Here is a 57,671-nt window from a genome sequence, read left to right as displayed (position 1 = left end):
CGCGCCAGAGTCACCATGCCGCGATTGTTTGGCATAGTAATACCATTCAAACGCTTAAGTCCGTGATCCCGAGTGTAACTGATGAGCTTTTCCAGTAATCGTCGCCCAAGACCCAATCCTTTCAAATCGGAACGAACCAACACAGCGAATTCGGCATCAATGTTATCCGGGTCAGAGATGGCGCGGGTTACGCCAAGGATCTCATCCTTTCCTTCTACCTGACGCACTGCAACAAATGCCATTTCCCGATCGTAGTCGATCTGCGTCATATTCGCTAAATCATCATGAGTAAATTCGTTGATCTCGCTGAAATAGCGGTAGTACAAATCTTCCTTTGTTACCCTGGCGATGAACGCCTGTAGCTGCGGTTCATCCTCAGGAAGAATAGGGCGGAAAAGCGTGGTCTCGCCGTTTTTTAGCTCAACGGTCTCTTCTAGCTGCTGCGGATAGGGGCGAACCGCGAGACGACTTTCACCGTTGCCGCTAAACGCCCCGACCGTGAGGGTGACATCAAGTGCGGTGAATTCATTGCCGGAGGCAAGCAGAGGATGAATGTCCAGGCGCTGGATTTCCGGACAGTGCACAATAAGGTTTGAGACCTGCACCAGGAATTGACTTAGCCCGGCGATATCCAGTGTGCGCAGGGCGCTACGCCCGCGGATCTTCTTATTTTTAATGGCCTGGATAACCAGATAACGCGCCAGATTCATATTCAGCGGTGGTAGCGCAACGGCGGCCTGCTCCTGTGCGCGCCACTCGACGCCGCCTTCTCCCAACATGATAAGCGGACCGAACACCGGATCGGATTCGACGACCACACGAAGTTCCTGCGCACCGGCACGGTTTGCCATGCTTTGTACCTGCAAGCCGTGAACACGCGCCTGCGGCCAGTTCATTTTGACGCGGTCGATAATCGCATCCGCGGCCTGCTGGACCTCTGCCGCGGTGCGCAGGTAAAGCATAACCCCCTGGACCTCAGATTTATGAGGAATATCCGGCGAGCGTAATTTTAGCGCTACGGGGTAACCAATCTGTTCGGCAATATGTACCGCTTCGGCGCTATCACCAGCAATCCACGTCGGCAGTGTCTGGATACCCCAGGCGCTGAGTATCGGCTGCACTTCATGAGTATCAAGCGTGGTTGCCCCTTCTGTGATCGCCTGTTGCAGTAACTGATGGGCTTCGGCTGTATTGGCCGTCAGGTGAGTAGGCAAGGCGGGCGTTTCACGTAATTGCTTCTGGTTACGCCGGTATTCAACCATATGCATAAATGCGGTGATCGTCCCTTCTGGCGTACGGTATGTCGGCAGGCTCGCTTCGCTGAATAACCGTCGCGCTTCCTGGGAAGAATACTCGCCACACCAGTTTGTCAGCACCGTAATGTATTTACCGCGTGGATGTTTTTTCAGCGCCTCAATGAGCGCCAGCGCGCTCTCTCTGCCAGGGGCGGCGGCGCTCGGAGAATGAATAACCATCAGCGCATCAAAATCCTGGCTGTCGAGCAGGATCTCAAGCGCGGTGGTGTAGCGATCATTGCTGGCATCATCGCGTAAATCCAGCGGATTACCCACATTGACATAATCGGGTAATCCATTGCGAAGCCTTGCCAGCGTATCGTCACTCAACTTTGCCAGTTTGCCATTACGTGACCATAGCTGATCGAGCGCCAGTGCGGCAGGGGCGGCACCGTTACTGATGATCATCAGCCGGTCGCCGCGAAGCGGGCGCATGTGACTGAGCGTTTCGACGGCGGAAAACAGTTCGTGGGTGTCTTGCACACGCAGCAGACCGGCACGCTGAATGGCGGCATCCCAAGCCGGATCCAGCCCGGCACGGGTTTGCAAAAGCCGCTGGGCTTCGGGGCTACGGCCACTCTTGATAACCAGAATGGGTTTATTGCGTGACGCGCTGCGAGCCGCCGAGACGAACCGGCGCGCGTCGCTTAAATGTTCGAGATAGAGCAGAATGGCGCTGGTTTTGGTATCACGTGCCAGGAAGTCCAGCAGTTCATCGACGTCGATATCCAGGCTGTCACCCAGCGCAATAAAATAGGAAAACCCCATCTCACGTTGCTGAGCCCAGTCCAGGATGGTGTTGGAGACGGCGGCGGATTGCGAAATAAATGCAAGCTTGCCACGGGTGATCGGTACCGGGGAAAAGCTGGCATTAAGACCCTGCCAGGGCGCGAGTAACCCCATACTGTTTGGCCCGAGCAGGCGCATCTGGTAACGCCCTGCACAGTTCAGCAGTTCGGCGTGTTGCTCAGGGGTGGCAGAAAGAATAATGCAGGTTTTACAGCCCTTTTTACCAAGCTCTTCCAGCAAAGGCAGATTACGTTTTGCATTGGTACAGAGCACGGCGAGGTCCGGCACATAAGGCAGGCTGGCGATATCGGGCCAGGCCAGTACACCAAGTACGGCTTTGTACGCGGGTGTCACCGGTAAAACCGGCCCGGCAAAACCGCCAGCCAGAAGATTGCGCATCATCAGGAAACCGGCGCGATCCGGTTTCATTGATGCCCCGATCACGGCGATCGACTTGGGACGTAACAACGCTTCCAGCCCACGTTGGCTCATACCGGCCTCCAGTAAAGAGTGACCTGATGATTTTAAACGTTTTCTGGTTCTTTTGCTGTGACGCTACGCTGATGATTCGCTTTACCCGCCAGGTAACGTTCGCGAAAGAGGGAAAAATGGGCGCCCAGACTTTTCGCGGCAGCTTGATCGCCTGCTAAATCGAGAAGCGCAATCGCGACTTCGGCGGTGCAGTACTGATCGTCGGCATGCGACTCGCGCAGACGATAGGCTGAAATCCGTGATAAATCGACGGAGATAACCGGCAGGGCGTCCAGATAGGGGCTTTTGCGAAACATTTTGCGTGCTTCGGTCCAGGTCCCATCCAGCATGATAAATAGCGGCGGTTTTCCACAGGGCGGTGCGGATAATACCTGCCGTTCGTTTCCTGCATAGGATGCGGGAAAGACGACCATCGGCTGATAGTCTTCGCTGTTGCATAAATCAATAAGCGCCTGGGGTGGCTCAGTACGTGACCAGAGAAACGCCGTTGTGTCAGGCAGAATATCGGCGATAAGCCTGCCAGTATTGCTGGGCTTCATGGGTTCCGTATCGAACATCACCAGGCAGAACCGGCTGCGGGCCGTACTGGGTCGCAAGGTGTCGCACAGGCACTGTTGTTTTGGCAGCAGGCAGCGCTGGCAGCGAATAACGCGATTGCCTCGGGCGAGGAAAGGGCGAGTGGAACGAGCAATACGCATTGCCCGGAGCGTGAGTACGGCGTTATCAGTCATGAGAATCGCGTGAAAAACGCCATTGTCGCAGAGCTGAAAACGGGGCACAAGATGTGCCCCGCCAGGATTAGAGAGATTCGTTAAGCCAGCTATTAAAAGGGGCTTTGGGAACGGCGCCGCTCAAGATGTCGACAACCTCGCCATTTTTGAACAACATAATGGTTGGGATGCTGCGGATACGAAAGCGTGCGCTGAGTTCGCGTTCGGCTTCGGTGTTCACTTTTACGAAGCGAACTTTGCCGCTACGCTCTTCCGCCACGTCTTCAAAAATCGGCGCGAAGCTACGGCACGGACCACACCAGGGCGCCCAGAAATCGACAACGACCGGCAGGTCATCTTTCAGCAGTTTATCCAGTGTTTCGCCAGTGGCGTTAATCACATCGCCGTCGAACAGCTCATGTCCACAGCGTCCGCATTTTGCGACATCGCTAATGCGCGCTTCGGGGATGCGGTTAAGCGCCTGGCAGCTTGCACATACGGTATTCATAACTAACCTCGGGAGAGCAGTGGTACAGAGTGGCACAAGGCCGATATGTTTCTAATATGTTACATATTATTGATGAAGTGGTTTTAAACGACAACGCGTTTTATTCAATGAGTACAATAGTCGATAGCTTTTGAACGAATTAATGGCTAAGCGCCGACACATCAGGTAATCTGCGCGCTCGCGCAGCGCTGGTGGAGAAAAGCATGAACGATGAACTGAAAAACAAAAGCGGCAAAGTCAAAGTGATGTATGTCCGCAGTGATGATGATTCCGATAAACGCAGCCAAAACCCGCGTACCGGGAAAGGGCCTGCTCGTAGCGGATCGTCTCGTGCCGATGCTGGCCGTCGCCCCGCTCGCGAAGAGAAAAACAGTGGCCGCCGTCCTGCTCGCGAAGAGCGAAGTAATGATCGTGGTCGCGACCGTGACCGTCCACAGAGTGATTCCCCGTGGCGTACCGTTTCCCGCGCGCCGGGTGACGAGACACCAACAAAGCCGGATCACGGCGGTATCAGCGGTAAAAGCTTTATCGATCCGGAAGTACTGCGTCGTCAGCGTGCGGAAGAGACCCGCGTTTATGGCGAGAATGCCTGTCAGGCGCTGTTTGCCAGCCGTCCTGACTGCATCGTGCGCGCCTGGTTTGTTCAGAGCGTAACCCCGCGCTTTAAAGAAGCACTGCGCTGGATGGCGGCTAACCGCAAAGCCTACCATGTGGTTGATGAGGCTGAGCTGGCAAAAGCGTCCGGTACTGAACATCACGGTGGCGTTTGCTTCCTGATCAAAAAACGTAACGGTACCAGTGTTGAGCAGTGGGTGGCACAGGCCGGCGCCGAAGATTGCGTTCTGGCGCTGGAAGATGTGGGTAACCCGCATAACCTGGGTGCGATGATGCGCAGTTGCGCGCATTTCGGCGTGAAAGGCGTTCTGTTGCAGGATGCGGCCGTTATCGAATCCGGTGCTGCAGTTCGTACGGCGGAAGGCGGTGCGGAGCACGTGCAGGCGATTACGGGCGATAGCGTTATCGAGGCGCTGGATGCTTTCCGCAAAGCCGGTTATGCCATTGTGACCACATCCAGCCATAAAGGCACGCCGCTGTTTAGCGCCACGTTGCCGAAGAAAATGGTGCTGGTGCTGGGTCAGGAGCGTGACGGTCTTTCCGATGCTGCGCTTGATAACGCGGATCTGAGCATCTCGATTAACGGCACCAATAACGTTGAGAGTCTTAACGTGTCTGTAGCAACGGGTGTGTTGCTGGCAGAATGGTGGCGTCAAAACAAAGCCTGATAAAACCACGATCAGCATGCCTTCACGGCATGCTGATTTCTTCTCTCCTCTGTCTGTTCGCTTTACCCCCAGAGCAGATGCATCATCAAAATGAATGCTTCCATAACCCATGCTGATTGCACCAACTGTATGCGGTGAACCCTCGTTTACAGTTAAATTTGCATCGGCTGCCTTTACAGACCGGACGATCGCAGTAGACGTACGCATCGTTTTCGGCCAGTGCGAAGGTGGCTTCTGGCAGATCGCCTGGCCTGAGGAATTTAAACTGGCCACCCTGAAAGGTATAAACGTAGATCCACAGCAGGCGGTGATCGTCTGTCATCGGATGTGACGTTGTACCGATATTCACCGTCAGGGTATTTGATTCAAAGCCGCCGGAAATCGTCATCTGCGGCAGGTGGTCTTCTGCCAGCGCATCGTCTGTATTCTGCGGGGTTAATGCACTCAGCGTTTCGTCACAACAGCGTAGTTGTGTCTCGCCGCCGTTGTTATTAATGGTCACAAGAAATTGTCCGCACCGGGGACAGTGATAAAACGTAGGCTCCCCCTGGATAAAAGACGGCTTGGTGCTGTTTTTTATTCGTGTCGATGTTTTCGGCTGTGTTCTGCCGGAAAGGTTATTGTTAATAAGCACATTGGTATCCTTATTTGGATATGGCCTCGTCGAGTGCCGGGGATGCGTTTTCTCGGGAGGCAAGAGCCAGGCGCTGAACGATATCTTTGCGTAACATGAACTTTTTGACTTTCCCGGAGGCCGTTCGCGGTAAATTGTCGACCACCACCAGGTGCTCCGGATATTTATATTTAGCGATGCGTTTATGGGTAAAGAAACGGATGATATCTGCCAGTACCAGAGGTTGTTCTTTATGGGTCAGTACCACATAGGCACATGAACGTTCTCCCAGCCGCTGGTCTGGCATCGCGACGACGGCGGCGTCTCGAATATCAGGATGCTGCAACAGAATATCTTCCACTTCCCGGCTACTGATATTTTCACCGCCGCGAACAATGATGTCTTTTTTTCGCCCGGTAATTTTAAGATACCCTGCCTTGTCGACCCGGCAATAATCCCCGCTGTAATACCAGCCTTCATCATCAAGTGCCTGTGCCGTTAATTCCGGTTCATCGAAATAGCCGACAAACACATTCGGGCCGCGAGAAGCTTCTTCACCTTCGGTATATTCCGGCAGAGTGTTTCTCTTTTTATCGACGACTCTGATCTCCACTCCGTTTACCGCCGCCCCGTCCGTATTCACCTGGCGAATAAGCGAGTCTTCGGGACGGACGATGGCATGTGGCGCACTCTCCGTACTGCCATATACCCCCAGCAATGGAACTCCGGCTTTGTGGTAATCACGCACCAGTTTGCCCGGAATAGTGGTCCCGCCGCACAGAAAAAAGCGCAAAGAAGAGATATCGCACTGGCGGGCCTGCATCGCCTTAAGCAGATCGCACGCAAACGGTGTTGCCCCCATAATGCAGGTGCATTTTTCCCGTTCAATGATCTCAAGGCACTGCTCCGGGTTAAAAATATCCAGCAATACGCTGCGGGCACCCATCATAAACGGGGCGGTGACCCCATGCATAAAACCCGTGGCGTGGGCGAGTGGTGCTGGCATCAGCATAATATCCGTGCTGTTCAAATTAAGCGTTGCGCAGTAGGCCCGTTCGCTGGCAATGATATTATTGTGCGTCAGCATTACCCCTTTAGGGTGGCCCTCTGTACCGGAAGTGAACAGCAGTGCGGCCAGGTCATCGCTTTTTGTCGCAATGGCCTGAGCTAATGGTGGCGTGTTTGCCAGTATCTGGCTCAAAGACAACTCGTGCCGGGCGGGCTCGAGCTTATCGACCACAATCACCTTCTCCAGCCAGGGAAGCAGCGGACGCAGCGCGGGCAGCATTTGAATGGGACGAACATTTTTAAAGCGCGTTGCGGTAAAGAGAATACGAGCCTGACATTTGTTCATGATCCAAGCCAGTTCAGACTCCCGAAATGCCGGGAGCAGCGGCACGACGACGGCGCCGCATTTGAGACAGGCAAGATAGATAACGGTAAACTCACACCAGCCGGGAAGTTGCAGGGCGACCCGATCACCCGGCTGGATACCGTTTTCCACAAGCCACATCGCCAGTGCGCCTGCTGCGTTATCGAGTTCACGGTAGGTATACGCTGTGCCGTGGTTGTCGCTGACGGCGATTTTATCCGCCGACGCCTTTGCCGACAGATGCCAGTAATCCGCCAGCGTCGCGTCACCCCAGTATCCTTGTTGTCGATAACGCATTTTCAGCGCCTCGTTGATTTTCATGGTTGTCATTCCGTCGTTGTCCCTGGACATAACTTGGCCTAATGAGTTTTGGCGATAGCTCTTCGTTGCTTTTTGCAATACAGCGCCAGCGCGCCTGCCACCAGAGGAAGCGGCAGAAACATAAAGACTTCACTGAATGTCCAGCCCGCCGCCAGCATGGCTGAACCCGCACCTGCGCTGGTTATGGCACCCAGACGGCCAACTCCCGTCGCCCAGCTCACGCCGGTGGCCCGAATGGACGTTGGATAAAAATGAGCGGCCAGCGCATAACAACCGGGGCTGATACCATTGACGGTAAACCCGAGCATCAGAACCAGAACACATAGCACCGGCAGTGACGGGATATGCATCCCCAGAATCAGTGCGCTGCAGGCGCCCCCCAGCAGGGTCAGAATGATGGCGCAATGCCTGCCCCAGCGGTCCATTTCAATGCCGATGCAGAAATTGCCCATCATGCCGCCAATCTGAAATACCGAACCCATGATGACGGCCTGTGACAGCGTCATCCCGGTGTCCCTGACCATCAGCGGAAGCCAGCTTGATAACAGATAGACACAGAACAAACCGGCAAACAGTGTTAGCCACAGCGCGAGGGTGCCAAAGGTGTATGGCGGATGCAGAAGCGATCTGGCAGTACTGGCATGTGCTTTTTGCGGCTCAGAGGTATAAAAATGGGTCTTTTCGTCGGCAATGCCGGGGACGAATTTATTCAGCAAGTGCGTCAGACGCTGTTTATTCGCGGGGTCTTGAACCAGATATTGCATCGATTCCGGCAGGTAACGTATCAGGATCAGCGCGAATATTAACGGTAATACCCCGCCGGTAATTAAGACGGAACGCCAGCCAAAGGTACCGAGTAATTGCTGGCTCAGCAGACCGCCCAATGCCGCACCGGTATTAAAACCGCAGTGGATTACGGTTGCCAGGCGCGAGCGATAACGCCAGGGGGCATACTCTGCCACCAGCGTGGTGATATTGGGCATCGCAGCACCCAGCCCCAGGCCTGTAATAAAGCGAAAAAAGGTCAGGCTGGATAAATTCCACGACCACGCAGAAAGCAGGCTGCTTGCACCAAAAAATATGACAGAGCCAATGATGAGTTTTTTACGCCCATAGTGGTCAGCCAGCGGCCCGGAAATAAGTGAACCGGCAGCCAAACCAAATAAGCCGCTCATCATCACCGGACCTAACATATGGCGGGATATCTGCCAGTCATCGATCAAGGCCGGAGCAATAAAACCTATTGCGGTAACATCAAAGCCATCAATACCTAATACAAAGAACCCTAAAAAAACTATCAGCCACTGGCGTCGGCTAATCGGGTGCTTATCCAGAACGGTACTGATATCAATTTTTTCCTGAGTTGACATAAATCCTCCCCGCACGGGAGAGTGACGTTCACCACAAAGGGTGACGCGAGCAAAAGAGGGGATCAGCCAAAACGAAATTCAACGCCGAAGTTCCCCTGCGGATATTCCCATTTCTCTAATATTGTCCCTTCGCACAACACACGACATGTGCCACATTCCAGACAGCCGGCATAATCAAAATGGATATTTCCTGCCTCATCCTCGCGATATAGCCCGGCAGGGCAGGCAGTGATCAATTTACGAAATTGCGCTTTGTCAGGGTCGGCCACAAGAATAATGTGTGGGTTAGTTTCATCCACTCTGAATTTGTTGACGCCCAGTTTCACATCGACATTTACCGTGCTCATAATGCGCGCCCTCCAGCGATGCCGTCTTTTAATAAATTCATTAACCCGACGCGTTTTCCTTGTTTCAATATCGTCTTCCAGAAGGGCGTCGGTTTGGCGCCATCCACAGTGAAAAGTTCGGACATGATATTGGCCGCCATCTGTGGGTATTGCGTAAAGAGGCGCGGGTTTTCCATCAGGCCAGGCAGCTTGCGATAGTGCCGCATATCCTGCAAGACGCAGCTTTTCTCCAGCGCCTGCGTGTATTTTTCAAGCCGGGCATAGCTGAAATCATTACTCTCTTTTGCGGCAATGATGGTTTGCGCTGCGATATTCGCGGCCTCAATCGCCAGATCCATACCCCGCACGGTAAAGCCGAGGTTCAGACACATTCCGGCGGCATCACCCACGACCAGCACGCCATCGCCCGCCAGTTTTGGCAGCATCTCGATTCCGCCTTCTGGTACCAGATGAGCGGAATACTCAAGCAGCGTTCCCCCTTCGATAAGGGGGCGCACCGCCGGGTGCTGTTTAAAATCCTCCAGCATCTGCGGAACCGATTTTTGCGCTTTTTCAATACCCCCCAGGCCGCACACCAGACCCAGTGAAATGGATTCACGGTTGGTATAGAGAAACCCTCCACCCATTAAGCCATCCGACGGGGAACCGGCAAACAGCCAGGCCGCGCCTTCGTCACCCGTTACGCCAAAGCGGTCCTGAATGGTTTGGGCTGGCAGTGAAATGAGCTCTTTAACCCCGACGGCGTAATGATGAGGGTTCGATTTTTGTACCAGTCCAATTGAACGACCTAACAGCGAATTTACCCCGTCGGCCAGCACCACCACGTTTGCCTCAAGGACATCCTCCCCGGCCTGAACTCCGGTTACCCGCCCCTGCTGGCGGATTAACGCATCCACCCGCACGCCTGTGATGAACTGTGCGCCAACCGCTTCGGCTTGTTCCATCAACCAGCTATCAAATCCATGACGCAGAACTGTCCAGGACGCTTGTTCCGGGTTCGCATTGCGAGACGGCGCCTGATAATCCAGCGTGACGGCGCTGTCATTGGTCAGAAAAGAGATCTTCTCTTTGGTAATTTTTCGCTCAACGGGGGCGCTTTGCGCAAAACCGGGGATGATCTTTTCCAGGCTGTGGGCATAGAGCCGCCCGCCCGTCATATTTTTACTGCCTGCGGTATCACCCCGCTCAATGACCAGTACGTCCAGCCCGGCTTTCGCCATCACATACGCGGCGGTGCATCCCGCCACTCCGGCCCCCACGATAATCGCGTCAAATTTTTCGTCCGACATACTTTTACTCCATTGCCGCCAGAAAGACTGGCGGCTTGCGTCTTATCGTTTTAATAATTCCGTTAACAGGGGGACGACCTTATAGATATCGCCCACCAGACCATAATCGGCGTACTGGAAAATCGGCGCGTTTTTATCTTTGTTAACGGCGATAATGGTTTTGGCGCCATTGCCACCGACCATATGCTGGATCTGCCCGGAAATGCCCAGGGCGAGATAGATATCGGATTTCAGCAGCACGCCGGAAACGCCAACGTAACGTTCGCGATCCATCCAGTGTTCGCCTTCGGCAATCGGACGCGAACAGCCCACTTCGGCATCCAGCGCAGAGGCCAGATCCCAGACCATTTGCAGATCCTCTTTCGCCAGTAGGCCACGGCCAATACCGATGACACGGCGCGCTTTGCCAAGGTCGACGTTACTGGCCGTTTTTGACCGCCGTTCACGACAGAGCATTTCATTGGCGGGTGGGATGTAATCCACCTGAGTGAGTGGGGGAGTAGCGGCGTTTACTTCGGCCAACGGCTCATAAACACCGCTCGCCAGCGTGATGACGGCGACAGGGGTATTCACTTTTTCCCGCCCAAATGCCAGCCCGCCATACATGCGATGTTCGGCGTACAGGTCGTCGCCGTTGCGTTCCAGCAGGGTCACGTCATTCACCAGCGCGGATTGCAGCAGCACGCTGAGTTTTGCCGCCAGGCCTTTGCCACGGCGTGTCGCGGCCAGTAGAATCAGCGTTTTGCCGTCTTCTTTTCTGATAAGCGAGGCGAATGTTTCCGCATAGTTTTCGACGCGCTGCTTATCGGTTTTGCCACACAGCAAATAGACCGCGTCTGCCTGTTTAACCTCAGTAACGTCACGCTCATCCCATATCACTGCGTTAACGTGTTCACCCAGTTGTCGTGCGCCAGCGAGCAGATCTGCATAGCGATCGGCACTGTCGCTGAATACCCAAACATTATTGATTTTGCCCATGATGCTTCTCCGCTGCCCTTAGCTCAACGCGTTGGTCAGATAATCACGCAGGCGAGAGACCTCTTCCTGCCCGTCGCCTTCAATGATGATGTGTTTGCGTTCCGTCTGTTGCGGCGCGTAGACGCCAGCTAATTCAGTCCGCGCTGAATCCGGTGCCCAGTCAATGTCACCCGCGCTCCATTGGGTGACGCTTTTCTTCCCGGCGCCGAGGATGGCTTTCATCGAGGGGATGCGTGGCAGGTTGATATCCGATGAGACGCACAGTACCGCCGGGAGTGGCACATCCAGCACTTCTATTTCATTTTCCAGCGTGCGCTCAACGGTGACGAAGCCCTCTTTGAGTTCAATTTTGCTGACGCCGTTCACCGCCGGGAGCTGCAACATTGCACCGACCAGCAGCCCGGTTTGCTGGGCGTACATATCGCCGGAACCTTCGCCACAGATCAGCAGGTCGAAGGCGATTTTCTGGCTCGCGGCAGCAATAGCGCGTGCGGTGTCATAGGGCAGGGAACTGGCCAGACGATCATCGCGAACCAGGTAAAGCGCATTGGGACCACGTGAAAGGGCGTCTTTACGCAGTTTGGCGTTATCGAGCGCTTTTCCCCCTACGCTCAGGGCCACCACTTCATGGCTTTCCCCCGCGAGCTGAACGGCGGCCTCAATTGCGTTGAGATCAAAGGGGCTGATTTTTTCCCCGGCCTTGTCTGTCGCCAGGGTTCTGTCAGCCGTGATAACGATATCTTGTTCCTCAGGAACCAGTTTGTAGCAGGCAATAAATCTCATGGCATATCCTATTATTTTTCATACTGTTTCAGGATCTGGCGAGCGGAGATGTAAACCATAATCTCGTCTGTGCCGCCGCCAATGCGGTTTACGCGGGTGTCGCGCCAGAAGCGGGATACGCGGCTGTCATCGGTGTAGCCGAGACCGCCCAGAATTTGCATCGCATCGTCAATCACCTCGCAGGCCGACTGAGCGCAGTACAACTTGCACATCGGGGCGGACAGACGCATCGATAAATCGTTGTCGCACTCCCAGGCGGTGCGGTAGACCATGTTTTTCATGTTCTGAATTTTGATGGCCATTTGGGTCAACTTGAGCTGTATCATCTGGAACTGGCCAATGTTTTGGCCGAACTGAATGCGCTGATTAGCGTAGCGCGCAGCATCTTCGAAGGCGCATTCCGCCACCCCCAGCGAGTGGGCGGCAATGACCAGGCGTTCGATATCGAAGTTTTGCATCATATGGATAAAGCCATAACCTTCCTGGCCCACCATGTCGCTCTCTTCTAACTCAACGTTATCCAGAAAGACTTCGCAGTTGCTGACCATATGCCAGCCGACTTTATGCAGATTGTTGCGTTTGACGCCGGGGGAATTGGGATCCAGCCACCATAAGGTGAAACAGCGCTTAGGATCTTCCGGCTCGGGATTGCGTGCCAGCACCAACATGTAGGGGTAATCTTTTGCACCGGTGATAAAGGTCTTTTGACCATTCAGATACACTTTGCCGTTCTTACGGGTGTAGGTGGTGGCGATGCGATTGTTGTCTGAACCGGCCTGGGGTTCGGTAAATGCCAGAGAGTAGGCGGGGATCCCCGTCAGGCCCACCTCGGCGGTTTTGGCCAGTTGCTCTGCGTTACCAAACCGCTGCATGTTATGGATGCATTGCCCCTCGGTCATGATGTAGGCCGGGGCGCCCATGCGGGCAATCTCTTCGAGCACCAGTACCTGGGTCATCATGTCGGCGGGCACGCCGCCCAGCTCTTCGGGAATGCCCAATAAACCAATGCCGCTTTCGGCTAAGGCATTGAAGAACTCGCGCGGGAAAGTCCGTGTCTCATCGCATCTTTTGAAATACTCTTCGGGAAAATTACGGGTAATCAACTCCCGAATACTTGCTAATAGTAATTCCTGTTCTTCGGTCAGGCTAAAGTCCATGACGCATCCTCTTGATAGGTTCTCCGGTGGGGATTTATAAAATAAAGCACTCCCCGGCATTATTTATCGCCGATCATTCTGTCCTGTTCGCCAGCTTTTATAATTACTGGTTCGAATGTTGTTTTATCTGGAATAATAATTACAGGTGTCGCGAGGATATATAGACATATCTCACTTGTTCCTGGACAAAACGAACATCAAAGCCCGTTTTGTGATGCGTGTTGGTAATTTTTAAATTTTTTATCGCCTGATTATTTTATTTATATCTTTGTTTTTATTGTTATTTTATATGCTATCGCTACATCATGCATGTTCGATTTGTCCAATAATTGGTTGGATATGTCAATATCAAGCCTTTGCGCCACTTTTTATAATCCCGGTGTCAATTCGTGAAGAAAGACGAAAAGGGGCCCAGGATTTATTGCAACTTACATTGGTATCGTCTGAATTCTTCAATGGTTATTTAATCATTTAATATGAAGTGGGGTTGGTATATGGCTATTTTATCTCAACAGCAACTGGAAGCACTGAAACAAAAAGTCAGAAAAGTCACGGAAACAGAGTTGGAGGAAATCCAACTGGTGGTTGAGCGAACTAATGTCTTCCCGGACTCCTATTACGACGTATGTCGCAAAAATGATTTATTTCGCCTGGCCATTCCTGAAGAGTTTGGCGGTCTGGGACTGAACTGCGAGCAATTCTTTTCCGTCATGGAGGAGTTCTGCCGCGGCCCTGGCGGTATGCGTATGAACCTGCACCATGCTAACGGCCTGAACTGGCGCATCATGTATGACCATGGCGCCCCCGACCTTCGCGCTAAATGGCTGCCGTTACTGGCCAATAAAGATGCTTACATCAACTTTGCACTGACCGAAGCAGAGTGTGGTTCCGGGGCGGATATTCGGACAACCGCAGTAAGAAAAGGGGATAAATACATTCTCAATGGTACCAAGACCCTGATCTCCCATACGGATATTTCTGACGGTAGCTACGTTATTGCGGTAACGGATGAAAGCAAACGCAAAAAAGGGGGATTAACCGCTTTCTTTATCGAAACCAACACGCCGGGTTATTACATCGATCCGATGCCACACATGATGGGCTGCCGTGGCGCGGGCCATGCGTATCTGCGCTTTGAAAACTGCGAAGTGCCTGCGCACAACATTATGGGCAAAGAGGGCGATGGTCTGGATATCTTCATGGATGCGTTGGCGCACTCCAGAGCGATGATTGCTGTCACCTGCCTGGGCATGTCGCAGCGCTTCCTGGAACTGGCAATTGCCCGTGCGAAGGATCGTGTGACGTTCGGTAAGCCACTGGTAGCGCGTCAGGCCATTCAGCAAACGCTGGCAGACATGGGCACTCAGGTTCATGCCCTGCGCGTAATGCTGCGTGATTGCGCGCAGAAATTCGACCGCGGCGAAGACATCGAGATGGTTTCGGCGATGTGCAAACTGCACGGTATTGATACGGTGCGAACTGTGTCGGATAGCTGCCTGGAGATCTTCGGTGGGATTGGTTACTTCGAAGATAACCCGTATGGCCCGGTGGAAAGAATGTATCGCGATGCACGCGCGCTGTGGTTTGAAGAAGGCCCGCGTACCGTTCAGCGCCTGACGATTGCACGTCCGCTGATTGCCGCCGCGGGTGAAATTCGCTAATCCGCCTGAGCCCATGCAACGAAGGGATATCACGGGATGTTATTCCGTTATATCCCGCCTGTGATCGCACACTGCGCGTGATTTCGTGGGTGCGATCATTCTTATTTTCTCGCGAGAGTGACCTATGAGTACATCACCTGGGAATAGACGTTGGGGCATTATTGTTCTGCTGATTATTGATTATTTCGTTATGTTTGTTGCCCGTAGCAGTATGTCGATGTGCGGGCCGGCACTGATGCATGAATATGGCTGGACCGCCATACAGTTTGGCTGGGTCTCCACTGCATTTTTTATTGGCTACGCGATAACAATGTTGCCGGCAGGGCTGCTGGCTGACCGCTTTGGCGGTGGGATTGTGCTGGTAACCGGTACCTTGTGGTGGGTCGTTTTTACTTTCTTAACACCGCTAGGTTCCACGCTCGGCATCATGATGCTGCTGCGTATTCTGGTTGGCGTCGGGCAGGGGCTGCTGGTTCCGGCGAACTTTTCGCTGGCGGCCAGATGGGTACCTAAAAATGAATCCGGCAAAGCGACCGGCTTACTACAGGTTGGTTGTCCTGCGGGGATCGCCTTTGCCATGGTGCTGGCGGCCTGGATTATTCAAACCTGGGGCTGGAAATCCGTTTTTTACATCGTCTCTGTGCCGGGGTTAGTGTGGTGCCTGCTGTGGTGGTGGCTGGGTAACAGTCGCCCGCAAATGGATAATCGCATCAACCGTCAGGAGCTTGCGTATATTCAGGCGGGGCAGGCTGTTGCTAACGCGGAACCATCCGCTCAGAAAGAGACGGCAGGGGGCGATCTGACGAAAGCCGATATCCTGTCAACACCCTCTATCTGGGCCTGCGCGTTGTGTTACTTCTGTACGAATTATCTGTTTTTTCTCTTTATGACCTGGTTGCCGACCTATTTCGCGATGGGACGCGGTATCGATCTTAAACAAAGCGCGATTTACTCCATGCTCCCGTATCTGGTGGCCATTCTGGCCTATCCGCTCGGCGGTCTGGTCACGGACGCCGCCTGTCGGCGCTTTGGGCAAAATATCGGGCGTAAGCTCTCTCCGGTTGCCGGACTGCTGCTGGCCGGGGTGTTTCTGATTCTGGGGACGCGAGCAAACAGCCTCTGGAGCGCGGCTACGCTCATCTCCGCCTCGAATTTTTTCCTCTGTTTCACCATGGCTGCGCATTTCTCCATTCCGATTATTTTCTCCCAGAAAAACACCGGCATGCTGGTGGGGTTGAACGGCGTATTTGGCACGCTGGCGGGTATTCTTTCGCCGGTTCTGGCGGGATGGGTTATTGATGTTTCCGGACAGTATGAGTACGCGCTCTATCTGGGGGCAAGCATCGCCATTCTGGGCGCATTCTTCATGCTTATCGCCCGGATTAAACCCATTGAAAAGAAAGGATTGCACGGGAATTTGCGCGGCGCGGGCGGACTGGCGGGGCGACAGGGTTTTTCCAAAATGAAGGAGCATGACTTATGAGGCCATTAGAAGGCATTAAAGTAGTGGATTTAACGTCATTCCTGGCAGCACCCACCGTGGCACGTATTCTGGGTGACTGGGGGGCGGATGTGATCAAAATCGAACCGCCGTCTGGCGATCCGGGACGTACTCAGGCTTCTGTGTTCAACATGCCTTACGAGGATGACGAAAACCCGGCATTTGATATCTCTAATGCTAATAAACGATTCCTGTGCCTGAACCTGAAAAAAGAGAGCGCGAAAGCTATTGCGTACCGCATCCTCTCGACGGCAGATGTCGTTGTGACCAGCTATCGCACAAAAGCGCTTGAACGGCTTGGGTTTTCCTGGGAAGAGTTGCACTTGCGCTTTCCACGCTTAATCTTCGCGCAGATCCTGGGGTATGGCGAAAAAGGGCCGGAAAAAGACACCGCCGGGTTTGATGCGACGGCTTACGTTTGTCGCGGCGGGATCCTTGGGTCAACCAATGAGCGCGGCGAAACCCCGATCAACTCGGTAAACGGCTTTGGTGATTTTCAGGCGTCCATGTGCCTGGTGTCGGGTATTTGCGCTGCGCTGTACGGGCGTACGCTTTCGGGAACGGGCGAGAAGGTGACGGTTAGCCTGCACCATACGGCGCTGTTTATGATGAGCATTGCCGTGACCTCAGCACAGTACGGCAACGTCTATCCGAAGTCGCGCTGTGAAGTCTCCAACCCGTTCAACAACACCTATAAAACCCTTGATGGGCGTTGGATGGTGATTTGTATTCCGGAATACGATCGCTTCTTCAATAAGTTTATGGTGCTTCTTGGCCGTGAGGATCTGGTCGACAGTCCGGAATTTTGCCGTATTGCCGATGTGAACCAGTTTGGTCGTAATCGGGACATTATCAATATTATCAGTGAGCAGGTCGCCAAACGTCCACTTAGCGAGATGATGCGGCTCTTAAAAGAAAACGATTTTGCCCATGAGAAAGGATATACCCCGGATGAGATTCTGGAAGATGACCAGGCATGGGCGACCGACTGCCTGCGTCACGTTGAGTACCCCACGGGAAACAAACGGGTGCTGGTGACGCCGCCTGTTACGATCCACGGCATGGGAGAATCGCAGATCCAACCGTCCCGGCGACTGGGATATCACTCACAACAAATTCTGAATGAATATGGATACTCAGCTAAAGATATCGAGTCGTTACGTCAGGAGGGGGCAGTCATTTTACCCGCCTGACGATCTCGTTTTTTAAATCGTTTGCTGCGCTGGTCTTCGAGTGCTGAACGCAGATATTGCGGAATAAGTCCGCTGTTTTCACAGTTCCCGACAGACCAGCCAGGCCGTGCAGCAGCACTGAGAAGAGTAGAGGAGCATTGATGGCAACCACTATTCCTACTTATGCATTATACGGTGAGCAGTCTGGGCTTAGCTGGGAGAATTTTTTCAATGTCGAGATGATCTCCTTGCGATCAAAGGATCTGAACTGGCGGGCAAGCCCGCATGTACATGACTCGCTTATTCAGGTGTTATTCATCCAGCGAGGGCAGGTCGAAGTATTGATGAACTGCACGCGACAACTGGCCAAAGCCCCCTGTCTGATTCTGGTCCCCGCGCAGACTGTTCACGGTTTTCACTACACGCCAGATACCGAAGGACTCACCATTACGGCTTCGCAGCGGCCGCTTGAGTCGGTCATTGGCGTGCTGGCACCCGATATCCTCAAGCTGGTGCATAAACCGTGCATTATTTCGCTGGAGTATTTCCCCGACGAGAAGGATGCCATCTGGGCGTTTTATTACTCTATGCTGAATGAATTACGCGTGCCCATGATTAACCAGACAGCAATGTGCGCGTCGCTGTTTATCTCTATGTTTGTTCATCTATCGCGGATTACCGAGCCCGGTCTCGCCGATCAGCAGATGGATAACTCGTCGCGCAAGGCATCGCAGATCAACAAATTCCTCGCCATCGTTGACCAGAAATTTCGCCAGCGGCTGACGGTGAATGATTACTCCTGCGAAATGGGAATGTCGCCCGGACATCTCTCGCGTCTGTGCCGTTTAACGCTGGGGATGTCGAGTCTGGATGTGATCAATATGCGGGTGATTCAGGAAGCGCAGCGCGAGCTGGTTTATACCTCAAAGACCATCAAACAACTGGCTGCCTTTCTGGGATTTAACGATGAGGCCTATTTTACCCGTTTCTTTCACAAACATACGGGCGTGAGTCCCAGTCAGTTCCGGGAACGAGCCGTGCGGGAAATTGCGACGGGAGAAGAGTACCTGTAAATGCGTTCAACACATCCCGCCATTGCTGCGGGATGTGAGCTGCGATATTTATTCACTTTCCGCCGGTAACACAGGCATCCAGTCGATCGGTGTCTGGCCGTGTTTTTCCAGCCATTCATTTGCCAGAACAAAGTGCTTACACCCGAAGAAGCCCCTGTGTGCGGATAACGGTGACGGGTGGGGCGCTTTCAATACATGGTGGCGTTTACCGTCGATAATTGCCCCTTTCTTTTGCGCATGCGATCCCCAAAGTAAAAACACCACGCCTTCACGGTGTTCATTGATGAGACTGATCACTTTATCGGTAAAGGTCTCCCAGCCAAGACTTGCATGGGAGTGCGCCTGCCCGGCGCGCACCGTTAAGACAGTATTGAGAAGCAGCACGCCCTGATGCGCCCAGCTTTCCAGATAACCATGCGTCGGGCGAACGAACCCGGGTATCGACTGTTCGAGCTCTTTATACATATTCAGTAATGATGGCGGGATGGCGATACCGGGACGCACCGAAAATGCCAGCCCATGGGCCTGACCGGGGCCGTGATAGGGATCCTGACCGAGGATCACGACTTTGACATCGCCCAGTTCAGTAAAACGGAACGCATTGAAGACATCTTTTTGCGGCGGATAGATGGTGACACCGGACTGCCGTTCTGTCGCTACCGCGCTGAGGGTATTGATAAAGTAAGGCTGTTGTTTCTCTTCTGCCAGCACATCGTGCCATGTTAATGAGGTGGTCATCCCGCTCTCCTGCCAATTTCAGTGACTGTAGCTTAACTGCTTCTTCCGCTGGCGCAAAATCGACACGTAAAACAGAACGTTAGAAGCTTAAAAAAATTTGAAAATTTACAAAAACTTTAAGGTGTGGAAGGTTGCTAACTTGATGTAAAACAATAAATTCCGCCTATCACCTTTTTCGTGGTGTGGTTTTTATTGATTTTAATCAAAGAATCAGGGGTGTGTGGAGGGTATATATACACTCAAGCAACAATGGTTTTACCAATTGGCCGCCACAAGGCCGATCAAATCAAAAATAATGCCTAAGGGAGGCACATCATGATTACGGGTATCCAAATTACTAAAGCGGCAAACGATGATCTGTTGAACTCTTTCTGGTTGCTCGACAGCGAAAAAGGCGAAGCGCGCTGTGTTTGTGCGAAAGCCGGTTATTCCGAAGATGAAGTCGTTGCTGTGAGCAAACTGGGTGACATTGAATACCGTGAAATTCCGATGGAAGTGAAACCGGAAGTTCGTGTAGAAGGCGGTCAGCATCTGAACGTAAACGTGCTGCGTCGCGAAACGCTTCTGGATGCTGTAGAACATCCGGAAAAATATCCACAGCTGACCATCCGTGTTTCTGGCTATGCCGTACGTTTCAATTCTCTGACGCCGGAACAGCAGCGCGACGTTATCGCTCGTACCTTTACTGAAAGCCTGTAATCCGCAGGCTGCAGAAATAAAAACGCCGGGCTATCCCGGCGTTTTTTTACTCTTCGTTATTTTGTTGTTCTGTCGCGGCGGCGCTTGGCTTACGGCGCTTACCAATATTTTTGGTATCGCGGTGGCGCTGTTTAACGCGCGGCTTCTCTTTTTCTTTCTCTTTTTTCTTCTCTGCACGCTTAGCCAGCACTTTCTTCGACGGCTTACCGGTCATTTTTTCGCTCGGCGCGCGCGTAGTGGGGCGCAGTTCATCAATCACGCGGATTTTCAGCGGTTCTTCAACGTAGCGACCAATCTTCTGCAATAGCAGATGATCGTGGGTTTCGACCAGTGAAATCGCGGTCCCTTTGCGTCCCGCGCGACCGGTACGGCCGATTCGGTGCAGATAGGTGTCACCACTGCGCGGCATATCGAAGTTAAACACATGGCTCACGTCAGGAATATCGATACCACGGGCGGCGACATCGGTGGCAACCAGCACATTAACGCGACCGTCGGTCAGGCGTTTGATGCCTTCAACGCGTTTCGCCTGTGCCATCTCGCCTTCGAGATAGCAGTTGTTGATACCCGCTGCACGCAATTGCTCCGCCAGTTCATGGACACGCTCGCGTTTACGCACGAAGACGATTGAACGGGTCACGCCGTCTTGCTTGAGCAAATGCTTGAGCAATTCCAGCTTGTGTTCGTAGTTGTCTGCGCGGTAGTACCACTGGTGGATCTTTTTACGCTCGCGGGTGGACGGCGTTGCAGAAACTTCAACCGGATCTTCCAGCAGACGCTCGGCGAAGTCTTTGATCGCTTCTCCTTCCAGCGTTGCGGAAAACAGCATGGTCTGTTTGCGCCAGCGTGTTTCGCCAGAAATATGCTCGATGTCCTGCGCAAAGCCCAGATCCAGCATGCGATCCGCTTCGTCGAGGATCAATGTTTCGACCGCACGGCAGTCAAAATTCTCTTCTTTAATGTATTGCAGCAGTCGGCCTGTGGTTGCGACCACGATATCCTGGTTTTCGCTGAACACTTCGGCGTGGTTCATATAGGCCACACCGCCGGTGATGGTGGCAATATCCAGGTGGGTATTTTTTGCCAGCTCGCGGGCGTGGTCGGCAACCTGCATCGCCAGTTCACGAGTCGGCGTCAGGATGAGAATGCGCGGCGGGCCGGATTTCTTACGTGGGAAGTCCAGCAGGTGCTGCAACGCTGGCAGCAAATATGCCGCCGTTTTACCCGTACCGGTCGGCGCTGAGCCAAGTACATCACGCCCTTCAAGCGCAGGCGGAATGGCGGCGGCCTGGATGGCGGTCGGGCGTGTGAAACCTTTCTCCTGGAGCGCGTCCAGTAGGCTGTCGTCGAGTTCGAGTTCGGAAAAAGTCGTTACAGTCATGATCTACCTCTGTGTGGGGCGCTGATTATAGACGTTACGGCTGCAATCTTCATCTGTTTGTAAGCTTATTACTTTTCCGGCGCTTTGCTTTCACCTATGCTACGTCTGTTTCCGTATAGAGGTTGTAAAGATGCCCCACCAGAAGGCGCAGTTGCGCCGCGATGGTTTCACATTTAAAGCGTTTTTTGTTGCACACGATCGTTGCGCCATGAAAGTCGGCACCGACGGCATCTTACTCGGTGCGTGGTCGCCTGTTTCGCGGGCGAAAAGGGTGCTGGATATTGGCACGGGCAGCGGGCTGGTGGCGCTAATGTTGGCGCAGAGAACAACCGATGCGGTTGTCATCGATGCAGTAGAACTCGATGAGCAAGCGGCCGCACAGGCTCAGGAGAATGGGCAGGCGACACCCTGGGCTGCGCGTTTTCATGTCCATCATGCGGATATTCGCGATTGGTGTGCGGGGCAAACGGCACGTTACGATCTGATTGTCAGTAACCCGCCTTTTTTTGCGCAGGGCGTGCAATGTGCGACCCCGGAGCGGGAACAGGCGCGCTATACCACGACGCTGGATCACGCAGCGCTGCTGGACTGTGCGGCGTCGCTTATCACCGAAGACGGTTTCTTCTGCGTGATCCTCCCGGTAGACGTGAGTGAAGCCTTTGCCCAAAAAGCGCAGGGTATAGGCTGGCACTTACGGTTACGTACGGATGTGGCGGAGTATGAAAATCGCCCGCCGCATCGCGTATTAATGGCCTTTTCGCCAACGCCGGGGGAATGCTTCACCGACTGGCTGGCGATCCGCGGTGCCGATCAGCATTATTCTGAAAGTTACACCGCGCTCACTCAGGCTTTCTATTTATTCATGTAAGTGCGTGGCGACAAAACCGTTGGGCCGGATTCAGGCAACTGATCCGGATAATCCAGCGTATAGTGCAAGCCGCGGCTTTCCTTACGTTCCATAGCGCAGCGCACGATAAGCTCTGCCACCTGTACCAGGTTACGTAGTTCCAGCAAATTGTTCGACACGCGGAAATTGGCGTAGTACTCGTCAATTTCCTGCTGGAGCAAGGTAATACGTCGTAAGGCGCGCTCCAGACGTTTGGTGGTACGCACAATGCCAACGTAATCCCACATAAACAAGCGCAGCTCATGCCAGTTATGCTGGAGAATCACACGTTCATCGGCATCGTCGACGCGGCTTTCATCCCAGGCGGGAAGCGTGGGGGCAGGGCGGGTCATGCCGATCCGACGATCAATATCTTCTGCCGCCGACCAGCCGTAAACCAGACATTCGAGCAGCGAGTTAGACGCCATGCGGTTGGCGCCATGCAGGCCCGTATAGCTCACTTCGCCAATCGCATACAAGCCATCGACATCGGCCCGACCATGTTCGTCCACCATGACGCCGCCGCAGGTGTAATGCGCGGCAGGCACGATAGGTACCTGATCTTTGGTTAAATCGATCCCCAGCCCCAGCAGTTTTTCATAAATCATCGGGAAATGCTGGCGGACAAAATCCTCAGGTTTATGGCTGATGTCGAGATACATACAATCAACCCCCAGACGTTTCATCTCGTGATCAATGGCGCGCGCGACAACATCGCGCGGTGCCAGTTCGCCGCGAGGGTCAAAATCGGGCATGAAACGGGTGCCGTCCGGACGTTTAAGATGCGCCCCTTCACCGCGCAGAGCTTCGGTGAGCAGGAAATTGCGCGCCTGTGGGTGGAACAGGGCCGTTGGGTGAAACTGATTGAACTCCAGGTTTGCCACGCGACATCCGGCACGCCAGGCCATGGCGATACCGTCGCCGGATGAGATATCCGGGTTGGTGGTGTACTGGTACACTTTTGATGCGCCGCCCGTCGCCAGCACGACGGCTTTTGCATGGCAGGTTTCCACAATCTCTTTATTACGGTTCCAGATCCATGCGCCCACGACGCGACGCGTGCCGGGCAGGCCGATTTTATCGGAAACAATCAAATCCACCGCGTTGCTGCGTTCAATGATATGAATGTTTGGGTGATTCAGCGCCTTGCTGACCAGGGTGTTTTCAACCTCTTTTCCGGTGGCATCGGCGGCATGCAGAATGCGGCGGTGGCTGTGGCCGCCTTCGCGGGTCAGATGATAGCTTTCGCTTCCTTGTGCATCCACCTGCATATCGAACGCGACGCCCTGGTCGATCAGCCACTGTACGCACTGACGGGCGTTACTGGCAACAAACTCTGCTGCCTGACGTTCGACAATACCAGCCCCGGCAATCAGCGTATCTTCGACATGAGACTCAACGCTGTCGGTTTCATCAAACACAGCGGCAATACCGCCCTGTGCGTAAAAAGTTGAGCCTTCACTCACCGGCCCTTTGCTTAACACGATAACGTTGTGGCGTTCAGCGAGGCGCAGAGCAACAGACAGGCCCGCGGCACCGCTGCCGATGACCAGCACATCGCACGAAAGTTCGGGGGTTGTTTTCATGATGGTGTGTTTAATTTACTAAACAAGGTTCGGGCAGAATAGCACCGTATTCCGCTCTGGCGTAGCAATTTTTTAATGATTTGTACTAACGGCTAAACATGCGAGGGCGGCATAAATGCGTTGCCCGCAAGAAAATCGTTATCTGGCAGATTGTTAGCTGATATGGATTAGGTGATGAAAAAAAGGCTGTGTTGCGTTACTCTCTGGCGGTCTTCGGGTCTTTTCATAATCAACATACCCGATACAGAGTTTGTGGACTTATAATGAGTCATAATGAAAAGTCTGCAGAACGATTCACAAAAACAAAGGCGTAACGGAACTTTTTACTGAACCTTCGCTCTAAATGGCTGCTTGCTCATTAGTGCAGTTTTGGAGTGGCGTTTCATTTACGCGTGGAAATAGGTTTTGGGGAGATTTTACCTCGGATGAGCGAGCAGTTAACGGATCAGGTCCTTGTTGAGAGGGTCCAGAAAGGAGATCAGAAGGCGTTCAACTTACTGGTAGTGCGCTACCAGCATAAAGTGGCGAGTCTGGTTTCCCGCTATGTGCCTTCTGGCGATGTGCCTGATGTCGTACAAGAGTCATTTATTAAGGCTTATCGCGCGCTGGACTCGTTCCGGGGAGATAGTGCTTTTTATACCTGGCTATACCGTATCGCTGTGAATACAGCAAAAAATTATCTGGTTGCTCAGGGACGCAGGCCGCCATCAAGTGATGTCGACGCGATTGAAGCAGAAAACTTCGAAAGTGGCGGTGCGCTGAAAGAAATTTCGAACCCTGAGAACTTAATGTTGTCAGAAGAACTGAGACAAATAGTTTTCCGTACTATTGAGTCGCTCCCGGAAGATTTACGCATGGCAATTACGTTACGGGAGTTGGATGGTCTGAGCTATGAAGAGATAGCCGCTATCATGGATTGCCCGGTAGGTACAGTGCGTTCACGTATCTTCCGAGCGCGGGAAGCTATTGATAATAAAGTTCAACCGCTTATCAGGCGTTGACGATAGCGGGATACTGGAAAAGGTATTAGGCATGCAGAAAGAACAACTTTCCGCTTTAATGGACGGTGAAACGCTGGATAGGGAGCTGCTCTCTGAGCTGTCTCGCGATCCTGAAATGCAGAAAACCTGGGAGAGCTACCATCTCATTCGCGACGCAATGCGCGGTGATACGGCTGATGTTCTCCACTTCGATATCTCAGCCCAAGTTATGGCCGCGATTGAAAATGAGTCTGTTCAACCGACGACACCATTAATCCCTGAGGCTCAGCCTGCGCCGCACCAGTGGCAGAAAATGCCATTCTGGACAAAAGTCCGTCCATGGGCCAGTCAATTGACGCAAATGGGCGTGGCTGCATGCGTATCGCTTGCAGTTATTGTGGGTGTCCAGCACTATAATGGTCAGTCTGAATCCACCCAGCAGCCAGAAGCGCCGGTGTTTAATACACTGCCGATGATGGGCAAAGCCAGCCCGGTAAGTCTGGGTGTTCCGGCTGATGCAACGGCGGATGTCGGTCAGCAACAGCAGGTGCAGGAACAGCGTCGCCGTATTAACGCCATGTTGCAGGATTACGAACTGCAACGTCGTCTGCACTCCGAACAGCTTAAGTTTGAGCAGGCACAAACCCAGCAGGCTGCTGTGCAAGTGCCAGGAAATCAAACGTTAGGAACCCAATCGCAGTAATGAAGCAACTTTGGTGTGCCATGTCTTTTGTGGCAGCAGGCCTGTTCTTCTCAAGCAACGCCTCGGCAGATACCTCGTCCGGGGCGTTGTTACAGCAGATGAACGTGGCGAGCCAGTCACTCAACTATGAACTGTCCTTTATCAGCATTAACAAGCAAGGGGTAGAGTCTCTGCGTTACCGCCACGCGCGTGTAAACAATCAGCCTCTCGCTCAGCTTTTGCAAATGGACGGCCCCCGCCGGGAAGTGGTACAGCGTGGCAATGAAATAAGCTACTTTGAGCCGGGCCTTGAACCCTTTACGCTGAATGGCGACTACATTGTCGATTCGCTCCCTTCGCTGGTATATACCGATTTCAAACGCCTTGCGCCTTATTACGATTTCATTTCTGTCGGACGTACGCGTATTGCCGATCGCTTGTGTGAAGTGATCCGGGTTGTTGCCCGTGACGGAACGCGTTATAGCTACATTGTCTGGATGGATGCGGAAACGCGCCTGCCAATGCGCGTGGATCTGCTCGACAGAGATGGCGAAACGTTGGAACAGTTCCGCGTGATTGCCTACACCGTAAACGGGCAACAGATCGCCAGCAGTATGCAGACCCTGGCAAACGCCAACTTGCCGCCGTTGCTGTCCGTTCCGCAGGGCGACAGCGTTGCCTTTAACTGGTTGCCTTCCTGGTTACCGCAAGGTTTTAGTGAAGTCTCCAGCAGTCGTCGCCAGCTTCCTACCATAGACATGCCTGTCGAATCCCGTCTTTATTCCGATGGCCTGTTTAGTTTCTCGGTGAACGTCAATCGTGCTAATCAGAACAGTGCCGATCAGATGTTGCGTACCGGACGCCGGACCGTGAGTACAACCATCCGTGATAACGCTGAAATTACCATTGTGGGTGAATTACCCCCACAAACGGCCAAGCGTATTGCGGACAGCATCAAATTCAGGGCAGCACAATGATCAAAGAGTGGGCGACCGTCGTCTCATGGAAAAACGGTGAAGCGCTGGTGGAGTGCGACGTTAAAGCCTCCTGTAGCAGTTGTGCTTCACGAAGTGGATGCGGGAGCCGCGTACTGAACAAACTTGGGCCGCAAATGACCCATACCTTGTCCGTACCGTGCGATCAGCCGCTGGTTGCCGGGCAAAAAGTGGAGCTGGGGATTGGCGAAGCCAGTTTATTGACGTCAGCGCTGCTGGTGTATATGTCTCCGCTGGTTGGTCTTTTCCTGATGTCGGCGCTCTTCCAGACCCTTTTTAATCAGGATCTGGCCACGTTGTGCGGCGCCATATTGGGTGGGGTTGGCGGTTTTTTACTGGCGCGGAGTTTTTCGCCAAAACTGGCGAATCGTTCCGAATGGCAGCCGGTGATTATCAGCGTTGGCCTCCCTCCCGACCTGGTGCGCATCGACAATTCACCTGCCGAATAATGCCAGTGATTTTCCTGTCTTACCGGGGGGAATGCGCGGCCTGGTTTGTTGCCAGTATGAGCATTTCCCCGCATTGTGGTTGTAGTGTAGAATGCGGCGTTTCAGACTTTTGACGTCAGGCTCCGAACCGCGGCCTCTTAGTTATTCGTAAGGCAAAAAATCTCCCTATATGAAGAATATACGTAACTTTTCGATCATTGCTCACATCGACCACGGTAAGTCGACGCTGTCTGACCGCATTATCCAAATTTGTGGCGGCTTGTCCGATCGCGAAATGGAAGCTCAGGTTCTTGATTCTATGGATCTCGAACGTGAACGCGGTATTACCATCAAGGCGCAGAGCGTTACGCTGGACTTTAAAGCGTCCGATGGCGAAACCTATCAACTGAACTTTATCGATACTCCTGGTCACGTTGACTTCTCCTACGAAGTTTCCCGTTCGCTGGCCGCCTGTGAAGGTGCGTTGCTGGTGGTGGATGCCGGCCAGGGGGTAGAGGCGCAGACGCTGGCAAACTGCTATACCGCCATGGAAATGGATCTGGAAGTGGTGCCGGTACTGAATAAAATCGACCTGCCTGCAGCCGATCCGGAACGTGTTGCGGAAGAAATTGAAGATATCGTTGGTATCGATGCCACCGACGCGGTGCGTTGCTCTGCAAAAACCGGTGTGGGTGTTGTCGATGTCCTCGAACGCCTGGTGCGCGAAATTCCGGCACCTCAAGGTGATCCGGATGCACCGTTACAGGCACTGATTATTGACTCCTGGTTCGATAACTACCTGGGCGTCGTGTCGTTGATCCGTGTGAAAAACGGTACGCTGCGTAAAGGCGATAAAGTTAAAGTGATGAGTACCGGCCAGGTCTATAACGCTGACCGTCTGGGCATCTTCACACCGAAACAGGTTGACCGTACTGAACTGAATTGCGGCGAAGTAGGCTGGCTGGTTTGCGCTATTAAAGACATTATGGGCGCGCCGGTGGGCGATACCCTGACGCTGGCGCGAAATGCGGCTGACAAAGCGCTGCCGGGCTTTAAAAAGGTGAAGCCGCAGGTTTATGCCGGTCTGTTCCCGGTAAGCTCCGACGATTACGAGAACTTCCGTGATGCGCTCGGCAAGCTGAGCCTGAACGATGCATCGCTGTTCTACGAACCGGAAAGTTCTACCGCGCTGGGCTTTGGTTTCCGCTGCGGCTTCCTTGGTCTGCTGCATATGGAGATCATTCAGGAGCGTCTGGAGCGTGAATACGATCTGGATCTGATCACCACCGCACCAACGGTAGTCTACGAAGTTGAGACCACCTCGAAAGAGGTTATCTACGTCGACAGCCCGTCCAAGCTGCCACCGCTGAACAATATTTATGAGCTGCGTGAGCCGATCGCCGAGTGTCATATGCTGCTGCCACAGGAGTTCCTGGGCAACGTGATTACGCTCTGTATCGAGAAACGTGGCGTGCAGACCAACATGGTTTACCACGGTAACCAGGTGGCGCTGACCTATGAAATCCCGATGGCGGAAGTGGTGCTCGACTTCTTCGACCGTCTGAAGTCAACCTCCCGTGGCTACGCGTCACTGGATTACAACTTCAAACGCTTCCAGGCTTCCAACATGGTACGTGTGGACGTGCTGATCAACGGTGAGCGTGTTGATGCGCTGGCGCTGATCACCCACAACGACAACGCACCATACCGCGGGCGCGAGCTGGTTGAGAAGATGAAGGATCTCATCCCGCGTCAACAGTTTGATATTGCCATTCAGGCGGCCATTGGTAACCACATCATTGCCCGTTCGACGGTAAAACAACTGCGTAAAAACGTTCTGGCAAAATGCTATGGCGGTGACGTTAGCCGTAAGAAAAAGCTGCTGCAGAAACAGAAAGAAGGTAAGAAACGCATGAAGCAGGTCGGCAACGTCGAACTGCCGCAGGAAGCGTTCCTCGCCATTCTGCATGTCGGTAAAGACGGCAAATAACCCTTAAGGAGTTGGCATGGCGAACATGTTTGCCCTGATCCTGGTCGTTGCGACCCTGGCGACGGGATTTCTATGGTGCCTGGATAAGTTTATTTTTGCACCCAAACGCCGTGAGCGTCAGGCTGTTGCCCAACTGGCAACAGGTGATGCCCCCGATAACAAAACGCTAAAAAAAGTCGGCCCGAAACCGGGCTGGCTGGAAACTGGCGCATCGGTTTTCCCGGTGCTGGCGATTGTTCTGGTCGTGCGTTCATTTATTTATGAACCCTTCCAGATCCCGTCAGGTTCGATGATGCCAACGCTGCTGATTGGTGATTTTATTCTGGTTGAGAAGTTCGCCTATGGCATTAAAGATCCGATTTACCAGAAAACCCTGATCGAAACCGGTCATCCGAAACGGGGTGACATCGCGGTATTTAAATATCCGGACGATCCGCGTCTTGATTACATCAAACGTGTTGTCGGCTTGCCGGGCGATAAAGTGAGTTACGATCCGGTCGCCAAAGAGGTTACCGTTCAGCCAAAATGCAGCTCCGGCCAGGCTTGTGATAACGCGCTGCCAATCACCTACAGTAATGTTGAACCGAGTGATTTCGTGCAGACCTTCGGGCGCCGCACGGGCGGGGAAGCCAGCAGTGGTTTCTTCCAGTTGCCGAAAGGCGAGAACCGTGATGATGGTATTCGTCTGGGTGAGCGCAAAGAGACGCTGGGGGATGTCACCCACCGTATTCTGACCGTGCCGGTCGCGCAGGATCAACTGGGCATGTATTACAAACAGCAGGGCCAGCCGCTGGCGACGTGGATTGTTCCGCCGGGTCATTACTTCATGATGGGCGATAATCGCGATAACAGCGCTGACAGCCGTTATTGGGGCTTTGTACCAGAAGCCAATCTGGTGGGCAGAGCTACCGCTATCTGGATGAGTTTTGAAAAACAAGAAGGTGAATGGCCAACCGGCGTGCGCTTAAGTCGCATTGGTGGCATTCATTAATTCAACGGGGTGCGGACAGAATATCCGCACCCCGAATTATTTCCGCGATAAATCCGTTCAGACTAACGACATCCCATGTCGTTGCGTATAGAATGTTCCCCCGAAGTTTCAGGCTGGCTCCTCAGGGCGCCACAGCACACGAAACCGCGTTGGTTCTTACACTTCATCATGCGCGCCATCGATTAAAAGAGGCTGCCAATCGATGATATGTACTTTCAGGTCGGTTTCGTGTGCTGCATTGTTGACGCATTCATCTATTGGTATCGCATGAACCCCATCGTAATAAATCGGCTTCAGCGGAAGCTGGGCTACACTTTTCATCATCAGGAGCTGTTGCAGCAGGCATTAACGCATCGCAGTGCCAGCAGCAAGCATAACGAGCGTCTCGAATTTTTAGGCGACTCCATTTTAAGTTTTGTGATTGCCAATGCGCTATATCACCGTTTCCCGCGTGTGGACGAAGGTGATATGAGCCGTATGCGCGCAACGCTGGTTCGCGGAAACACACTGGCGGAAATTGCCCGTGAGTTTGAACTGGGTGAATGTCTGCGCTTAGGGCCTGGTGAACTGAAAAGCGGTGGTTTTCGTCGTGAATCCATTCTGGCCGATACCGTAGAAGCGTTGATCGGTGGGGTATTCCTCGACAGCGATATTCAGACTGTCGAGAAACTGATCCTGAACTGGTATCAAACACGTCTGGACGAAATCAGTCCGGGTGATAAACAAAAAGATCCAAAAACCCGTTTGCAGGAATTTTTGCAGGGTCGCCACCTCCCACTGCCGTCTTATCTGGTGGTGCAGGTGCGTGGTGAAGCACACGATCAGGAATTCACTATCCACTGCCAGGTCAGTGGCCTGAAAGAACCGGTAGTAGGCACAGGTTCAAGCCGCCGTAAGGCAGAGCAGGCCGCAGCCGAACAGGCGCTGAAAAAACTGGAGCTGGAATGAGCACTGAAACTGAAAAAACATATTGTGGGTTTATCGCCATCGTTGGTCGCCCTAACGTGGGTAAATCCACGCTGTTGAATAATCTGCTCGGGCAGAAGATTTCCATTACCTCGCGCAAAGCGCAGACCACCCGTCACCGCATCGTGGGTATTCACACCGAAGGGGCTTACCAGGCCATCTACGTGGACACCCCCGGCTTGCACATGGAAGAGAAGCGCGCGATTAACCGCCTGATGAACAAAGCGGCGAGCAGCTCGATTGGTGATGTAGAACTGGTCATTTTCGTCGTGGAAGGCACCCGCTGGACGCCGGACGATGAAATGGTGCTCAATAAACTGCGTGAAGGGAAAGCGCCGGTTATCCTGGCTATCAACAAAGTCGATAACGTGCAGGAAAAGGCCGATTTGCTGCCGCATCTGCAGTTCCTGGGTAGCCAGATGAACTTCCTCGATATCGTCCCAATCTCTGCTGAGACCGGCTTTAACGTTGATACTATTGCCAGCATTGTGCGCAAGCATCTGCCGGAAGCGGTTCACCATTTCCCGGAAGATTATATTACCGACCGCTCTCAGCGTTTTATGGCGTCCGAGATCATTCGTGAAAAACTGATGCGTTTTCTGGGCGCTGAATTGCCGTATTCCGTCACCGTCGAAATTGAGCGTTTTATTACCAATGAACGTGGTGGTTACGATATCAACGGGTTGATCCTCGTTGAACGCGAAGGGCAGAAGAAGATGGTGATTGGCAACAAAGGGGCCAAAATTAAAACCATCGGTATCGAAGCCCGTAAAGACATGCAGGAGATGTTCGAAGCCCCGGTTCACCTGGAGCTGTGGGTGAAAGTGAAATCGGGCTGGGCCGACGACGAGCGTGCACTGCGTAGTCTTGGCTACGTTGACGATCTTTAAGAGTTGATACTCTATGGATTTCGAGTTGCAGGAAGGCGGCAAGACCGTGAATCCCCTGGAGCTTACATCGGTAAGTGACTGGGGGGAGTGGGCGCAGCTAACGCGCCTGCAGCTTGAAAGACGACGAGTATGATGGAGGGCTGGCAGCGCGCATTCGTCCTGCATAGTCGCCCCTGGAGCGAAACCAGCTTAATGCTGGACGTCTTCACGGAAGAGTCGGGTCGCGTGCGCCTGGTCGCTAAAGGCGCACGTTCAAAACGTTCCAACCTGAAAGGCGCGTTACAGCCTTTTACCCCCTTGCTGGTACGCTTTGGCGGACGCGGCGAAGTCAAAACGCTGCGCAGCGCTGAAGCCGTCTCTCTGGCACTTCCCCTTTCCGGGATTACGCTTTACAGCGGTCTGTATGTCAACGAGCTCCTGTCACGGGTTCTTGAACATGAGACTCGCTTCTCTGAACTTTTCTTCGATTATCTGCACTGTATCCAGGCACTGGCTGGCGCAATCGGTACTCCCGAACCGGTTTTACGTCGTTTTGAACTCGCGTTGCTGGGGCACCTTGGATATGGCGTAGATTTTCTGCACTGTGCAGGCAGCGGTGAACCTGTTGAGGACACCATGACCTACCGTTATCGCGAAGAGAAGGGATTTATTGCCAGCGTGGTGGTGGATAACAGCACCTTTACCGGGCGGCATTTGCGAGCGCTTGCCGAACGCGAATTTCCCGATATGGATACGCTCAGGGCGGCGAAACGCTTTACCCGCATAGCGTTAAAGCCGTATCTTGGGGGCAAACCGCTCAAGAGCCGGGAACTGTTTCGCCAGTTTATGCCGAAACGTTAACGGAGCCGAATTTCCGACTCGCTTTCGCCTTTGCGCATGTGAGCAGAAGGGCGGGGTGAGTAGAACGTAAAGACGAACGAAAAAGAAAACGAGGATTGTGATGGCTGAATTACTGTTAGGCGTCAACATTGACCACATTGCCACCCTGCGCAATGCGCGCGGCACGGCGTATCCGGACCCGGTACAGGCGGCATTTATTGCGGAACAGGCCGGTGCGGACGGTATTACCGTGCATTTGCGTGAAGATCGTCGCCATATCACTGACCGCGATGTTCGCGTACTGCGCCAGACCCTGGACACGCGAATGAACCTTGAAATGGCCGTTACAGAAGAGATGCTGGGGATTGCGGTCGAAACGAAGCCGCATTTCTGCTGCCTGGTGCCGGAGAAACGCCAGGAAGTGACCACCGAAGGCGGTCTGGATGTGGCCGGGCAACGTGACAAAATGCGTGATGCCTGCAAGCGTCTGGCGGATGCCGGTATCCTGGTCTCGCTGTTTATTGACGCCGATGTTGAGCAGATCAAAGCGGCTGCCGATGTTGGCGCGCCATACATCGAAATTCACACCGGTTGTTATGCCGACGCGAAAGACGAAGCGGAACAGGCAAAAGAGCTGGATCGCATCGCTAAAGCGGCGAGCTATGCGGCAAGCCTCGGGCTGAAAGTTAATGCCGGGCACGGCCTCACCTACCATAACGTGCAGGCTATCGCACGCTTGCCGGAAATGCATGAGCTGAACATTGGCCATGCCATTATTGGTCGTGCTGTCATGAGCGGTCTGAAAGAGGCGGTCGCGGAAATGAAACGCCTGATGGTGGAAGCGCGTAAGTAATGGCTATTCTTGGCATTGGCACAGATATTGTCGAAATTGAGCGTATTGAAGCGGTGATTGCCCGTAGCGGCGATCGCCTGGCAAAACGCGTGTTAAGCGACAATGAATGGGCCATCTGGGAGAGGCATCAGCAACCGGTGCGTTTTCTCGCCAAACGCTTTGCCGTCAAAGAAGCGGCGGCAAAAGCGTTTGGAACGGGTATCCGCAACGGGCTCGCGTTTAACCAGTTTGAAGTATTTAACGACGAGCTGGGCAAGCCCTGTCTGCGACTGTGGGGGGAAGCGTTAGCGCTTGCGGAAAAACTGGGCGTGGCGCACATGCATGTCACGCTGGCAGATGAGCGCCGCTATGCCTGCGCGACGGTGATTATCGAGAGTTAAGGACCTTATTTCACAGGGCGTCATTGGCGATGTCAGTTTGAACTCGCATAGCAGAAACCGGAGCGTACTCAGGTACGTGAGGATTGCGAGCACTGCCCTGGCTTAAAATGACAAGTAATAGCCCTGAGTGAGGTTCTAGATCTTATCCGCGTGGTGCATTTGTACAAACTTGTCCCACAACTGCTCTTCGCTTTCGACATGTGCCGGATCTTTCAAAATGGTATTGGGGATCGGGCACACTTTCTGGCAGGTCGGTGTTTCGTAGTGTCCAATACATTCCGTGCAGCGATCGCTGTTAATCTCATAAATGCTCTCGCCCATCGAAATGGCCTCATTAGGGCATTCGGGCTCGCACATATCGCAATTGATGCATTTTTTGGTGATTAACAGCGCCATCAGGAAAATCTCAGAAACCTCACACAAACAGGGCGGGCATTATACGATCATTCCCTATTCAAACCAGTTTTTTTACCAGCTCCTCGCTGTGACGAATACGTTCCGGCGCATGTTCCAGATCGCGCTGAACCAGGGCCATAAATAACAGATCGGTGAGCATCGTTTGGGCGCTGGTCGATGAGATGGCTGCGCTGCGGGTCGCCTGCTCTTCGGCAATCGTGTACAGACAGTGGCTGGCGCGCTGTTGCAGGGCATTAGGTGTGAAACCGGTAATCGCCAGAATGCGTCCACCGGCGCGCAACATTTCATCGGCAGCCATATTGATCTCACGGCGCTCACCGGAATACGAGATCGGTAACAACAGATCTTGCGGATCCATCGCCTGCACCGTGGCCAGCAGGGCGTGCATATCCTGCTCGACTATGGCATTCAGGCCAATTTTCATGAGTTTCCAGCCGAAATTACGCGCCACCAGACCGGACGCGCCAATCCCGGTCAACACAATACGTCTTGCCGTGCGCAGCATCTCCACGCTTTGCTGTAGCTTCTCTTCGCTGTTCACATCCAGGGTGGCGCGCATGGCGCTCAGATTCTCATTGATAAGCTTTTCGCCAACCACGCGCAGCGTATCGTCACCGAGAATCTGATTGTGCACAGTGATGGAAAAGGGATCCGGGCTGCTGGCGAGTGCCTCGCTGATCGCCAGTTTCAGTGCCGGAAAGCCTTTGAACCCCAGCTTCTGGGCAAATTTCACTACGCTCGACTGACTCACTCCCGCCTCCAGCGCCAGTTGCTGAGAGCTTAAATGACGAGCGCGATCGGGCTCGGCCAGCAAGAAATCCGCCAGCTTCTTATCGCTCTGTGCAAATCCGGCATAACGCTGGCGAATACTAAGTAAACAGTTCATCACGTCTCCTGAGGCAAAATGTGACCACAATTACAAATACGCATTTGACGCAGGCAAATGAATTTTATATTCCATGTCTTGCTATTATTATGAATAAAAAATTCTTTAGGAGCAAAAATGAATCTTGGCGCACTGGTTTCCGAGACACGCAATCCAGAAACTATGGATTTAGACGCATTAACGACCATCGAATTAGTTAACCGTTTTAACCAACAGGATACGCTGGTCGCTCAGGCAGTAAAAGCCACCTTACCGGAAGTTGCCAGAGCGGTGGATGCGGCGGCGCTGGCGTTGAAAGCGGGCGGCAGAATTATTTATATGGGCGCCGGTACCAGTGGGCGACTTGGGGTGCTGGATGCTTCTGAGTGCCCGCCGACCTTTGGCGTGCCGCACGGTCTGGTGGTCGGGCTGATTGCCGGTGGACCTGGAGCATTGCTCAAAGCCGTTGAAGGGGCGGAAGACAATGCACAGCTCGGCGAGGACGATTTGAAAGCCCTCTCACTGAACGCTGCGGATCTGGTGGTGGGGCTGGCAGCGTCCGGGCGCACGCCCTATGTCATCGGCGGCCTGAAATATGCCAATGCCGTGGGCTGCACCACCGTGGCGATCTCCTGTAACCCGGATTCCCCTATTGCCCATGAAGCGGATATTGCCATTTCACCGGTGGTTGGCCCGGAGGCGCTCACTGGCTCCACGCGTCTGAAATCGGGCACTGCGCAGAAATTGGTACTCAATATGATTTCCACCGGGGCGATGGTGAAATTTGGCAAGGTTTATCAAAACCTGATGGTCGATATGAAAGCGACCAATATCAAGCTGGTGGACCGTGCCTGTCGCATGGTAGTAGAGGCAACAGGCGTCACGCGTGATGTCGCGGAAAGCGTACTAAAGCAGACTGATTTCGACGTCAAACCGGCCATTTTGATGGTGTTGACCGGGCTTGATGCGCCTGCGGCACGCGCGAAACTGACGGCGCATCAGGGCTTTTTACGGGCGGCGTTAGAAAACTAAAGAGGCGTGTATGGACAAAACAGCAGCGCTCGCCAGCGCCATCCTCAACGGGGTGGGCGGGCAGGGTAACATTCAGCGTCTTGAAAACTGCATGACCCGCGTGCGCGTCGAACTTTTCGATGACGCGAAGCTGGACCTGGCGGCCACAAAACAGTTGCCAGGAGTTAGCGGCTATGTCAAACAGGGCCAGCAGCATCAGTTTATTGTCGGGCCGGGTAAGGCGGCGCAGGTGGTGGATGCGATGCGATCACAAATGAGCGGGGCGGACGCGGCGCTAGATAATGTCGAGCGTAACAAGGCACAGGCGAAAGCCAAATACAAAGCCCCAATGAGTGATGCGCTGCGTAAGCTGGCAAACGTCTTTATTCCGCTGATCCCGGCGTTTATCGCCTCGGGGCTGATCACGGGTATTATCAATATCCTCAAACGTCCGGATATCGTCGGCGATTTTGCGACACAATACCCCAATATGCTCGGTTTGCTGGCCATTTTTGGCAGCGCCGTGTTTGCCATCATGAATATTCTGGTGGGGGTAAATACCGCGAAGGTATTTGGCGGCTCGCAGGCGCTGGGCGGGGTGATGGCCGGGATCCTCTCCAGCCCACAACTGGCGCAAATTACCCTGTTTGGCGAGGCGCTGCAGCCGGGCCGCGGTGGGGTTATCGCGGTGTTACTGGTCGTGGCCTTAATGTGCTGGATTGAGAAAAAATTTCGCGACATTCTGCCCGGCTCGATCGAGCTTATCCTTAACCCGTTGCTGACCACGCTTATCGCAGGGACGGTGGCGATTATTGCGCTACAACCCTTGGGCGGCGTGATTTCCGAGGGTATCGCGCACGGGGCTTCCTGGGCTATTGATCGCGGCGGCCTGCTGGTGGGGGCTATCCTTGCAGGCGCATTTCTGCCGCTCGTGCTTACCGGGCTTCATCAGGGGCTGGTGCCCATCCACGTAGAGCTGGTACAGGCGCATGGTTACAACGCCCTGTTCCCGATTCTGGCGATGGCGGGGGTCGGGCAGGTGGGGGCGGCGATTGCGGTGCTCATGAAAACCCGTAATGCTCGCCTGAAAAAAGTAATCAAAGGCGCACTCCCGGTGGGATTACTGGGGATTGGCGAGCCGCTGATTTTCGGTGTCACCCTGCCGCTAGGGAAACCTTTTCTCGGCGCGTGTTTAGGCGGCGCCGTGGGCGGTGCGCTGATAAGCTACTGGAAAGTGGCGACGGTTATCACCTTCGGCATCTCCGGATTACCGCTTGCGTTAACCATTGTTACCGGAAAAGTGATGCTCTATCTGTTAGGCTATTTGGTAGCAGTGATAGCCGGGTTCCTGTTTACCTGGCTGTTGGGTTTCACCGATCCTGAGGAGTAACATTTGGCTACCAGCGAGCGTCGCATTGTCTTTTTTGATCTTGATGGCACTTTACATCAGCAGGATATGTTCGGCACATTCCTGCGCTACGCGTTGCGCCATCACCCTCTGAATGTCTTGCTGGTTCTGCCTTTACTGCCCGTCATTGGCGTCGCCCTTTTAGTCAAAGGGCGCGCCGCGCGCTGGCCAATGAGTCTGTTGTTATGGGCATGTACTTTCGGCCACAGCGAAACCCACCTTAAGCGGCTTGAGCAGAAATTTGCCACCTGGTTTCGCGGGCATGTCACGGCATTTCCGGTGGTGCAGGAACGACTCACCAACTATCTTCTGGCCTCCGATGCAGATATCTGGCTTATCACCGGTTCGCCGCAGCCACTGGTGGAACAGGTCTATTTTGATACCCCCTGGCTGCCGCGAGTGAATATTATCGCCAGCCAGATTGAGCGCCGCTACGGTGGGTGGGTGCTTACATTGCGTTGTCTGGGGCATGAAAAAGTTGCTCAGCTTGAGCGCAAAATCGGCACGCCGCTGCGTCTGTACAGTGGCTATAGCGACAGTAAACAGGACAACCCACTGCTCTATTTTTGCCAGCATCGCTGGCGGGTGACGCCGCGTGGACAGCTCCAGCAACTGGAATGAGCGTGTGCAACACATAACGGCTGTGTATAATGCGCCCCGCTTGTTAACTGGAGTGTCCCCCTTTGTCCAACCCTGAACTTAACCACGACTACTGGATGCGCCATGCGTTAGCGCTGGCAAAACGCGCGTGGGAAGAAGGCGAAGTGCCGGTTGGCGCGGTGCTGGTCCACAATAATCAGGTTATTGGCGAAGGCTGGAACCGTCCCATTGGCCGCCACGATCCCACCGCACATGCGGAAATCATGGCGCTGCGCCAGGGCGGGATGGTGTTGCAAAACTACCGTCTGATTGATACCACCCTGTACGTTACGCTCGAACCCTGTGTGATGTGTGCCGGGGCGATGGTGCATAGCCGTATCGGCCAGCTTGTCTTCGGTGCGCGTGATGCGAAAACCGGTGCGGCAGGCTCACTGATGGATGTGCTGCACCACCCGGGCATGAACCATCGGGTCGAGATTATCGAAGGGGTTTTACGCGATGAGTGCGCCGGAATGCTAAGCGATTTTTTCCGTCAGCGTCGGCTGGAGAAGAAAGCGCAGAAAAAAGGGCCGGAGCCGCTTATTTAGCCGCGCCTGGCACTTGCACCACCAGTTTGTCCGGTACGGTCAGCGGATTGCGCGGGAAGGCCTCGCCTGGCGTAAAAGCGCTAAAGGGCATGATACCGTAAGGCGCACGATTGAACTCCTCCGCCGCCACCGCCGGATACCCTTGCGCCAGTTGTGATTTCTTCGCCGCCTCTTTCTCTTTTTCCAGCAAATACCCCACCAGGCTGATTTCGTATTTACGGATGTTTTCCACGTAGGCGTAAGCTTCATGCCCACGCGCATACCCATAGGTGAGTTTGCTGTAATAGGGTTTCTGACTCAGCAGCGGCAGGCGCTGTTTTACGTCCGCCCAGCTATCCGGGTTGCCTTTTGTTTTCACCGTGAGCGACCGGGCGTCGAGCATGTGCGCATAGCCCATATTGTAGGCTGCCAGCGCAAACCAGATACGCTCGTCACGAGGGACGCTGTCAGGTACTTTATCCATCATATCCTGCAGGTAGCGCGCACCGCCGCTGATGCTTTGCTCGGCATCCGTGCGGTCGCTCAGCCCCAGGCTTTGCGCGGTATTGCGGGTAAGCATCATCAGGCCGCGTACGCCGGTGGGGGAGGTCGCCTGGGTATCCCAGTGGGATTCCTGATATGAAATCGCGGCCAGCAGACGCCAGTCAATATCCTGCGCGTATTTCGTAAACAGCGGCTGGAGATCGGGCAGAACGCTGTCCACCGCACGTAAGAAGGTGCGCGTGTCGACGTAATCAAAATCATCGCCATGACCGAGGTACTTCTCTTCCAGGCGCGCCAGGGTCCCGTCTTCATTAATGTTATTAAAGAAGTCGAGCATCGCCGCCGACAGGGTATTGTCGTCATCGCGGCGGCTAAACCAGGTGACCGGTTGCTCATCGCTGATATCGAGAGCGACGGCCAGTTCCGGATGGACGCGCTGGAACAGACTCACGGCGACCGAATCCGCTACGGTATAGCTGAGTTTGCCGTTCACCACGTCTTCAAGCAGATTATTGGTGCCTGCTTTATCGTCCACCTTCCAGCTCAGATCCGGGAACGTTTTCTCTTTAAGTTCACGTAAATCGTTGATCGCCACATGGCCTGGGGCGATGGTGAGTTGGGTGTCATTGACGGTAGCCAGGCTGCGGGGGCGGTAGCTGCCAACGCGGTAAACCAGTTGCTGCGAAACCCAATAGTAAACCGGGCCCGGCTGGTAGTTTTCGAGGCGCTCATTGTTATAGACCAGCCCGGCTGCCAGCATATCGGCCTTGCCGTGGTCGAGATCATCAAAAAGCTGGCTGATATTCTGGCGTACGGTCACCTTCAGTTTAACGCCAAGATAGCTGGCGAACTGTTGGGCGAGCTCGTAATCAAGCCCGTAAGGTTTATTATCTACACTGGCATACGTCAAAGGGGACGCGATAGTGCTTATGCGAAGCTCGCCCCGCGCCTTGATGGCCGCAACGCGGTTGTCGGCTTTGCCGAACCAGGGGATAGAAGGCCACAGGGCCGCTGCCAGCAGCAGGGTGACGATGCCGATAAGCAGATAATTAATCTTAAATTTTTTCAATTAGTTAATTCTCTGCGCCGTGCGATGCCTCAATAAATAGCCGCCATGAATACAAGGATGTTTATCGGTCGTTGAGCGGCATTTTGCGCAACAATACGCCAGTTGGCAACTAATTAGCGAAGCCGCTACGGTTTGCTGCCAAATGCCACTCAAGATTTTATTTCGACGCAAACGGTTTCGTCACCGCTCAGGATTCTCTATAATGACGCCCGTTTTCCCCCTGATGCACACTTAAAGCTTCGAAGACGAGAGACTTATGATGGAAATTCTGCGTGGTTCGCCTGCACTGTCCGCATTTCGTATCAACAAACTGCTGGCGCGTTTTCAGGCAGCCCGGCTCCCGGTGAGCAATATTTACGCTGAGTATGTCCATTTTGCCGATGTGAACGATCGGCTGAACGAGGAAGAGCTCACGCGGCTGCAACGCCTGCTGAAATATGGTCCGAACTTGAGCAGCCATACCCCAACCGGAAAATTACTTCTCGTTACGCCCCGCCCTGGCACCATCTCCCCCTGGTCTTCTAAAGCAACGGATATCGCGCACAACTGCGACCTTGGCAAAATCAATCGCCTTGAGCGCGGCGTGGCCTACTATGTTGAGGCCTCAACGCTGAATGAAGCGCAATGGGCAAGCGTGGCGGCTGAACTGCATGACCGCATGATGGAGACCGTATTTACCGCCGAAGCGGATGCGGCACGCCTGTTTGAACATCATCAGCCTGCGCCGGTGCAAAGTGTGGATCTGTTAGGTGAAGGGCGTCAGGCGCTGATCGACGCTAACGTGCGTCTCGGTCTGGCACTGGCGGAAGACGAAATTGATTATCTGCAGGATGCGTTTAGCCGCCTTGGCCGCAACCCGAATGATATCGAACTCTACATGTTCGCGCAGGCGAACTCTGAACACTGCCGTCATAAAATTTTCAACGCCGACTGGGTGATTGACGGCGAACAGCAGCCAAAATCGCTGTTCAAAATGATCAAAAACACCTTCGAGAAAACCCCGGACTATGTGCTGTCTGCCTATAAAGACAACGCCGCGGTGATGGAAGGTTCTGAGGTCGGGCGTTTCTTCGCTGACCACGAGAATGGTCGTTATGACTTCCACCAGGAAGCGGCGCACATTCTGATGAAAGTGGAAACCCACAACCACCCGACGGCGATTTCTCCATGGCCGGGCGCGGCAACCGGTTCTGGTGGTGAAATTCGTGATGAAGGGGCGACCGGACGTGGCGCGAAGCCGAAAGCGGGTCTGGTGGGCTTCTCCGTTTCTAACCTGCGTATTCCGGGTTTTGAACAGCCGTGGGAAGAAGATTTCGGTAAGCCGGAACGTATCGTTTCCGCACTGGATATCATGACCGAAGGCCCACTCGGTGGCGCGGCATTTAACAATGAATTTGGCCGTCCGGCGCTGACCGGGTATTTCCGTACTTACGAAGAGAAAGTGAACAGCCACAACGGCGAAGAGCTGCGTGGCTATCACAAGCCGATCATGCTGGCAGGCGGTATCGGCAACATTCGCGCCGATCACGTACAAAAAGGTGAGATCACCGTTGGCGCGAAACTGATCGTCCTCGGCGGCCCGGCGATGAACATCGGTCTGGGCGGCGGCGCTGCCTCCTCCATGGCCTCCGGCCAGTCTGACGCGGACCTGGATTTTGCTTCCGTGCAGCGTGACAACCCGGAAATGGAGCGTCGTTGCCAGGAAGTGATTGACCGCTGCTGGCAACTGGGTGATGCCAACCCGATCCAGTTTATCCATGATGTGGGGGCGGGCGGTCTGTCGAACGCCATGCCGGAACTGGTAAGCGATGGTGGGCGCGGTGGTAAATTCCAGTTGCGCGACATCCTTAGCGACGAACCGGGGATGAGCCCGCTGGAAATCTGGTGTAACGAATCCCAGGAGCGTTATGTCCTGTCCGTTGCGGCCGATCAGTTACCGCTGTTTGATGAACTTTGCCGCCGCGAACGCGCCCCGTACGCAGTGATTGGTGAAGCCGTGGCAGAGCAACATCTGACCATGAGCGACAGCCACTTCGACAACCAGCCGATCGATTTGCCGCTGGATGTGCTGCTGGGTAAAACCCCAAAAATGACCCGCGACGTGCAGACACGTAAAGCGGCCGGTGAAGCCATCGATTCACGTGACATTTCCATTGCGGACGCGGTAAACCGTGTGCTGCATCTGCCTGCCGTCGCCGAGAAAACCTTCCTGGTGACCATCGGCGACCGTACCGTCACCGGTATGGTGTCGCGCGATCAGATGGTTGGCCCGTGGCAGGTGCCTGTCGCTAACTGTGCGGTGACCACCGCCAGCCTGGACAGCTACTACGGCGAAGCGATGTCCATCGGTGAACGTGCGCCGGTGGCACTGCTGGACTTCGCCGCCTCTGCCCGTCTGGCGGTGGGTGAGTCCCTGACCAACATGGCGGCCACGCAAATCGGTGAACTCAACCGCATTAAGCTCTCGGCAAACTGGATGTCCGCAGCCGGTCATCCGGGTGAAGACGCCGGGTTGTACGACGCGGTAAAAGCCGTGGGTGAGGAACTCTGCCCGGCGCTGGGCCTGACCATTCCGGTGGGTAAAGACTCCATGTCGATGAAGACCCGCTGGCAGGAAGGTCACGAGCAGCGCGAGATGACCTCGCCGTTGTCGCTGGTGATCACCGCTTTTGCCCGCGTCGAAGATGTGCGTCGTACCGTGACGCCGCAACTTTCTACCGAAGACAACGCCCTGCTGTTGATTGATCTGGGTAAAGGCCACAATGCGCTGGGCGCAACCGCGCTGGCGCAGGTTTACCGTCAACTGGGCGATAAAACTGCCGATGTGCGTGATGTCCAGCAACTGAAAGGTTTCTGGAATGCGATGCAGGCGCTGGTGGCAGAGGGCAAACTGCTGGCCTGGCATGACCGTTCCGACGGTGGTCTGCTGGTGACGCTGGCCGAAATGGCGTTTGCCGGTCACTGTGGTGTGAATGTGGATATCGCCGCACTGGGCCAGGATCATCTGGCGGCGCTGTTTAACGAAGAACTGGGTGGCGTCATTCAGGTTCGTGCCGCGGACCGTGAAGCTGTAGAAGCGCTGCTGGCGGCAAACGGTCTGGCGGATTGTGTTCACTACCTGGGTCAGGCCACGGCGAGCGATCGGTTTGTTATCGAGGCGGCAGGTCAGGCTGTGTTCAGCGAAAGTCGTACCACTCTGCGTATGTGGTGGGCAGAGACCACCTGGCAGATGCAGCGCCTGCGTGACAACCCGGAATGCGCTGACGAAGAGCATCAGGCGAAAGCCAACGATAGCGATCCGGGCCTGAACGTGAAGCTCTCTTTCGATATTAACGAAGACATTGCGGCACCGTATATTGCGACCGGCGCGCGCCCGAAAGTGGCGGTACTGCGTGAGCAGGGCGTTAACTCCCATGTGGAAATGGCGGCGGCGTTTTACCGTGCGGGCTTTGATGCCATCGACGTCCACATGAGCGATCTGCTGGCCGGGCGTACCGGTCTGGAAGATTTCCAGGCGCTGGTTGCCTGTGGCGGCTTCTCTTACGGTGACGTACTGGGCGCGGGTGAAGGTTGGGCGAAATCAATTCTGTTCAACAACCGCGTGCGCGATGAGTTCGAAACCTTCTTCCACCGTCCGCAGACGCTGGCGCTGGGTGTATGTAACGGCTGCCAGATGATGTCTAACCTGCGTGAGCTGGTGCCGGGCAGTGAGTTGTGGCCACGTTTTGTGCGTAACCACTCTGACCGCTTCGAAGCGCGTTTCAGCCTGGTCGAAGTGACCCAAAGTCCGTCGCTGCTGCTGCAGGGAATGGTCGGTTCACAAATGCCTATCGCGGTTTCCCACGGTGAAGGCCGCGTGGAAGTGCGTGATGATGTCCATCTGGCTCAGCTTGAAAGCAAAGGTCTGGTGGCGCTGCGCTTTGTCGATAACTTCGGTAAAGTGACCCAAACCTATCCGGCTAACCCGAACGGTTCGCCAAACGGTATTACCGCGGTTACCAACGAAAGTGGTCGCGTGACGCTGATGATGCCGCATCCGGAGCGTGTGTTCCGTACGGTTTCTAACTCCTGGCACCCGGAAAACTGGGGCGAGGACAGCCCGTGGATGCGTATCTTCCGCAATGCGCGTAAGCAGTTAGGTTAACCCCGTCCAGCACGCCCGGCCCGCATGGTCGGGCGTGCTTCCTCTTTCCGGTTGCTTATCTAAAAGACAGAACTGGCGATATTGAGTACAATCGTTTCCGGCGCTAACAGGGAAGGGAACGGTTATGAAGCTGATTAAAAAGGTAAAATTAACCTTTACGCAGGGAGCCTCAGACAAGGTCTATGAGGTGGATCTCTGTGAACAGCCTGGCAACGAAGTGAATCGTTACTGGGTGAATTTTCGTTACGGACGACGTGGCGGCACGTTACGGGAAGGGACAAAAACGCCTGCCCCCGTTGATTTCACCAATGCCGAGGCTATTTTCGCAAGCGTAGTGGTTGCCAAAACCAACAAAGGCTACGTTGAGGCCGGTTCGCTTTCCTCCTCCGCTGTCAGCGCTTTCTCTTCTTCGTTACACACCTTAATCCGCCAAATCGATCGCATTAAAGAGAGCGAACAACGAGCCCGAAGCATATGGCGACTCCCTCAGCAGCCGAACGCTATGCTGGCAGACTGGCTGGAAAAGGGGCTTAACGAGGAACATCACTGGCTGGAAAATTACGCCCGCCTCTGGACGCTGGGGCGCACGGGAAATCAGCACAACCTGGCGCGTGTAAGACTCTTTCTTGAAAGCCCATATTCGCCATTAAACAACCTTGCTTATGAAGTGTATCTGCGTCTGGGTGACGATGACGATATCGCTGTGCTGCGGCAAAACTTGCTGGCATCGTTACCGTCAGAGCTGTTCCAGGCGTTAGCAGTTGGTGATACTGGGGCAATCGATGCGCAACTTCAGCGCCATATTAATGAACAGAATCCCAACGCGAGTAAATTACTCAAAACGCTCTACCGGGTGGCGCTGGACAACCCGCTATTGCATCAAGGCCTGATTCGTCTGCTATACGTTCTGCCTCTGCGCCCTAATCTGTTTAAAGGTGTGCGCTACCTGTTCAAAATGGCCGAATTCCGCCTGGATGCGCCAGTGTTTGCCCTGCTGGCCTGGCGTTTTGATACTACGCGGGAACTTTATTCTGCCCAGTGGGACGGCATCTGGGTGAACGGCGTGGGCTATCTCAAACCCAGTCAGGAACTTCTGCGCGACGATAGCAGGCTGGCCTATTCGCGCAAAACGCGCGACTACCTGCGGCGCCGTAGCTGGCGTGCCTTGCGGCGTCTCGGTGCCCGTGGCGACGCTCGCTATGTCGATATGGCCTGCGCACTTCTGCTCCAGTATAAGAAAGAATACCTGGTTACAGAAAAGCAGAGTGATTCAGGCGTTTTCGCCAGCGATGCGCATCTTTTCACGTGGAACGCCATTTTGCGTTTACATCACCCTCACTATCAGCGCCACAGGCAGAGAGCGTTATGGATTCGGGTCAGCGATGAAAAGGATGAACGCCGCGTCGAGGCATTTCCACAACTCTGGGATCAGCGCCCTGATGCACTGCTGACGTTATTGTGCCTGAGCGAGAGTGAAGCCGTTTGCACGTTTGCGCTCAGGGCAATGAAAGATAATGCCTCCTTCTGCCAGGCCCTCACTGATAGCCAACTGGTGCAGTTGCTGGCTCGTCCGTTCCCGCTCATTGCCGATTTTGTGCTCTCGCTTCTTACTGCGCGTTCGCTCACTCCTGAGCTGCTGCTGGGGCTGATTAACAGTGTCCACCCGCAAGCTCGCAGCCTGGCGCTGACCCATTTAAACAGCATTAGCGCACTGTTTGACGAAGCCGAACTGGTTACCGCGCTTTTGCTGGCTGACGATGCGCAGATCAGCGCGTGGTTAGAAGAGCGTTTTTCCCGGCAGCCTCTAATCACCTCGCAACAGGTGACGTTAACGCGGGCGCTTTTGCTCCGGCTTACCGACGCGCAGACCACCTTTTCTGAGCAACATGCCCTCTGGTTGTCGATGTGCCTGGTGAGCCATCTGTCTGCCATGGCCCCGTCGCTGACGATTGAGAATTTCAGCGAGCTGCTCGCCCATCCCGATACGGGTGTGCAGCTTTTAGCCGCCCGGTTGTTGGTGAGTTCCGATTTGGCGCAGAGCCCGCTTTCGCAAGCCCTGCTGGTTCAGATTCACAACTCGCCTGTCGCGGCTATCCGCGCCGCGGGCATCGCGCTGTTAGGCAAACAAAATCCGGAATTAGTCTTGCTGCAGTTACCGCAGCTAATTGATCTGCTCCAGTGCGGTGAGGCAGAAGAGCGACAAGCCTGTTACACGCTTCTGGGGCAACTGGCCGGGCAGCATGCTGCTGAGGTCTTTGCGGGATTATTCCCCTTAGTTTTTAAAAAAGAAGCCCACGAAGGCGCACACCAGGCGCTGTTAACGTTCTTCACGCACAAGCTTAATGCCGGCCTGCAATCCCTGGATAAAGACACCATCTGGCGGCTGATTCATGCCAGATCGCTGGCGGCGCAAAGCCTGGGACGTGAGTGTCTTCTGGCCCGTTCTCCGCTGGCGTGGAGCGTGAATCAATGGGTGGCGTTGGCAAATCACCCTGACCATTATATTCGTGATTATGCGTTGAAGGCCTTCACGTCACATGTAGATGTTGTCCGCGAACAGAGCAGTGCTGCGCTGGAGCTACTGGAAAGCGACTGGCCCGCAACCCGAGAATTTGGTTTTGCGTATTTCCGCCAGAACTCCCCCTCCCCAGGCTGGACCCCGGAGCTGATCGTCAAGGTCTGCGACAGCAACCGCGACGATGTGCAGGCTTACGGTCGGGAACTGTTACAAACGTTCTTCCAGCGCGAGCAGGGGGAAGCGTACCTGTTAAAGCTGAGTCAGCATCCGTCATTGACAGTACAGACCTTTGTGACCCATTTTTTTGACGAGTATGCGACCGGAAAGCCTGACGTCATCCTGGCGCTGAAACCTTGTTTCCTGACAATCCTTTCCCAGGTTAACCGTGGGCGTGTCGCTAAAGACAGGACGCTTGCTTTTCTTACGCAGCAGGCGGCTGCCAGCCCGTTGGTGCTTGAGATGGTGGCGTCATTGCTGACTCGTCTGTCGCTGACAGTGGTGCAAAAAGACAAAGCGCCGCTGATCAAGGCCATGCTTCAACTGCAAAAACAGTATCCCCATTTGAATTTGCCGCTGGACATTATTGCCCGACCCGAACAAGGAGCGCCTCATGCAGGTTAGTTATCGTTATCAGGGAAAGAGTCAGGCCTCGGAAAACGGTTTGACGTTCTCGCCAGATAGCCTTCGCCCACCGGCGTTCTTCGTCGGTGAGCTCAGGCAGAAACTGGCGTTTCGCGAGGCCATCTCCGCGCTGCATAACGTGGTGGTATCGGACATGCGTTTTCAGCCAAAAGATAAAACCGACTATCGGCGTTGGCTGGCGGGAGAAGAACAGCGGTTATTAGCAGAATTTATTGCGCAGAAAAGCCAGCTTGAGCAAGAAGCGAATGAGATTAGCGGGCGATTACATGTGCTGAACAAAGAGGCTGCAACGCTGCTTGCACCTTACCATGAGGCGCAAAAAGCTTATTTCAATTATCTCTATAAAAACGATATTGATGCCTGGTATGTGTTGGATCCGGTGATCACTGTGCATCCCGATGAAGTCTTTTTTGAGTGTTTTTCTGAGGATGAATCAAGCTACGGCAAACTGAGTTGTCATTACGATGTTTTTGATAACATCAGCGAGCGTGCCTTTGGGACCACCAACATCGACTATTCCGAAGGGCTCTACCAGGCATTTCAGAAAATCCGTGATTATCACCCGACGCAGTTGAAAATTGATCCGGACGGCTTCGCCATACAGACTGCTGGCAGCGAGTGTGAAGAGAAGAAAATCGATCTGCCGGACAGTTGGGTGCGCGGTTTTTTACAAGTCAGCTCGGCGATGACCCTGCCGATGGTGAAATTCTCGCTTGCGCCCATGGATATGCACAATATTTGCTTCCGGCTCAGGCGTAAAAAAGAGCGTAGCGGGCCGCGCTCGCTGCGTTTTGAGCTGACGCCGGGGCAGCCCGTCAAAGTGATTTTTGAGCCGTGGAATGAAACCCTGGTTTGCCCACGTTCGCTCTACAAGGGCGACCAGCCGCGTTCCATACGTGTCTGGGGACGGCGCAGACTGCATATCCTCGAACGTCTGATCCCGATAGCTGAAAAATTCGATGTCTGCCTTCTCGACGATGGTATGCCTTCATTCTGGACCGCAGATTTAGGGGCGATGAGTTTTACGCTCGGCCTGTCCGGCTGGAGCGCGAATGACTGGTCGGCCCAGGGTAATTTTGATTTGCTCGCGCCACGCCAGGCAGTCGATACCCTGACGCTGGAACGGGTTTATCAGGCACTGAGCAAGCGCCATATGGCTTCATGCGCCTCTCTTGCCACCGAACTGGGGCTGGACGAAAGCATAGTAAAAGCGGCGCTGGCAGCCTACAGCCAGCATGGTCAGGTGCTCTATGACCTTAACAAAGATCTCTATCGTATTCGCGCGCTCTGCCGCGAGCCGATCCCACTGGAACAACTGCGCTTTAGTAACGAACGGGAAGAGAAGGCTATCAACTTCGTCAACGCCGGCCTGGTGCAGGTAGAAAGCGCCCTGAGTAATACCACCGGAACGCAAATGCGCGGTCAGGTTCTGGATAATGCCGTACGGTACAACGTTTCCCTGATGCTGGATAGAGACCAGCGGCTGACGGTGGGCGAGTGCAATTGTCACTATTTCCATCAGAACCGACTGCGTCGTGGTCCGTGTGAACATATGCTGGCATTGCGGCTGGCAGCAAAGGTAAAAGCATGATGAAAAGGACTTTTTCTGCTGTTATACTCGACGTTAATAGCGGCGTGGCAAGGAAACCTTGCATCCCGGATGGTGGATCGCCATTCAGGTTTTATGACTGCCCACGCGTCACTGATGCCATCTTCACTGGGCAGAGTGTGAGTACCTGTCACTATTGCAGTATGGCTTCAACGAAGCCAATGAGTGACAGGTACTCCACTCTGCGTCGAGTGGATAACCTCAGTACCAGGAACGCTTCGAAGGCCTTATTCGCCACGCCGCTATCCCTCCCGGTCATCCCCGTATTCTCTTGTCCATCACGGTCAGGGGGCATTCGTTATGTCTGAATCTTCAAAGCTGACCCGCCAGCAAATTTACGAGCGCATCCGCGAAACCAGTAAAGAGGAGTACATCCTCGCTGAAATGATCCGTCTGGGTTTCTGGGATGAAACGCAGGATAAACCCGCTCTCACCGCAGAATTTATTGCTCAACGTGCGGCGTTACAGAAACAGCTTGCGGAGCTGGGGCAGAAACAACGGCTTTATGATGACCCGCAAAAAGCATTGCGGGAATTGCACAAGACGCGCAAAAAAGCGGCCCTGGAGAAACGCGAGCAAACCCGCATTGCCCGTAACGAAGCGCGCTATGCGCGTGCGTTGCAATGGCATCAAAAGCAGCAAACAGAGATAACCTGGCTGGGGGAGGGGTTTTCATTTGGCCTCGCCGACACCGCGCACAACGAAGACCGATTACAAGCGCAGAAGCTGCCCGAGCTTGCAGACAGCCAGGCACTGGCATCTGCAATGGGCATCACAATTAATGAGCTGCGTTTTCTTTGCTTCCAGAAAAACGTCTCCCGAGTAAACCATTACCGGCGTTTTTCCCTCGCCAAAAAAAATGGCGGTGAGCGACTGATTTCGGCGCCTATGCCACGCATGAAGCGCGCGCAGTACTGGATTCTGGAAAACATTCTGAATCGTGTGAAGTTACACGAAGCAGCCCACGGTTTTGTTACCGGGCGCAGCATTTTGAGTAATGCGCTGCCGCATGTGAACCAGGCAATAGTGGTCAATCTGGATATGGAAAACTTCTTCCCGACGGTGAATTACCGCCGGGTAAAAGGTTTATTTCGCCAGTTAGGTTATGCGGAGCAACTGGCCACTGAACTGGCTTTGTTAACTACGGAACCTGAGGTTACGCAGGTGGCACTGGATGGCGAGACCTGGTTTGTGCAGGAAGATGCACGTTTCCTGCCGCAGGGCGCGCCAACCAGTCCGGCGATTTCCAACATCATCTGCCGTCGTCTCGACAGCCGTTTGCAGGCAATGGCACAGAAGCTTGGCTTTGTTTATACCCGTTATGCTGACGACATGACCTTTTCCAGTGCGCAGCCGTCCGCCAACGTGCAACAGCTATTATGGCGCTGCAAGCAAATTGTTCAGGATGAAGGTTTTAAGATCCACCCTGAGAAAACACGGGTCATGCGCAAGCCGCAAAAGCAGGAAGTCACCGGTATTGTGGTGAATGAAAAGCCCTCCGTGGATCGCAAAACGCTAAAACGCTTTCGCGCATTGCTGTTTCAGATTGCAAAAGATGGAATGGAAGGAAAGCGCTGGGGATCGGGCGAGCTGATGGCGAGCCTTGAAGGCTATGCTAATTTCGTGGCAATGGTGGCCCCTGAGAAGGGCATTGTTTTGCAAAAGCAGGTCACCGACCTGAAAAGACAATATGGATATACAACCCCGCCGGGCCGAATTACAGCGCTGAACAAGAAGTTGTTCCGGGCAAAAGCCGCCCGTGGGGAATCGCCACGTGATAACTGGTGGCAGGCACAAGAAGCCCCGCCACCCGTTCTGGAACAAACCGCGCAGCAGCAGGCAACGCAAAAGGCGACATCATCAGCGACAGAGGCGTTGCATTTCGACGCGCAGCCTGAGACTCATGCCGGTCAGGTGCCTGATAAGTCTCGTTCCCCTTTACGTTTCTTCTGGGTGCTTATCCTTGTGCTGCTGATTATGATTCTGGCGCGGATGTTTTAAATGTTATCTGTGTCATGTTGCAGTGTCGGGAAACCGCGACAAAGCCACTGTTCTGATGTCTCCAAAAGGAGACACTTAAGTCTTTGATTTATATAGTTGATGCGTTTGTGGTGAAAGGGTGTTGCTGATCGGAGACAGTTAGCGTGAAAATCATTCAACCGCTATTCAACGCCTGAATGTTGTTAACTTCTTATATTTCAGTAGGTTAATATTTTGTTTTGCGTTTTGGCATAAGTGTTGCATAATAATAACCAGTGGCTCATTCACCTTCTTATGTCAGCCCCTTCGGGACGTGCTACATAAACTTCGAATGACGCACTTAAAGGTGCCTGCCGTCCAACTGCTGATAAAAGTTCGCTTTTTCAGATATCGGGCGAAACGTCGAGTTAGGCACCGCCTAATTTCTAAGCAAAGCCGGGTTTATACCCGGCTTTGCTTTTTCTGGCTTCCCCGTAGCACATTACTCAGCTAGCATCCTGTTAAACCCGATTTGCGAGAGTATTGCGTTGAAACGCTGGCCCATTTTTCCCCGCTCCCTACGCCAGGTCGTTATGATGGCGTTTTTACTGATCTTATTGCCTTTGTTGGTGCTTGCCTGGCAGGCATGGCAAAGCCTGAATGCCCTGAGCGCCCAGGCGGCACAAACGAATCGCACCACGCTTATCGATGCCCGACGCAGCGAGGCGATGACCAATGCCGCGCTGGAAATGGAACGCAGTTACCGTCAGTACTGCGTGCTGGACGACGCAACCCTGTCAAAGGTGTATCAGAGCCAACGTAAACGCTACAGCGAGATGCTGGATGCCCATGCAGGCGTGTTACCGGACGAAAAACTCTACCAGGCGCTTCGTCAGGATTTGAACGATCTCGCTCAGTTACAGTGCAAAAGCAGTGGCCCAACCGCAGAGGCGTCCGCACGACTCGAAGCCTTTGCGGCGGCGAATACCGAGATGGTGCAGTCAACGCGGCAGGTGGTGTTCTCCCGTGGACAGCAGTTGCAGCAGGAAATTGCCGAGCGCGGTCAGTTCTTCGGCTGGCAGGCACTGGTGCTGTTTCTGGTTAGCCTCGCGATGGTGCTGCTGTTTACACGGATGATTATCGGCCCGGTGAAGGGCATTGAACGGATGATCAACCGATTGGGGGAAGGGCGCTCCCTTGGGCATACGGTAGTCTTTAAAGGCCCGCGTGAGTTGCGCTACGTGGGGGAACGCATCATCTGGCTAAGTGAACGCCTTTCCTGGCTTGAATCACAGCGTCATCAATTTTTACGCCATATCTCTCATGAACTGAAAACCCCGCTTGCCAGCATGCGTGAAGGGACGGAACTGCTTGCCGATCAGGTCGTCGGGCCGTTAACAGTAGAGCAGGAAGAGGTGGTGGCTATCCTGGATGACAGCAGCCGTAATCTGCAAAAACTGATTGAACAATTACTCGACTACAACCGGAAACTGGCGGATGGCGCGGTTGAACTCGAAGACGTTGAGATCGAGCCGCTGGTGGATATGGTTCTTACGGCTCACAGTTTGCCCGCGCGAGCTAAAATGATGCATACCGAGGTTGTGCTGGATGCGGCTTCATGCTGGTCTGAGCCGATGTTACTGATGAGCGTGCTGGATAATCTTTATTCGAACGCGGTGCACTATGGGGCTGAATCCGGTAACATTTATATTCACAGCTATCTTGCAGGCTCGCGGCTGCGTATTGAGATATCCAATACCGGTACGCCGATTCCTGAGGCGGAACGCAGTATGATTTTTGAACCCTTTTTCCAGGGGAGCCATCAGCGAAAAGGCGCGGTGAAGGGGAGTGGCCTGGGGTTAAGCATCGCCAGAGACTGCGTTCGCCGTATGCACGGCGAGTTGCATCTGGTGGACGTCGATCATGCAGATGTCTGTTTTCGCATTGAGCTACCGCTTAATGCGTCGGAAAAATCCAACAAATGAAGCGAAATCAGGTGAGTATGTCGCACGTTTTTTCCCGCGTGGCTGGCGCGGTGTTGTTGCCTAAGAAAATGCTTCGTGCATTGCCCTGCCTGCTGCTGGCAGGTTGTGTATCCCAGACGCCTGAGCATGCTGTACATGAACAATTCGAAGAGCAGCTTCCGGAACATCAACTGGCCGATTTCCTGCTGACGGACTGCGGTAATATCTGGTCATTAACCGGCCAGGCTTTCGATACCAACCCGTTATTCTGGCTGCGCAGTATGGATTGCGCCGGGCGCCTGGCGCCTGCAGAAGCGCGTGCTGAGGCGCGCGTCTGGCCCGACGATACGTGGCAGGACGCCTTTAAGCGCGGCATTTTACTGTCGAGTGCGAAAATTACCCCACTGGAACGGCGTGAGAATATCACGCGTCTTGATGTGTTAAGCCCGCAAATTCCCGCACCTGTGCGTCCGCTTTATCAGCTCTGGCGCGACGGTCAGACATCACAGCTCCAGCTTGCAGAAGAGCGTGGTCGTTATGGCAAGCTCCAGCAGTCGACGGATGCCGAGCTGGATACCTTACGCCAGCAGCAACAATTTCTGCGTGAGCAACTGGACACGACCACGCGCAAACTGGAAAACCTGACCGATATAGAACGTCGGCTCTCCAGCCGCAAACCGGCGGGCAATGATCTACCGGATAGCGCGCGCCCCGCAAGGACCGAAACGAAACAAGAGGACGCGAAACCATGACCAGCCGAAAACCTGCCCATCTGCTGCTGGTGGATGACGATCCGGGCCTGTTAAAACTGCTCGGTTTGCGTCTGACCAGTGAAGGCTACAGCATTGTCACTGCCGAGAGCGGGCAGGAGGGGCTTCGCGTGCTGGCTCGCGAGAAAGTGGACCTGGTCATCAGCGACCTGCGTATGGATGAGATGGACGGTATGCAACTGTTCACGGAGATCCAGAAGGTGCAGCCGGGTATGCCCGTCATTATTCTCACCGCACATGGTTCCATTCCGGATGCGGTCGCCGCAACGCAGCAGGGGGTATTCAGCTTCCTGACCAAGCCGGTCGATAAAGATGCATTGTACAAGGCGATTGATGATGCGCTGGAGCACTCTGCACCCGCCTCAGACGATCAGTGGCGCGATACGATCATTACCCGCAGCCCGGTCATGCTGCGCCTGCTTGAGCAGGCGAGAATGGTGGCGCAGTCTGATGTCAGCGTGCTGATTAACGGCCAGAGCGGGACCGGGAAAGAGATCCTTGCGCAGGCGATCCACAATGCCAGTCCGCGCAGCAAAAATGCCTTTATCGCCATCAACTGTGGTGCGTTACCGGAGCAGTTGCTGGAATCTGAACTCTTTGGTCACGCGCGCGGTGCTTTTACCGGCGCGGTCAGCAGCCGTGAGGGGCTCTTCCAGGCGGCAGAAGGCGGTACGCTGTTTCTTGATGAAATCGGCGATATGCCCATTCCGCTACAGGTTAAACTGCTGCGTGTGTTGCAGGAACGCAAAGTCCGGCCGCTCGGCAGCAACCGTGATATCGACATCAATGTGCGGATTATCTCCGCGACCCACCGCGACCTGCCCAAAGCAATGGCGCGCGGCGAATTTCGTGAAGACCTGTTTTATCGCCTGAATGTGGTTAACCTCAAAATCCCGGCGCTGGCGGAACGTGCGGAGGATATCCCGTTGCTGGCCAACCACCTGTTGCGTCAGGCGGCTGACAGACATAAACCCTTTGTGCGCGCTTTTTCCACCGATGCGATGAAACGGCTGATGACCGCAGGCTGGCCGGGTAATGTGCGCCAACTGGTCAACGTCATTGAGCAATGTGTAGCGCTGACCTCATCGCCGGTCATCAGCGACGCGCTGGTTGAGCAGGCGCTGGAAGGTGAGAACACGGCCCTGCCCACGTTTGTGGAGGCACGGAATCAGTTTGAGCTCAATTACCTGCGCAAGCTGCTGCAAATCACCAAAGGTAACGTCACCCACGCGGCGAGGATGGCCGGGCGCAACCGTACTGAATTTTACAAATTGCTCTCGCGCCATGAACTGGATGCCAACGACTTTAAAGAGTAATGGCGTAGTGAATATGGTAGTGTGAGCAACCGATTACGAAGTAGCTTACTGGCAAGCGTTTTTAAGGACCAACCATGAAAAAGATTGATGCAATTATTAAACCTTTCAAACTGGATGACGTGCGTGAAGCGCTGGCCGAAGTCGGCATTACCGGGATGACGGTGACCGAAGTGAAAGGGTTTGGTCGCCAGAAAGGCCATACCGAACTGTACCGTGGTGCAGAGTACATGGTGGACTTTCTGCCGAAAGTAAAAATCGAAATCGTTGTCACCGATGATATCGTTGAGACCTGCGTAGATACCATTATCCGCACGGCCCAAACCGGTAAAATCGGCGACGGTAAGATTTTTGTCTTTGATGTTGCCCGCGTGGTACGTATCCGTACCGGCGAAGAAGACGACGCGGCTATCTGATTCTCTCCCTCACCCTGGCGGGTGAGGGCTATTCTTCCTGCTCTTACAGTACCTTGTGCGGGCCAAAACATTCGTAATGAATGTTCTCTGCCTTCATCCCCAGCCCGACCAGTTGCTTCGCGGCAAATTGCATAAACGCCACCGGACCACAAAGATAAAACTGCATGGCCGGATCGCTGAATGCCGACTCGTGCTTACTCAGATCCATCAACCCTTCGCTATCAAAGGCCTGCGCCTGTTTATCAAAATGGGTAGGCGCGCGATACCAGACATGAGACGTCACGCGAGGCAGTTTGCTGCTCAGTGTTTTCACCTCATCGGCAAAGGCGTGAACATCGCCATTTTCTGCTGCATGAAACCAGTTTACCTGGGCTTTATGTCCAGCCCGGGCGAGTGTATCGAGCATCGCCAGCATTGGTGTCTGGCCAACGCCTGCGGAGATGAGCGTGACCGGGGTGTTGCCCTCGACATCCATAAAGAAGTCGCCTGCCGGGGCCGCCAGATGTACCACGTCGCCGACCTGCGCGCGCTGATGCAGCCAGGTTGAGACCTGCCCACCTTCTTCACGTTTAACCGCAATACGATAATGTTTACCGTCAGGGGCGCGTGTCAGGGAGTACTGGCGGATTTCCTGATAAGCAAATTCTTCCGGTTTGAGCCAGATGCCGATGTATTGCCCCGGACGGAAATCAGCAACGGGTTGCCCATCAACAGGGGCGAATTCAAAACTGGTGATTAACGTGCTTTGCCCGGTTTTTTCCACCAGACGAAACGGGCGCGTTCCTTCCCAGCCGCCGGTTTTGCTCGCATTTTCATCATACAGTTGCGCTTCTCGCTGAATAAAAACGCCAGCCAATACCCCGTAAGCTTTCCCCCATGCGTCGAGGACTTCCTGGCCTGGGCTGAACATCTCATCAAGGGTCGCCAGCAGATGATGGCCGACAATGTCGTATTGCGCAGGCTGGATCTGAAAACTGGTGTGTTTTTGGGCAATCTTTTCCACTGCTGGCAGTAACGCGGCGAGGTTATCAAGGTTGCTGGCATAGGCCGCAATAGCGTTGAACAACGCTTCGCGCTGATCGCCGTTACGCTGATTGCTCATGTTGAAAATGTCTTTGAGCTCGGGATTGTGCGTAAACATCCGGTCATAAAAATGGGCGGTCAGTTTTGGACCGGTTTCCAGCAGCAGAGGTATGGTGGCTTTCACTGTCGCGATGGTTTGAACGTCAAGCATAGTCGCTTCCTGTCAGGTGATTTATAAGATGTATTTAAAATGCATCTTATAGGCGAGGCTGCGGGGTTGTAAAGAGGAAAGCGGCTGCGGCGATGAATTTCAACGTGAAGAAGTTGCATCACAAACGTGAAAAGAATTCCGTTGCAAAGGCAAAGTGCATTATCTCTCAAACCCTTGTCTGGCGCGCAGCCAATCGTTTGCGTAAAAACCTTTGTCAAGACCTGTTATCGCGATATGAATCAGTTATACTGTGAGCCGTTCCCCAAAACGGGCCCTCAAATTTGAGTTGCTTTATTGTTAGCTGAGCAGGAGATGCGGATGTTAAAACGTGAAATGAACATTGCCGATTATGATGCCGAACTGTGGCAGGCTATGGAGCAGGAAAAAGTACGTCAGGAAGAACACATTGAACTGATCGCCTCCGAGAACTACACCAGCCCGCGTGTAATGCAGGCACAGGGCTCTCAGCTGACCAACAAATATGCCGAAGGTTATCCGGGCAAACGCTACTACGGCGGTTGCGAGTATGTCGATATCGTTGAACAACTGGCTATCGACCGTGCAAAAGAGCTGTTCGGCGCTGACTACGCGAACGTACAGCCGCACTCCGGTTCTCAGGCTAACTTTGCGGTCTACACCGCGCTGCTGCAGCCGGGCGATACCGTGCTGGGTATGAACCTGGCG

At 54.0% G+C, this 57,671-nt stretch carries 51 protein-coding genes (2 of these 51 only partly in view); 31 read left to right on the top strand and 20 right to left on the bottom strand.

Annotated features, from left to right (window positions below; genetic code table 11):
* The 3 genes from ABIB59_RS23380 to trxC form a co-directional block, all read right to left on the bottom strand.
* Positions 1–2,576, bottom strand: the 5' portion of a protein-coding gene (locus tag ABIB59_RS23380) for a bifunctional acetate--CoA ligase family protein/GNAT family N-acetyltransferase (RefSeq protein ID WP_354037217.1). 85 nt of this gene lie to the left of the window's left edge; 2,576 of the gene's 2,661 nt are visible here — the first part of the coding sequence; it begins with the start codon at positions 2,574–2,576; its stop codon lies beyond the left edge, outside the window.
* Between the two features lie 32 nt (positions 2,577–2,608).
* The gene (locus tag ABIB59_RS23375; RefSeq protein ID WP_354037215.1) at positions 2,609–3,307 is read right to left on the bottom strand and encodes a tRNA-uridine aminocarboxypropyltransferase; all 699 of its coding nucleotides are present in this window, start codon (positions 3,305–3,307) and stop codon (positions 2,609–2,611) included.
* 67 nt (positions 3,308–3,374) lie between these two features.
* The gene (gene trxC / locus ABIB59_RS23370; protein WP_039079547.1) at positions 3,375–3,794 is read right to left on the bottom strand and encodes a thioredoxin TrxC; all 420 of its coding nucleotides are present in this window, start codon (positions 3,792–3,794) and stop codon (positions 3,375–3,377) included.
* A gap of 203 nt (positions 3,795–3,997) precedes the next feature.
* Between trxC and ABIB59_RS23365 the strand changes: the two genes are divergently transcribed.
* Positions 3,998–5,077, top strand: a complete 1,080-nt coding sequence (locus tag ABIB59_RS23365) for a tRNA/rRNA methyltransferase (protein ID WP_039079548.1) — start codon at positions 3,998–4,000, stop codon at positions 5,075–5,077.
* An 85-nt stretch (positions 5,078–5,162) separates the two neighbouring features.
* Here ABIB59_RS23365 and ABIB59_RS23360 read toward each other — a convergent pair whose 3' ends face one another.
* The 8 genes from ABIB59_RS23360 to ABIB59_RS23325 form a co-directional block, all read right to left on the bottom strand.
* Complete coding sequence (locus ABIB59_RS23360) at positions 5,163–5,579, bottom strand: desulfoferrodoxin family protein (RefSeq protein WP_354037213.1); 417 nt, start codon at positions 5,577–5,579, stop codon at positions 5,163–5,165.
* Positions 5,580–5,721: 142 nt separating this feature from the next.
* The gene (gene fadK / locus ABIB59_RS23355; protein WP_354037212.1) at positions 5,722–7,392 is read right to left on the bottom strand and encodes a medium-chain fatty-acid--CoA ligase; all 1,671 of its coding nucleotides are present in this window, start codon (positions 7,390–7,392) and stop codon (positions 5,722–5,724) included.
* A gap of 29 nt (positions 7,393–7,421) precedes the next feature.
* Positions 7,422–8,753 carry an MFS transporter gene (locus ABIB59_RS23350; RefSeq protein ID WP_354037210.1) on the bottom strand — a complete coding sequence of 444 codons (1,332 nt, stop codon included), beginning with the start codon at positions 8,751–8,753 and terminating at the stop codon, positions 7,422–7,424.
* Positions 8,754–8,815: 62 nt separating this feature from the next.
* Positions 8,816–9,100, bottom strand: coding sequence for a ferredoxin family protein (locus ABIB59_RS23345; RefSeq protein WP_079496138.1), 285 nt, complete (start codon positions 9,098–9,100; stop codon positions 8,816–8,818).
* Positions 9,097–10,389, bottom strand: a complete 1,293-nt coding sequence (locus tag ABIB59_RS23340; RefSeq protein WP_335255925.1) for an FAD-dependent oxidoreductase — start codon at positions 10,387–10,389, stop codon at positions 9,097–9,099. The genes ABIB59_RS23345 and ABIB59_RS23340 overlap by 4 nt, the downstream gene beginning before the upstream one ends.
* Before the next feature lie 42 nt (positions 10,390–10,431).
* Positions 10,432–11,367, bottom strand: a complete 936-nt coding sequence (locus ABIB59_RS23335; RefSeq protein WP_107224237.1) for an FAD-binding protein — start codon at positions 11,365–11,367, stop codon at positions 10,432–10,434.
* An 18-nt stretch (positions 11,368–11,385) separates the two neighbouring features.
* Positions 11,386–12,150 carry an electron transfer flavoprotein gene (locus ABIB59_RS23330; protein ID WP_039079554.1) on the bottom strand — a complete coding sequence of 255 codons (765 nt, stop codon included), beginning with the start codon at positions 12,148–12,150 and terminating at the stop codon, positions 11,386–11,388.
* Between the two features lie 11 nt (positions 12,151–12,161).
* Entirely contained in the window at positions 12,162–13,307 is a 1,146-nt protein-coding gene (locus ABIB59_RS23325) for an acyl-CoA dehydrogenase (protein ID WP_039079555.1), read from the bottom strand.
* Between the two features lie 494 nt (positions 13,308–13,801).
* On the opposite strand from ABIB59_RS23325, the gene ABIB59_RS23320 reads away from it, so the two are divergent.
* The 4 genes from ABIB59_RS23320 to ABIB59_RS23305 all read left to right on the top strand — a co-directional run bounded on the left by ABIB59_RS23320 (position 13,802) and on the right by ABIB59_RS23305 (position 18,714).
* Positions 13,802–14,968 carry an acyl-CoA dehydrogenase family protein gene (locus ABIB59_RS23320; protein ID WP_039079556.1) on the top strand — a complete coding sequence of 389 codons (1,167 nt, stop codon included), beginning with the start codon at positions 13,802–13,804 and terminating at the stop codon, positions 14,966–14,968.
* 124 nt (positions 14,969–15,092) lie between these two features.
* Positions 15,093–16,451, top strand: a complete 1,359-nt coding sequence (locus tag ABIB59_RS23315; protein WP_354037207.1) for an MFS transporter — start codon at positions 15,093–15,095, stop codon at positions 16,449–16,451.
* The gene (locus tag ABIB59_RS23310; protein ID WP_079496141.1) at positions 16,448–17,662 is read left to right on the top strand and encodes a CaiB/BaiF CoA transferase family protein; all 1,215 of its coding nucleotides are present in this window, start codon (positions 16,448–16,450) and stop codon (positions 17,660–17,662) included. Before ABIB59_RS23315 ends, ABIB59_RS23310 begins: the two co-directional genes overlap by 4 nt.
* A 140-nt stretch (positions 17,663–17,802) precedes the next feature.
* Positions 17,803–18,714 (top strand): helix-turn-helix domain-containing protein, encoded by a 912-nt coding sequence (locus ABIB59_RS23305; RefSeq protein WP_039079558.1) that lies wholly within the window; start codon positions 17,803–17,805, stop codon positions 18,712–18,714.
* Positions 18,715–18,762: 48 nt separating this feature from the next.
* Here the strand turns inward: ABIB59_RS23305 and ung are convergent, their stop codons facing one another.
* Complete coding sequence (ung, locus tag ABIB59_RS23300; RefSeq protein WP_354037205.1) at positions 18,763–19,452, bottom strand: uracil-DNA glycosylase; 690 nt, start codon at positions 19,450–19,452, stop codon at positions 18,763–18,765.
* Positions 19,453–19,767: 315 nt separating this feature from the next.
* Between ung and grcA the strand changes: the two genes are divergently transcribed.
* Positions 19,768–20,151, top strand: coding sequence for an autonomous glycyl radical cofactor GrcA (gene grcA, locus ABIB59_RS23295; RefSeq protein WP_039079560.1), 384 nt, complete (start codon positions 19,768–19,770; stop codon positions 20,149–20,151).
* 46 nt (positions 20,152–20,197) lie between these two features.
* Here the strand turns inward: grcA and srmB are convergent, their stop codons facing one another.
* Complete coding sequence (srmB, locus tag ABIB59_RS23290) at positions 20,198–21,532, bottom strand: ATP-dependent RNA helicase SrmB (RefSeq protein WP_039079561.1); 1,335 nt, start codon at positions 21,530–21,532, stop codon at positions 20,198–20,200.
* A gap of 130 nt (positions 21,533–21,662) precedes the next feature.
* On the opposite strand from srmB, the gene trmN reads away from it, so the two are divergent.
* Entirely contained in the window at positions 21,663–22,400 is a 738-nt protein-coding gene (trmN, locus tag ABIB59_RS23285) for a tRNA(1)(Val) (adenine(37)-N(6))-methyltransferase TrmN (protein ID WP_039079562.1), read from the top strand.
* Here the strand turns inward: trmN and nadB are convergent.
* Positions 22,385–24,004: an L-aspartate oxidase gene (gene nadB, locus ABIB59_RS23280; protein WP_039079563.1), complete on the bottom strand. Its 1,620-nt coding sequence runs from the start codon at positions 24,002–24,004 to the stop codon at positions 22,385–22,387. The two genes, trmN and nadB, sit on opposite strands and share 16 nt — an antisense overlap.
* A gap of 425 nt (positions 24,005–24,429) precedes the next feature.
* Here nadB and rpoE point away from each other — a divergent pair, with 425 nt between their 5' ends.
* From rpoE to lepB, 6 genes are all read left to right on the top strand, one after another.
* Positions 24,430–25,005 carry an RNA polymerase sigma factor RpoE gene (rpoE, locus tag ABIB59_RS23275; RefSeq protein ID WP_000003307.1) on the top strand — a complete coding sequence of 192 codons (576 nt, stop codon included), beginning with the start codon at positions 24,430–24,432 and terminating at the stop codon, positions 25,003–25,005.
* Between the two features lie 31 nt (positions 25,006–25,036).
* Positions 25,037–25,687, top strand: coding sequence for an anti-sigma-E factor RseA (gene rseA, locus ABIB59_RS23270; RefSeq protein WP_039079564.1), 651 nt, complete (start codon positions 25,037–25,039; stop codon positions 25,685–25,687).
* A complete protein-coding gene (gene rseB / locus ABIB59_RS23265; protein WP_039079565.1) occupies positions 25,687–26,643 on the top strand; it encodes a sigma-E factor regulatory protein RseB in 957 nt (318 codons plus the stop codon). Before rseA ends, rseB begins: the two co-directional genes overlap by 1 nt.
* On the top strand, positions 26,640–27,110 hold the full coding sequence (gene rseC / locus ABIB59_RS23260) for a SoxR-reducing system protein RseC (protein WP_071193439.1): 471 nt from the start codon (positions 26,640–26,642) through the stop codon (positions 27,108–27,110). Before rseB ends, rseC begins: the two co-directional genes overlap by 4 nt.
* A 169-nt stretch (positions 27,111–27,279) precedes the next feature.
* A complete protein-coding gene (lepA, locus tag ABIB59_RS23255) occupies positions 27,280–29,079 on the top strand; it encodes a translation elongation factor 4 (RefSeq protein ID WP_039079626.1) in 1,800 nt (599 codons plus the stop codon).
* A 16-nt stretch (positions 29,080–29,095) separates the two neighbouring features.
* Entirely contained in the window at positions 29,096–30,070 is a 975-nt protein-coding gene (gene lepB / locus ABIB59_RS23250; RefSeq protein WP_354037195.1) for a signal peptidase I, read from the top strand.
* Positions 30,071–30,226: 156 nt separating this feature from the next.
* Here the strand turns inward: lepB and ABIB59_RS23245 are convergent, their stop codons facing one another.
* Positions 30,227–30,394 (bottom strand): hypothetical protein, encoded by a 168-nt coding sequence (locus tag ABIB59_RS23245; protein WP_162303307.1) that lies wholly within the window; start codon positions 30,392–30,394, stop codon positions 30,227–30,229.
* Here ABIB59_RS23245 and rnc point away from each other — a divergent pair.
* The 5 genes from rnc (at position 30,338) to acpS (ending at position 33,978) form a co-directional block, all read left to right on the top strand.
* Positions 30,338–31,018 (top strand): ribonuclease III, encoded by a 681-nt coding sequence (gene rnc, locus ABIB59_RS23240; RefSeq protein WP_039079783.1) that lies wholly within the window; start codon positions 30,338–30,340, stop codon positions 31,016–31,018. The two genes, ABIB59_RS23245 and rnc, sit on opposite strands and share 57 nt — an antisense overlap.
* Positions 31,015–31,926, top strand: a complete 912-nt coding sequence (era, locus tag ABIB59_RS23235; RefSeq protein ID WP_039079628.1) for a GTPase Era — start codon at positions 31,015–31,017, stop codon at positions 31,924–31,926. Before rnc ends, era begins: the two co-directional genes overlap by 4 nt.
* Before the next feature lie 132 nt (positions 31,927–32,058).
* Entirely contained in the window at positions 32,059–32,766 is a 708-nt protein-coding gene (recO, locus tag ABIB59_RS23230; RefSeq protein WP_039079784.1) for a DNA repair protein RecO, read from the top strand.
* Between the two features lie 100 nt (positions 32,767–32,866).
* A complete protein-coding gene (gene pdxJ / locus ABIB59_RS23225; RefSeq protein ID WP_071193438.1) occupies positions 32,867–33,598 on the top strand; it encodes a pyridoxine 5'-phosphate synthase in 732 nt (243 codons plus the stop codon).
* Positions 33,598–33,978: a holo-ACP synthase gene (gene acpS / locus ABIB59_RS23220; protein ID WP_039079630.1), complete on the top strand. Its 381-nt coding sequence runs from the start codon at positions 33,598–33,600 to the stop codon at positions 33,976–33,978. The genes pdxJ and acpS overlap by 1 nt, the downstream gene beginning before the upstream one ends.
* 135 nt (positions 33,979–34,113) lie before the next feature.
* Here acpS and ABIB59_RS23215 read toward each other — a convergent pair whose 3' ends face one another.
* Both ABIB59_RS23215 and ABIB59_RS23210 read right to left on the bottom strand, forming a co-directional pair.
* Positions 34,114–34,374: a YfhL family 4Fe-4S dicluster ferredoxin gene (locus tag ABIB59_RS23215; protein ID WP_039079785.1), complete on the bottom strand. Its 261-nt coding sequence runs from the start codon at positions 34,372–34,374 to the stop codon at positions 34,114–34,116.
* 58 nt (positions 34,375–34,432) lie between these two features.
* Complete coding sequence (locus ABIB59_RS23210) at positions 34,433–35,281, bottom strand: MurR/RpiR family transcriptional regulator (protein ID WP_039079631.1); 849 nt, start codon at positions 35,279–35,281, stop codon at positions 34,433–34,435.
* 117 nt (positions 35,282–35,398) lie between these two features.
* Here ABIB59_RS23210 and murQ point away from each other — a divergent pair, with 117 nt between their 5' ends.
* The 4 genes from murQ (at position 35,399) to tadA (ending at position 38,866) form a co-directional block, all read left to right on the top strand.
* Positions 35,399–36,292: an N-acetylmuramic acid 6-phosphate etherase gene (gene murQ, locus ABIB59_RS23205; RefSeq protein ID WP_317077388.1), complete on the top strand. Its 894-nt coding sequence runs from the start codon at positions 35,399–35,401 to the stop codon at positions 36,290–36,292.
* A gap of 10 nt (positions 36,293–36,302) precedes the next feature.
* Positions 36,303–37,661 (top strand): PTS transporter subunit EIIC, encoded by a 1,359-nt coding sequence (locus ABIB59_RS23200; RefSeq protein WP_354037191.1) that lies wholly within the window; start codon positions 36,303–36,305, stop codon positions 37,659–37,661.
* 3 nt (positions 37,662–37,664) lie between these two features.
* Positions 37,665–38,300 carry a phosphatidylglycerophosphatase C gene (gene yfhb / locus ABIB59_RS23195; protein WP_039079634.1) on the top strand — a complete coding sequence of 212 codons (636 nt, stop codon included), beginning with the start codon at positions 37,665–37,667 and terminating at the stop codon, positions 38,298–38,300.
* Between the two features lie 62 nt (positions 38,301–38,362).
* A complete protein-coding gene (gene tadA / locus ABIB59_RS23190; protein ID WP_039079635.1) occupies positions 38,363–38,866 on the top strand; it encodes a tRNA adenosine(34) deaminase TadA in 504 nt (167 codons plus the stop codon).
* On the opposite strand, the gene mltF is transcribed toward tadA, so the two are convergent.
* Positions 38,859–40,418 (bottom strand): membrane-bound lytic murein transglycosylase MltF, encoded by a 1,560-nt coding sequence (gene mltF / locus ABIB59_RS23185; RefSeq protein ID WP_079496144.1) that lies wholly within the window; start codon positions 40,416–40,418, stop codon positions 38,859–38,861. The two genes, tadA and mltF, sit on opposite strands and share 8 nt — an antisense overlap.
* Before the next feature lie 256 nt (positions 40,419–40,674).
* On the opposite strand from mltF, the gene purL reads away from it, so the two are divergent.
* From purL to ABIB59_RS23170, 3 genes are all read left to right on the top strand, one after another.
* The gene (gene purL, locus ABIB59_RS23180; RefSeq protein ID WP_354037189.1) at positions 40,675–44,562 is read left to right on the top strand and encodes a phosphoribosylformylglycinamidine synthase; all 3,888 of its coding nucleotides are present in this window, start codon (positions 40,675–40,677) and stop codon (positions 44,560–44,562) included.
* A gap of 124 nt (positions 44,563–44,686) precedes the next feature.
* Positions 44,687–47,701, top strand: a complete 3,015-nt coding sequence (locus tag ABIB59_RS23175) for a hypothetical protein (protein ID WP_354037187.1) — start codon at positions 44,687–44,689, stop codon at positions 47,699–47,701.
* Complete coding sequence (locus tag ABIB59_RS23170) at positions 47,691–49,313, top strand: hypothetical protein (protein WP_354037186.1); 1,623 nt, start codon at positions 47,691–47,693, stop codon at positions 49,311–49,313. Before ABIB59_RS23175 ends, ABIB59_RS23170 begins: the two co-directional genes overlap by 11 nt.
* Before the next feature lie 151 nt (positions 49,314–49,464).
* On the opposite strand, the gene ABIB59_RS23165 is transcribed toward ABIB59_RS23170, so the two are convergent.
* Positions 49,465–49,626: a hypothetical protein gene (locus ABIB59_RS23165; RefSeq protein WP_354037184.1), complete on the bottom strand. Its 162-nt coding sequence runs from the start codon at positions 49,624–49,626 to the stop codon at positions 49,465–49,467.
* A 5-nt stretch (positions 49,627–49,631) separates the two neighbouring features.
* On the opposite strand from ABIB59_RS23165, the gene ABIB59_RS23160 reads away from it, so the two are divergent.
* From ABIB59_RS23160 to glnB, 5 genes are all read left to right on the top strand, one after another.
* Positions 49,632–51,332: a reverse transcriptase family protein gene (locus ABIB59_RS23160; protein WP_354037182.1), complete on the top strand. Its 1,701-nt coding sequence runs from the start codon at positions 49,632–49,634 to the stop codon at positions 51,330–51,332.
* 506 nt (positions 51,333–51,838) lie between these two features.
* Positions 51,839–53,275, top strand: a complete 1,437-nt coding sequence (gene qseE, locus ABIB59_RS23155; RefSeq protein WP_039079787.1) for a two component system sensor histidine kinase QseE/GlrK — start codon at positions 51,839–51,841, stop codon at positions 53,273–53,275.
* Positions 53,272–54,006: a two-component system QseEF-associated lipoprotein QseG gene (gene qseG, locus ABIB59_RS23150; RefSeq protein WP_039079640.1), complete on the top strand. Its 735-nt coding sequence runs from the start codon at positions 53,272–53,274 to the stop codon at positions 54,004–54,006. Before qseE ends, qseG begins: the two co-directional genes overlap by 4 nt.
* Positions 54,003–55,340 (top strand): two-component system response regulator GlrR, encoded by a 1,338-nt coding sequence (glrR, locus tag ABIB59_RS23145; protein WP_039079641.1) that lies wholly within the window; start codon positions 54,003–54,005, stop codon positions 55,338–55,340. The genes qseG and glrR overlap by 4 nt, the downstream gene beginning before the upstream one ends.
* 74 nt (positions 55,341–55,414) lie before the next feature.
* On the top strand, positions 55,415–55,753 hold the full coding sequence (gene glnB / locus ABIB59_RS23140; RefSeq protein WP_024549981.1) for a nitrogen regulatory protein P-II: 339 nt from the start codon (positions 55,415–55,417) through the stop codon (positions 55,751–55,753).
* A gap of 43 nt (positions 55,754–55,796) precedes the next feature.
* On the opposite strand, the gene hmpA is transcribed toward glnB, so the two are convergent.
* Positions 55,797–56,987: an NO-inducible flavohemoprotein gene (gene hmpA / locus ABIB59_RS23135; RefSeq protein ID WP_108700831.1), complete on the bottom strand. Its 1,191-nt coding sequence runs from the start codon at positions 56,985–56,987 to the stop codon at positions 55,797–55,799.
* A gap of 318 nt (positions 56,988–57,305) precedes the next feature.
* Here hmpA and glyA point away from each other — a divergent pair, with 318 nt between their 5' ends.
* Positions 57,306–57,671: the 5' portion of a serine hydroxymethyltransferase gene (glyA, locus tag ABIB59_RS23130; RefSeq protein WP_354037179.1), read on the top strand. 888 nt of this gene lie beyond the right edge of the window; the window shows 366 of its 1,254 coding nt (coding positions 1–366); the start codon lies at positions 57,306–57,308; its stop codon lies off the right edge, out of view.

The organism is Citrobacter sp. UYEF32, assembly GCF_040546205.1.
Lineage (GTDB): Bacteria > Pseudomonadota > Gammaproteobacteria > Enterobacterales > Enterobacteriaceae > Phytobacter > Phytobacter diazotrophicus.
Note: the sequence above shows the minus strand (reverse complement) of the source record. Positions and strands in the feature narration are given on the sequence as shown.

Bases quoted from the DNA above. Each gene is read 5' to 3' on its own strand.
- ABIB59_RS23375 (WP_354037215.1), bottom strand. From the start codon at position 3,307: ATGACTGATAACGCCGTACTCACGCTCCGGGCAATGCGTATTGCTCGT.
- trxC (WP_039079547.1), bottom strand. From the start codon at position 3,794: ATGAATACCGTATGTGCAAGCTGCCAGGCGCTTAACCGCATCCCCGAA.
- ABIB59_RS23365 (WP_039079548.1), top strand. From the start codon at position 3,998: ATGAACGATGAACTGAAAAACAAAAGCGGCAAAGTCAAAGTGATGTAT.
- fadK (WP_354037212.1), bottom strand. From the start codon at position 7,392: ATGACAACCATGAAAATCAACGAGGCGCTGAAAATGCGTTATCGACAA.
- ABIB59_RS23350 (WP_354037210.1), bottom strand. From the start codon at position 8,753: ATGTCAACTCAGGAAAAAATTGATATCAGTACCGTTCTGGATAAGCAC.
- ABIB59_RS23345 (WP_079496138.1), bottom strand. From the start codon at position 9,100: ATGAGCACGGTAAATGTCGATGTGAAACTGGGCGTCAACAAATTCAGA.
- ABIB59_RS23340 (WP_335255925.1), bottom strand. From the start codon at position 10,389: ATGTCGGACGAAAAATTTGACGCGATTATCGTGGGGGCCGGAGTGGCG.
- ABIB59_RS23335 (WP_107224237.1), bottom strand. From the start codon at position 11,367: ATGGGCAAAATCAATAATGTTTGGGTATTCAGCGACAGTGCCGATCGC.
- ABIB59_RS23330 (WP_039079554.1), bottom strand. From the start codon at position 12,150: ATGAGATTTATTGCCTGCTACAAACTGGTTCCTGAGGAACAAGATATC.
- ABIB59_RS23325 (WP_039079555.1), bottom strand. From the start codon at position 13,307: ATGGACTTTAGCCTGACCGAAGAACAGGAATTACTATTAGCAAGTATT.
- ABIB59_RS23320 (WP_039079556.1), top strand. From the start codon at position 13,802: ATGGCTATTTTATCTCAACAGCAACTGGAAGCACTGAAACAAAAAGTC.
- ABIB59_RS23315 (WP_354037207.1), top strand. From the start codon at position 15,093: ATGAGTACATCACCTGGGAATAGACGTTGGGGCATTATTGTTCTGCTG.
- ABIB59_RS23310 (WP_079496141.1), top strand. From the start codon at position 16,448: ATGAGGCCATTAGAAGGCATTAAAGTAGTGGATTTAACGTCATTCCTG.
- ABIB59_RS23305 (WP_039079558.1), top strand. From the start codon at position 17,803: ATGGCAACCACTATTCCTACTTATGCATTATACGGTGAGCAGTCTGGG.
- ung (WP_354037205.1), bottom strand. From the start codon at position 19,452: ATGACCACCTCATTAACATGGCACGATGTGCTGGCAGAAGAGAAACAA.
- grcA (WP_039079560.1), top strand. From the start codon at position 19,768: ATGATTACGGGTATCCAAATTACTAAAGCGGCAAACGATGATCTGTTG.
- srmB (WP_039079561.1), bottom strand. From the start codon at position 21,532: ATGACTGTAACGACTTTTTCCGAACTCGAACTCGACGACAGCCTACTG.
- trmN (WP_039079562.1), top strand. From the start codon at position 21,663: ATGCCCCACCAGAAGGCGCAGTTGCGCCGCGATGGTTTCACATTTAAA.
- nadB (WP_039079563.1), bottom strand. From the start codon at position 24,004: ATGAAAACAACCCCCGAACTTTCGTGCGATGTGCTGGTCATCGGCAGC.
- rpoE (WP_000003307.1), top strand. From the start codon at position 24,430: ATGAGCGAGCAGTTAACGGATCAGGTCCTTGTTGAGAGGGTCCAGAAA.
- rseA (WP_039079564.1), top strand. From the start codon at position 25,037: ATGCAGAAAGAACAACTTTCCGCTTTAATGGACGGTGAAACGCTGGAT.
- rseB (WP_039079565.1), top strand. From the start codon at position 25,687: ATGAAGCAACTTTGGTGTGCCATGTCTTTTGTGGCAGCAGGCCTGTTC.
- rseC (WP_071193439.1), top strand. From the start codon at position 26,640: ATGATCAAAGAGTGGGCGACCGTCGTCTCATGGAAAAACGGTGAAGCG.
- lepA (WP_039079626.1), top strand. From the start codon at position 27,280: ATGAAGAATATACGTAACTTTTCGATCATTGCTCACATCGACCACGGT.
- lepB (WP_354037195.1), top strand. From the start codon at position 29,096: ATGGCGAACATGTTTGCCCTGATCCTGGTCGTTGCGACCCTGGCGACG.
- rnc (WP_039079783.1), top strand. From the start codon at position 30,338: ATGAACCCCATCGTAATAAATCGGCTTCAGCGGAAGCTGGGCTACACT.
- ABIB59_RS23245 (WP_162303307.1), bottom strand. From the start codon at position 30,394: ATGATGAAAAGTGTAGCCCAGCTTCCGCTGAAGCCGATTTATTACGAT.
- era (WP_039079628.1), top strand. From the start codon at position 31,015: ATGAGCACTGAAACTGAAAAAACATATTGTGGGTTTATCGCCATCGTT.
- recO (WP_039079784.1), top strand. From the start codon at position 32,059: ATGGAGGGCTGGCAGCGCGCATTCGTCCTGCATAGTCGCCCCTGGAGC.
- pdxJ (WP_071193438.1), top strand. From the start codon at position 32,867: ATGGCTGAATTACTGTTAGGCGTCAACATTGACCACATTGCCACCCTG.
- acpS (WP_039079630.1), top strand. From the start codon at position 33,598: ATGGCTATTCTTGGCATTGGCACAGATATTGTCGAAATTGAGCGTATT.
- ABIB59_RS23215 (WP_039079785.1), bottom strand. From the start codon at position 34,374: ATGGCGCTGTTAATCACCAAAAAATGCATCAATTGCGATATGTGCGAG.
- ABIB59_RS23210 (WP_039079631.1), bottom strand. From the start codon at position 35,281: ATGAACTGTTTACTTAGTATTCGCCAGCGTTATGCCGGATTTGCACAG.
- murQ (WP_317077388.1), top strand. From the start codon at position 35,399: ATGAATCTTGGCGCACTGGTTTCCGAGACACGCAATCCAGAAACTATG.
- ABIB59_RS23200 (WP_354037191.1), top strand. From the start codon at position 36,303: ATGGACAAAACAGCAGCGCTCGCCAGCGCCATCCTCAACGGGGTGGGC.
- purL (WP_354037189.1), top strand. From the start codon at position 40,675: ATGATGGAAATTCTGCGTGGTTCGCCTGCACTGTCCGCATTTCGTATC.
- ABIB59_RS23175 (WP_354037187.1), top strand. From the start codon at position 44,687: ATGAAGCTGATTAAAAAGGTAAAATTAACCTTTACGCAGGGAGCCTCA.
- ABIB59_RS23170 (WP_354037186.1), top strand. From the start codon at position 47,691: ATGCAGGTTAGTTATCGTTATCAGGGAAAGAGTCAGGCCTCGGAAAAC.
- ABIB59_RS23165 (WP_354037184.1), bottom strand. From the start codon at position 49,626: ATGCCCCCTGACCGTGATGGACAAGAGAATACGGGGATGACCGGGAGG.
- ABIB59_RS23160 (WP_354037182.1), top strand. From the start codon at position 49,632: ATGTCTGAATCTTCAAAGCTGACCCGCCAGCAAATTTACGAGCGCATC.
- qseG (WP_039079640.1), top strand. From the start codon at position 53,272: ATGAAGCGAAATCAGGTGAGTATGTCGCACGTTTTTTCCCGCGTGGCT.
- glrR (WP_039079641.1), top strand. From the start codon at position 54,003: ATGACCAGCCGAAAACCTGCCCATCTGCTGCTGGTGGATGACGATCCG.
- glnB (WP_024549981.1), top strand. From the start codon at position 55,415: ATGAAAAAGATTGATGCAATTATTAAACCTTTCAAACTGGATGACGTG.
- hmpA (WP_108700831.1), bottom strand. From the start codon at position 56,987: ATGCTTGACGTTCAAACCATCGCGACAGTGAAAGCCACCATACCTCTG.